General features: G+C 66.6%; 47 protein-coding genes and 1 pseudogene (2 of these 48 running past the window's edge). 18 read left to right on the forward strand and 30 right to left on the reverse strand.

Translation table 11 applies throughout. The features are described from left to right. Positions 1-169, forward strand: partial view of a DHA2 family efflux MFS transporter permease subunit gene (locus BFD71_RS29660; RefSeq protein ID WP_069267872.1) — the 3' portion only. The gene continues 1397 nt to the left of window position 1, outside the view; the window shows 169 of its 1566 coding nt (coding positions 1398-1566); its start codon lies beyond the left edge, outside the window; its stop codon occupies positions 167-169. A 105-nt stretch (positions 170-274) separates the two neighbouring features. Here BFD71_RS29660 and truB read toward each other — a convergent pair whose 3' ends face one another. From truB to BFD71_RS29705, 9 genes are all read right to left on the reverse strand, one after another. Continuing rightward, positions 275-1258, reverse strand: a complete 984-nt coding sequence (gene truB / locus BFD71_RS29665) for a tRNA pseudouridine(55) synthase TruB (RefSeq protein WP_069267873.1) — start codon at positions 1256-1258, stop codon at positions 275-277. A gap of 8 nt (positions 1259-1266) precedes the next feature. Continuing rightward, positions 1267-1632, reverse strand: coding sequence for a 30S ribosome-binding factor RbfA (rbfA, locus tag BFD71_RS29670; protein ID WP_042272510.1), 366 nt, complete (start codon positions 1630-1632; stop codon positions 1267-1269). Between the two features lie 184 nt (positions 1633-1816). Continuing rightward, positions 1817-4774 (reverse strand): translation initiation factor IF-2, encoded by a 2958-nt coding sequence (gene infB / locus BFD71_RS29675; RefSeq protein WP_069267874.1) that lies wholly within the window; start codon positions 4772-4774, stop codon positions 1817-1819. Positions 4775-4929: 155 nt separating this feature from the next. Continuing rightward, complete coding sequence (gene nusA, locus BFD71_RS29680; protein WP_069267875.1) at positions 4930-6405, reverse strand: transcription termination factor NusA; 1476 nt, start codon at positions 6403-6405, stop codon at positions 4930-4932. Beyond that, the gene (gene rimP, locus BFD71_RS29685; protein WP_028204813.1) at positions 6402-6860 is read right to left on the reverse strand and encodes a ribosome maturation factor RimP; all 459 of its coding nucleotides are present in this window, start codon (positions 6858-6860) and stop codon (positions 6402-6404) included. The genes nusA and rimP overlap by 4 nt, the downstream gene beginning before the upstream one ends. Before the next feature lie 502 nt (positions 6861-7362). Further along, the gene (rluB, locus tag BFD71_RS29690) at positions 7363-9120 is read right to left on the reverse strand and encodes a 23S rRNA pseudouridine(2605) synthase RluB (RefSeq protein WP_069267876.1); all 1758 of its coding nucleotides are present in this window, start codon (positions 9118-9120) and stop codon (positions 7363-7365) included. A 62-nt stretch (positions 9121-9182) separates the two neighbouring features. After that, positions 9183-10148 carry an SMC-Scp complex subunit ScpB gene (gene scpB, locus BFD71_RS29695; RefSeq protein ID WP_069267877.1) on the reverse strand — a complete coding sequence of 322 codons (966 nt, stop codon included), beginning with the start codon at positions 10146-10148 and terminating at the stop codon, positions 9183-9185. Positions 10149-10498: 350 nt separating this feature from the next. Continuing rightward, a complete protein-coding gene (locus tag BFD71_RS29700; protein ID WP_069267878.1) occupies positions 10499-11698 on the reverse strand; it encodes a pyridoxal phosphate-dependent aminotransferase in 1200 nt (399 codons plus the stop codon). 96 nt (positions 11699-11794) lie between these two features. Then, on the reverse strand, positions 11795-12697 hold the full coding sequence (locus BFD71_RS29705; RefSeq protein ID WP_069267879.1) for a LysR family transcriptional regulator: 903 nt from the start codon (positions 12695-12697) through the stop codon (positions 11795-11797). A 425-nt stretch (positions 12698-13122) separates the two neighbouring features. On the opposite strand from BFD71_RS29705, the pseudogene BFD71_RS29710 reads away from it, so the two are divergent. Next, positions 13123-13518: pseudogene (locus tag BFD71_RS29710) on the forward strand (transposase); the annotation flags it as partial. A 286-nt stretch (positions 13519-13804) separates the two neighbouring features. After that, positions 13805-14092 (forward strand): hypothetical protein, encoded by a 288-nt coding sequence (locus BFD71_RS29715; RefSeq protein WP_141710846.1) that lies wholly within the window; start codon positions 13805-13807, stop codon positions 14090-14092. 252 nt (positions 14093-14344) lie between these two features. On the opposite strand, the gene BFD71_RS29720 is transcribed toward BFD71_RS29715, so the two are convergent. After that, positions 14345-14659, reverse strand: a complete 315-nt coding sequence (locus tag BFD71_RS29720; protein WP_069267881.1) for a hypothetical protein — start codon at positions 14657-14659, stop codon at positions 14345-14347. A 286-nt stretch (positions 14660-14945) separates the two neighbouring features. Between BFD71_RS29720 and BFD71_RS29725 the strand changes: the two genes are divergently transcribed. The 3 genes from BFD71_RS29725 to BFD71_RS29735 all read left to right on the forward strand — a co-directional run bounded on the left by BFD71_RS29725 (position 14946) and on the right by BFD71_RS29735 (position 16656). Further along, the gene (locus BFD71_RS29725) at positions 14946-15668 is read left to right on the forward strand and encodes a YdcF family protein (RefSeq protein WP_256094975.1); all 723 of its coding nucleotides are present in this window, start codon (positions 14946-14948) and stop codon (positions 15666-15668) included. A gap of 159 nt (positions 15669-15827) precedes the next feature. Next, on the forward strand, positions 15828-16055 hold the full coding sequence (locus tag BFD71_RS29730) for a hypothetical protein (RefSeq protein ID WP_028204804.1): 228 nt from the start codon (positions 15828-15830) through the stop codon (positions 16053-16055). A 340-nt stretch (positions 16056-16395) separates the two neighbouring features. After that, positions 16396-16656 (forward strand): hypothetical protein, encoded by a 261-nt coding sequence (locus BFD71_RS29735; protein WP_028212153.1) that lies wholly within the window; start codon positions 16396-16398, stop codon positions 16654-16656. A gap of 278 nt (positions 16657-16934) precedes the next feature. On the opposite strand, the gene arfB is transcribed toward BFD71_RS29735, so the two are convergent. Beyond that, a complete protein-coding gene (gene arfB, locus BFD71_RS29740; protein ID WP_069267882.1) occupies positions 16935-17339 on the reverse strand; it encodes an alternative ribosome rescue aminoacyl-tRNA hydrolase ArfB in 405 nt (134 codons plus the stop codon). Between the two features lie 217 nt (positions 17340-17556). Between arfB and BFD71_RS29745 the strand changes: the two genes are divergently transcribed. Both BFD71_RS29745 and BFD71_RS29750 read left to right on the forward strand, forming a co-directional pair. Next, positions 17557-18228, forward strand: coding sequence for a VC0807 family protein (locus BFD71_RS29745; protein WP_069267883.1), 672 nt, complete (start codon positions 17557-17559; stop codon positions 18226-18228). Positions 18229-18351: 123 nt separating this feature from the next. Next, positions 18352-20880: an FUSC family protein gene (locus tag BFD71_RS29750; protein WP_069267884.1), complete on the forward strand. Its 2529-nt coding sequence runs from the start codon at positions 18352-18354 to the stop codon at positions 20878-20880. 20 nt (positions 20881-20900) lie between these two features. On the opposite strand, the gene BFD71_RS29755 is transcribed toward BFD71_RS29750, so the two are convergent. Then, on the reverse strand, positions 20901-21095 hold the full coding sequence (locus BFD71_RS29755) for a hypothetical protein (RefSeq protein ID WP_069267885.1): 195 nt from the start codon (positions 21093-21095) through the stop codon (positions 20901-20903). 103 nt (positions 21096-21198) lie between these two features. Further along, positions 21199-21660, reverse strand: coding sequence for an Lrp/AsnC family transcriptional regulator (locus BFD71_RS29760; RefSeq protein WP_028204798.1), 462 nt, complete (start codon positions 21658-21660; stop codon positions 21199-21201). Between the two features lie 125 nt (positions 21661-21785). On the opposite strand from BFD71_RS29760, the gene BFD71_RS29765 reads away from it, so the two are divergent. Further along, a complete protein-coding gene (locus BFD71_RS29765) occupies positions 21786-22394 on the forward strand; it encodes a cysteine dioxygenase family protein (RefSeq protein ID WP_069267886.1) in 609 nt (202 codons plus the stop codon). A 67-nt stretch (positions 22395-22461) separates the two neighbouring features. On the opposite strand, the gene BFD71_RS29770 is transcribed toward BFD71_RS29765, so the two are convergent. From BFD71_RS29770 to BFD71_RS29790, 5 genes are all read right to left on the reverse strand, one after another. Beyond that, the gene (locus BFD71_RS29770; RefSeq protein WP_441830629.1) at positions 22462-24927 is read right to left on the reverse strand and encodes a mechanosensitive ion channel family protein; all 2466 of its coding nucleotides are present in this window, start codon (positions 24925-24927) and stop codon (positions 22462-22464) included. A 154-nt stretch (positions 24928-25081) separates the two neighbouring features. Then, positions 25082-25726, reverse strand: coding sequence for an NAD(P)-dependent oxidoreductase (locus BFD71_RS29775; protein ID WP_069267888.1), 645 nt, complete (start codon positions 25724-25726; stop codon positions 25082-25084). Between the two features lie 105 nt (positions 25727-25831). Next, on the reverse strand, positions 25832-26287 hold the full coding sequence (locus BFD71_RS29780; RefSeq protein ID WP_069267928.1) for an Rrf2 family transcriptional regulator: 456 nt from the start codon (positions 26285-26287) through the stop codon (positions 25832-25834). A gap of 125 nt (positions 26288-26412) precedes the next feature. After that, positions 26413-26868: a hypothetical protein gene (locus BFD71_RS29785; protein WP_069267889.1), complete on the reverse strand. Its 456-nt coding sequence runs from the start codon at positions 26866-26868 to the stop codon at positions 26413-26415. Positions 26869-26870: 2 nt separating this feature from the next. Continuing rightward, the gene (locus BFD71_RS29790) at positions 26871-27407 is read right to left on the reverse strand and encodes a GNAT family N-acetyltransferase (RefSeq protein ID WP_083245542.1); all 537 of its coding nucleotides are present in this window, start codon (positions 27405-27407) and stop codon (positions 26871-26873) included. Between the two features lie 59 nt (positions 27408-27466). Between BFD71_RS29790 and BFD71_RS29795 the strand changes: the two genes are divergently transcribed. After that, positions 27467-28048 carry a DJ-1/PfpI family protein gene (locus tag BFD71_RS29795; protein WP_069267890.1) on the forward strand — a complete coding sequence of 194 codons (582 nt, stop codon included), beginning with the start codon at positions 27467-27469 and terminating at the stop codon, positions 28046-28048. A 205-nt stretch (positions 28049-28253) separates the two neighbouring features. On the opposite strand, the gene BFD71_RS29800 is transcribed toward BFD71_RS29795, so the two are convergent. Then, a complete protein-coding gene (locus BFD71_RS29800; RefSeq protein WP_069267891.1) occupies positions 28254-29933 on the reverse strand; it encodes a sensor histidine kinase in 1680 nt (559 codons plus the stop codon). A 405-nt stretch (positions 29934-30338) separates the two neighbouring features. Here BFD71_RS29800 and BFD71_RS29805 point away from each other — a divergent pair, with 405 nt between their 5' ends. Then, complete coding sequence (locus BFD71_RS29805; protein ID WP_069267892.1) at positions 30339-31541, forward strand: ammonium transporter; 1203 nt, start codon at positions 30339-30341, stop codon at positions 31539-31541. Positions 31542-31610: 69 nt separating this feature from the next. On the opposite strand, the gene BFD71_RS29810 is transcribed toward BFD71_RS29805, so the two are convergent. Both BFD71_RS29810 and BFD71_RS29815 read right to left on the reverse strand, forming a co-directional pair. After that, on the reverse strand, positions 31611-32360 hold the full coding sequence (locus BFD71_RS29810; RefSeq protein WP_069267893.1) for an SDR family oxidoreductase: 750 nt from the start codon (positions 32358-32360) through the stop codon (positions 31611-31613). Between the two features lie 133 nt (positions 32361-32493). Further along, positions 32494-33411, reverse strand: coding sequence for a LysR family transcriptional regulator (locus BFD71_RS29815; protein WP_069267894.1), 918 nt, complete (start codon positions 33409-33411; stop codon positions 32494-32496). Between the two features lie 276 nt (positions 33412-33687). Between BFD71_RS29815 and BFD71_RS29820 the strand changes: the two genes are divergently transcribed. The 5 genes from BFD71_RS29820 (at position 33688) to BFD71_RS29840 (ending at position 44714) form a co-directional block, all read left to right on the forward strand. Beyond that, positions 33688-35229: a class I adenylate-forming enzyme family protein gene (locus BFD71_RS29820; RefSeq protein WP_069267895.1), complete on the forward strand. Its 1542-nt coding sequence runs from the start codon at positions 33688-33690 to the stop codon at positions 35227-35229. A gap of 465 nt (positions 35230-35694) precedes the next feature. Then, positions 35695-36531 carry an IclR family transcriptional regulator gene (locus BFD71_RS29825; protein WP_069267896.1) on the forward strand — a complete coding sequence of 279 codons (837 nt, stop codon included), beginning with the start codon at positions 35695-35697 and terminating at the stop codon, positions 36529-36531. Between the two features lie 379 nt (positions 36532-36910). Beyond that, entirely contained in the window at positions 36911-38281 is a 1371-nt protein-coding gene (locus tag BFD71_RS29830; protein WP_069267897.1) for an MdtA/MuxA family multidrug efflux RND transporter periplasmic adaptor subunit, read from the forward strand. A gap of 6 nt (positions 38282-38287) precedes the next feature. Beyond that, complete coding sequence (locus tag BFD71_RS29835; protein WP_069267898.1) at positions 38288-41410, forward strand: MdtB/MuxB family multidrug efflux RND transporter permease subunit; 3123 nt, start codon at positions 38288-38290, stop codon at positions 41408-41410. 4 nt (positions 41411-41414) lie between these two features. Beyond that, positions 41415-44714 carry an efflux RND transporter permease subunit gene (locus tag BFD71_RS29840; protein WP_069267899.1) on the forward strand — a complete coding sequence of 1100 codons (3300 nt, stop codon included), beginning with the start codon at positions 41415-41417 and terminating at the stop codon, positions 44712-44714. A gap of 51 nt (positions 44715-44765) precedes the next feature. Here BFD71_RS29840 and BFD71_RS29845 read toward each other — a convergent pair whose 3' ends face one another. From BFD71_RS29845 to BFD71_RS29865, 5 genes are all read right to left on the reverse strand, one after another. Further along, positions 44766-45029 (reverse strand): hypothetical protein, encoded by a 264-nt coding sequence (locus tag BFD71_RS29845; protein WP_069267900.1) that lies wholly within the window; start codon positions 45027-45029, stop codon positions 44766-44768. Positions 45030-45081: 52 nt separating this feature from the next. Beyond that, positions 45082-45624 (reverse strand): outer membrane protein assembly factor BamE domain-containing protein, encoded by a 543-nt coding sequence (gene bamE / locus BFD71_RS29850; protein ID WP_069267901.1) that lies wholly within the window; start codon positions 45622-45624, stop codon positions 45082-45084. A gap of 70 nt (positions 45625-45694) precedes the next feature. Next, complete coding sequence (locus BFD71_RS29855) at positions 45695-46162, reverse strand: hypothetical protein (protein ID WP_069267902.1); 468 nt, start codon at positions 46160-46162, stop codon at positions 45695-45697. 130 nt (positions 46163-46292) lie between these two features. Beyond that, the gene (locus BFD71_RS29860) at positions 46293-46856 is read right to left on the reverse strand and encodes a peroxiredoxin (RefSeq protein WP_069267903.1); all 564 of its coding nucleotides are present in this window, start codon (positions 46854-46856) and stop codon (positions 46293-46295) included. A gap of 163 nt (positions 46857-47019) precedes the next feature. Next, a complete protein-coding gene (locus tag BFD71_RS29865; protein ID WP_069267904.1) occupies positions 47020-48312 on the reverse strand; it encodes an EAL and HDOD domain-containing protein in 1293 nt (430 codons plus the stop codon). Between the two features lie 408 nt (positions 48313-48720). Between BFD71_RS29865 and BFD71_RS29870 the strand changes: the two genes are divergently transcribed. Together BFD71_RS29870 and BFD71_RS29875 are read left to right on the forward strand one after the other, a co-directional pair. Beyond that, the gene (locus BFD71_RS29870) at positions 48721-50700 is read left to right on the forward strand and encodes a putative bifunctional diguanylate cyclase/phosphodiesterase (RefSeq protein WP_069267905.1); all 1980 of its coding nucleotides are present in this window, start codon (positions 48721-48723) and stop codon (positions 50698-50700) included. A gap of 48 nt (positions 50701-50748) precedes the next feature. Further along, positions 50749-52191, forward strand: coding sequence for an HDOD domain-containing protein (locus BFD71_RS29875; RefSeq protein WP_069267930.1), 1443 nt, complete (start codon positions 50749-50751; stop codon positions 52189-52191). A gap of 61 nt (positions 52192-52252) precedes the next feature. On the opposite strand, the gene BFD71_RS29880 is transcribed toward BFD71_RS29875, so the two are convergent. From BFD71_RS29880 to astB, 4 genes are all read right to left on the reverse strand, one after another. Further along, a complete protein-coding gene (locus BFD71_RS29880) occupies positions 52253-53638 on the reverse strand; it encodes an EAL and HDOD domain-containing protein (RefSeq protein ID WP_083245543.1) in 1386 nt (461 codons plus the stop codon). Positions 53639-53962: 324 nt separating this feature from the next. Further along, the gene (locus BFD71_RS29885; RefSeq protein WP_069267907.1) at positions 53963-54763 is read right to left on the reverse strand and encodes an ABC transporter substrate-binding protein; all 801 of its coding nucleotides are present in this window, start codon (positions 54761-54763) and stop codon (positions 53963-53965) included. Positions 54764-55093: 330 nt separating this feature from the next. Beyond that, a complete protein-coding gene (astE, locus tag BFD71_RS29890; RefSeq protein WP_069267908.1) occupies positions 55094-56146 on the reverse strand; it encodes a succinylglutamate desuccinylase in 1053 nt (350 codons plus the stop codon). Further along, on the reverse strand, positions 56130-57450 hold the 3' portion of the coding sequence (gene astB / locus BFD71_RS29895; RefSeq protein WP_069267909.1) for an N-succinylarginine dihydrolase. The gene runs 20 nt beyond the window's last position; only the last 1321 of its 1341 coding nucleotides appear in the window; its start codon lies off the right edge, out of view — the gene reads right to left on this strand; its stop codon occupies positions 56130-56132. The genes astE and astB overlap by 17 nt, the downstream gene beginning before the upstream one ends.

Raw genomic sequence — 57450 nt, forward strand, 5'->3', positions numbered from 1 at the left:
CGGGCTCTTCGACCGGATGCTCTCGCAGCAGGCCGCGCAACTCGGCGTGAACGACCTGTTCTGGATTTCCTCGATGATCTTCATCGTGCTGATCGCACTCATCTGGATCACGCGGCCCGAGCGCGCCGGCGGTGCGGACGCGGGTGCAGCGGCTTCGGCAGCGCATTGAGGTCGATGCGCTAGCGCTTGCGGGTATCCATAGCAAAACGGCACGTCCGGTTCCTCACCGACGTGCCGTTTTTTTTCGTGCGCACCAGGCGCGACGCAAGCGTACTCAGGCTGCGCCGCTGACCACCAGCCGCTCCGGCGCAAGCACGCCGTTCGCGGCCTTCGCGACGCCAAGCAGGCGCCCATCCTCTGCATAGACGCGCACGCGTTCAGCCGCTTCGCAAACCGCGCGATCGAGCACCAGCTCGTTGAGCGGCAAGCGCTGGCCATGCGTGAAGCGGCGCGCCGCCTCTACATTGAGCGTCACGGCGGGGAACGTGGAGAGTAGCGCATCGACGGGACGCAGCCAGGTGTCGCGCTCGGGCTCGTCGGCGGCGGTGAGTGCGTCGAGCGTCACTGCATGCTCGAGCGTGAGCGCGCCCACACCCGTACGCCGCAGCATCACGAGATGCGCGCCGCAGCCAAGCGCCTCGCCGATATCTTCGGCAAGCGTGCGGACGTACGTGCCCTTGCTGCAGGTCACGCGAAACGTCACCTCGGGAACCTCGGGAAGCGCGCTGGCGATCATCTCCAACGCAAGGATCTTCACCTCGCGCCCTTCGCGCTCGACCGTCTGGCCCGCACGCGCATATTCATAGAGCGGCTTGCCGTCGCGCTTGAGCGCCGAATACATCGGGGGCACCTGCACGATGTCGCCGAGGAAGCGTGTCATCGTCTCACGCACGGCAGCTTCGTCGCAGGTGACCTCGCGCGTTTCGATCGCCTCGCCTTCGGCGTCGCCGGTGGCCGTGCGAATGCCGAGGCGCATGGTCGCCTCATAGGTCTTGTCGGCTTCGAGCAGATCCTGCGAAAACTTGGTCGCCTCGCCGAAGCACAGCGGCAGCAGACCCGACGCGAGCGGGTCGAGCGTGCCGGTGTGGCCGGCCTTCTTCACGCGGTACAGGCGCTTCGCACGAATCAACGCGTCGTTGCTCGAAAGGCCAACGGGCTTGTCGAGCAGCAGCACGCCGTCGAGCAGGCGGCGCGGGACTCTCGGTCGCGCCGCATCAGATCGCTGCCCGCCATGATTCTGTTTCGATGATGCAGTCATTGCCCGCGTCAGTCGTCCTTCGCGCGCGTCGCGTTCGCCTCGTCGATCAGGCGCGACATCTCGACACCCTTCTCGACCGACTGGTCATAGTGGAAATGCAGCGTCGGCACCGTGTGAATATGCAGGCGCTTGAAGAGCTGGTTGTGCAGATGACCTGCGGCGTGATTGAGCGCTTCCTGCGTGGTCTTCGGGTCGCCCGTGAGGGTCGTGAAGTAGACCTTGGCGTGCGCATAGTCGGGCGTGAGTTCCACGCTCTGGATCGTCACGAGCCCGATTCGCGGGTCCTTGACTTCGCGCATCAGCTCAGACAGATCGCGCTGGATCTGATCCGCGATCTGCACGTTGCGATTCGGGGAAGTACGTTTTTTCGGCATGATGGTTCCACCTCTTGATCTGCGAGGCATTCGGGCGGCGTTGCGTCCATGAAGGCGCACACGGCCGCGCAAAAAACAAAACGGGCGGGGCTGGCCAGCGCCTGCCCCGCCCGTTATCGGCAAAACCGCGGCAAACCCGCGGTCAGGCGGGCGACCCGAAGGTCTGCCCGCAGGCGCCGCTGTATTACAGCGTACGCGCGACTTCGGTGATCTCGAACACTTCGAACTGGTCGCCTTCGACGATGTCGTTGAAGTTCTTGATCGACATACCGCACTCGAAGCCTTGCTTGACTTCCTTGACGTCGTCCTTGAAGCGCTTGAGCGAGTCGAGTTCGCCGGTATGGATGACGACGTTGTTGCGGATCACGCGCACCGACGACGAACGCTTGACGAAACCGTCCGTGACCATACAACCTGCGATCAGGCCGACCTTCGGCACGCGAATCACCTGACGCACCTCGGCCATGCCCGTGACCGTCTCGCGCTTCTCCGGCGCCAGCATGCCCGACATCGCCGCCTTCACCTCATCCACTGCGTCATAGATGATGTTGTAGTAACGGATGTCGATGCCATTCGCCTCGGCAACCTTACGCGCCTGCGCATCTGCACGCGTATTGAAGCCGATGATGACCGCCTTCGAAGCCGTTGCCAGGTTGACGTCCGACTCGCTGATCGCACCGACCGCGCTGTGCACGATCTGCACGCGCACTTCGCTGGTCGACAGTTTGAGCAGCGATTGCACCAGCGCTTCCTGCGAACCCTGCACGTCCGCCTTGACGATGAGCGGCAGGTTCTGCACTTCGCCTTCGCCCATCTGCTCGAGCATGTTTTCGAGCTTCGCGGCCTGCTGCTTCGCGAGCTTGACGTCGCGGAACTTGCCTTGACGGAACATGGCGATTTCACGCGCCTTGCGATCGTCCGGCAGCACGATGACTTCTTCGCCCGCGCCCGGCACTTCCGACAGACCCTGGATCTCGACCGGAATCGACGGGCCCGCTTCCTTCGTGGGCTTGCCGGTTTCGTCGAGCATGGCGCGCACGCGGCCGTAGGCGCTGCCAGCGAGCACGACGTCGCCACGGTTCAGCGTGCCGGACTGGACGAGGATCGTTGCAACCGGCCCCTTGCCCTTGTCGAGCTTCGCTTCGATCACGAGACCCTTGGCCGGCGCTGCGACCGGTGCCGTGAGTTCCAGCACTTCGGCTTGCAGCAGCACGTTTTCGAGCAGGTCGTCGATGCCTGCGCCGGTCTTCGCCGACACCGGCACGAACGGCGAGTCTCCGCCGTACTCTTCCGGCACGACGCCTTCTGCGACGAGCTCCTGCTTCACGCGCTCGAGATTCGCGTCCGGCTTGTCGATCTTGTTGATCGCCACGACGAGCGGCACACCCGCAGCCTTGGCGTGCGCGATCGCTTCCTTGGTTTGCGGCATCACGCCGTCGTCGGCTGCGACCACCAGAATGACGATGTCGGTTGCCTTTGCACCGCGAGCACGCATGGCCGTGAAGGCCTCGTGACCCGGCGTGTCGAGGAACGTGATGACGCCACGCGGCGTTTCGACGTGGTAAGCGCCGATGTGCTGCGTAATGCCGCCCGCTTCGCCCGCGGCAACCTTGGCGCGGCGGATGTAGTCGAGCAGCGAGGTCTTGCCGTGGTCGACGTGACCCATGACCGTGACGACCGGCGGACGCGGCAGTTGCTCGGCGTCCGTAGCCGTGCCCTGGCCTTCGACCAGCAGCGCTTCCGGATCGTCGAGCTTCGCGGCAACCGCACGGTGGCCGAGTTCCTCGACGATGATCATCGCCGTTTCCTGGTCGAGCATCTGGTTGATGGTGACCATCTGGCCCATCTTCATCATCGCCTTGATGACTTCCGATGCCTTCACGGACATCTTGTGCGCGAGGTCGGCCACGGTGATGGTTTCCGGCACGTGCACTTCACGCACGATCGGCTCGGTCGGCGCCTGGAACGTCGACGCGTCCTGGTGACGGCCACGGCCCTTCGGGCCGCCGCGCCAGCCGCGGTCCACGCCGCCCGACGAGTCGCCGCGCGTCTTGATGCCACGGCGCTTGGCCGCGTCGTCCTGCCAGCCGCCCTTGCCTGCGCCCGGCTTCTTGTTGCGGTCGCCCGCACCGGCACCCGGCGCGCTCGTCGAAGGCGCGGCCGTCGTGGCCGGCTTCTTCGCCGCGGCGCCTGCTCCGGCGGCCGGACGTGCCGGCGCACCTTCCGGACGGGCCGGCTTGTGCAGCGTGCCCTTGGCTTCGGCGGGCTTGGCCGGCTCGACGGGCTTGGGCGGCTCGGGTGCCTTCACCTGCGCCTTGCGCGGCGTGTTCATCATCTCGCGGATCGCGCGCGCTTCGGCTTCTGCAGCCGCGCGGCGGCGGGCGATCTCGTCCTGTTCCTTCTGCGCCTTATCGGCGGCTTCGCGTGCGGCGGCTTCGGCCTTCTGGGCCGCCTCGCGCTGCGCGGCGCGCTCGGCTGCGGCGCGCTGTTCTTCCTGCTGATCCTGCGCTTGCTTCACTTCTTTCGCTTCCGCTTCGGCATTGCGCTGCGCAGCCACGGCCTGAGCGGCCAACTCGCGAGCGGCGGTATCGGCCGCCGCCCTCTTCTTTGCAGCTTCTTCTTCGGCGCGGCGGCGTTCGGCCTCGGCGGCCTCTTCGCGCGCACGGCGCTCCGACTCTTCACGGGCGAGCAGTTCCTGGCGCTCCTTGAGCTCCTGGGCCTGACGCTCGAGCAGTTCTGCCTCGCGGCGCGCTTCTTCCTCGCGGCGCTGCAGCTCCGCCTCTTCGGCGGCAGCAGCTGCGTCGGCTGCATGATTCGATGCCTCCGCCTCTCCGGCGGACTCGTCGCGGCGGACGAACGTGCGCTTCTTGCGCACCTCGACCTGAATGGTGCGTGCCTTACCCGTCGAATCGGACTGCTTGATCTCCGACGTATGCCGTTTCGTCAGCGTGATCTTGCGTTTGTCTGCATCAGTCGAGCCGTGAGACTTGCGCAAGTGATCGAGCAGACGCGCCTTGTCGGTCTCCGACAAGGCATCGCTCTCGCTCGCTTTCGTGACGCCCGCCGCCTGCAGCTGCTCGAGCAGCACGCCGGCAGGCATTTTCAGTTCCGCGGCAAATTGGGCTACGTTGTTACTCGCCATTCATTCCTCTTAATGCAAGGACCGATTCCTTGCGGTTGACATCGGGTCATGCGGCCTTCGGTGCCTCGCGTTCTGCAAGGCTCCGCCGCGTTCAGTTCAGTGGGTCATGGTCGCTTCCTGCTCGTCGCGCCCTGATGCAGTTTCCCGTTGGCGGGTTACTGGAACCAGTGCTCACGTGCCTTCATGATCAACGCCTTGGCGGCGTCCTCTTCCATTCCCGTCATTTCGACCAGTTCATCCACGGCCAGCTCGGCGAGCTCGTCGCGGGTGTGAACTTCATGCTGCGCCAGTTTCGCGAGCAGGTCCGGGTCGATACCGTCCAGACTCTTCAGGTCCAGCGCGGCGCTTTCCACCTTCTCCTCGTTCGCGATCGCCTGCGTGAGCAGTGCGTCGCGAGCGCGGTTGCGCAGTTCGTGCACGGTGTCCTCGTCGAACGCCTCGATTTCCAGCATTTCGTTGAGCGGCACGTAGGCGATCTCTTCGAGGCTCGTGAAGCCTTCGTCGATCAGGATGTCGGCGACTTCCTCATCCACGTCGAGACGCGCCATGAACAGGTCGCGCAGCACCGTGCGCTCCTGATTCTGCTTTTGCGCGGATTCGTCCGGCGTCATGATATTGATTTGCCAGCCGGTCAGTTCGCTGGCGAGACGCACGTTCTGGCCGCTACGGCCGATCGCGACCGCGAGTTCGCTCTCGTCGACCACGACGTCCATCGAGTGCTTTTCCTCGTCGACGACGATCGACTGCACGGCAGCCGGCGCGAGCGCGCCGATCACGAACTGGGCGGGATCCTCCGACCATAGCACGATGTCGACGTTTTCGCCACCGAGCTCGTTGCGAACGGCCTGCACGCGCGAACCGCGGATGCCGACGCAGGTGCCGATCGGGTCGATGCGCTTGTCGTAAGCCACCACGCCGATCTTGGCGCGCACGCCCGGATCGCGCGCCGCCGCCTTGATCTCGAGGAGGCCCTGTTCGATTTCGGGCACTTCCATTTCGAACAGCTTCATCAGGAACTCGGGCGCCGTGCGCGAGAGTTCGATCTGCGGGCCGCGAGCGGTGCGATCGACCTTGCCGATCCACGCGCGCACGCGGTCGCCCACGCGCAGGTTTTCCTTCGGAATCAACTGGTCGCGGCGCAGCAGCGCTTCCACACGGCCGGATTCGACAATGAAGTTGCCCTTGTCCATGCGCTTGACCGTACCGGTCATGATGCTTTCGCCGCGCTCGAGGAAGTCGTTCAGGATCTGCTCGCGCTCGGCGTCGCGCACCTTCTGCAGGATGACCTGCTTGGCGGCCTGCGCGCCGATACGGCCGAACTCGACCGAAGGTACCGGCTGCTCGACGAAACCGTCGATCTGCGCTTCCGGGTCTTGCTCGCGCGCTTCGAACAGCAGGATCTCCTGGTCCGGCTCCTGCAGGCCCGCCTCGTCCGGCACGACGCGCCAGCGGCGGAACGTTTCGTGTTCGCCGCTTTCGCGATCGATATGCACGCGGATATCCGCATCCTCGTCGAAGAGTTTCTTGGAGGCCGACGCAAGCGCCGCTTCAAGGGCGGCGAACACCACGTCCTTGTCGACATTCTTCTCGCGTGCCAGCGCATCCACCAGCATCAACACTTCGCGACTCATTGTTTGCGGCTCCTAAAGTCAACTTTGGGGACAAGGCGTGCTTTGTCGATGTCCGCGAGCGTGAAATCGAGCATCGCGGGACCCGCCTTCCCTTCGAATTCCAGACCGATGGATTCGCCTTCGGGAGCATGCACGATGCCCCGGTACGATTTCCGTCCGTCCAATGGCTTTTTCAACGTGATTACCGCTTCGCAGCCTGCGAAGCGTTCGAAGTCCGCCAGTTTCTTCAGCGGACGGTCGAGACCGGGCGACGAAACCTCGAGTCGCTCGTAGTCGATGTTCTCGACCGTCAGAACGTGCTGCAGCTGACGCGTGACCTTCTCGCAGTCCTCGATCGCGATCCCCGCGGGCTGATCGATGAAGATGGTCAGCATGCCGCGCCCGGTGCGCTCGAGGTCGACCAGCTCGTAACCGAGCCCGGTGACCGTGGTTTCAATCAGTTCCGTCAGTTGCACAATGCCCACTCCAGATGTTCTGCGCAGCGGGCCAGCAACTTCCTTCGCTCTAATTCTTGCTTCGCTAGGGATTCGCGGGCCGCGCGCCAGGTGAGCGCGCGCGCTTCTCACCTACCTGCCCCACGATGACGAACGACCCGGATGATTGGAGGCCCCCAAATTGACAATGCCGAACGTGAAACGTCGGCATCTGTTGGTATCCAATTTGGGGCGAACCAAAAAAAAATGGGCGAAACGCCCATCTTCTCACTTAGCCAGGTGGTCGCACCTGGGGCGCGTATTACAGCGCAGAAAAACAGCCGCACGCCCAGCGACTTTGTGATTCTAGCCTTTTTTGCACATTAACGCAAATCACCGGTCAAGCCCAAGCCGCCTTTTGCCGTTATTTATGGGCTAGCAAGGGGATTTTCCGGTGTTTTATGCGCGAACCGCGCGCATTGCCGCCGTTGCATCGCCGCGACGCCCGCCGCATGTCGCAGCCGGGCGTCGCGCGCTTCACGCGTCAGTGCCCGCGCGTTCGGTTGCGCGGCGTGCCACGCGGGCCGCCACGGCTGTTGCCGCCCGCGCGGTTGCCGTTGGGGTTGGCATTGCCGCCGTTGCCGCCGTTGCCGGGACCGCTGCGGCGGTTGCCGCCGGCATTGCCGCCCGCACGCTTGCCCTGCGCGCCCGGTGCACGGTTGCCGTCGACCTCGCGGCCGCCCGCACGGTTGCCGCCACGGCCGCCGAAACCGGAGCCCGCGCCGAAATTGCCATGACCGGCACCCGCGCCGCCGCCGAAGCCGCCCGCTGCGCCGCGCCGTCCCTGGCCCTGACGCGGCTGCCCCATCGCACCGTGCGAACTCAGCACCGGCTCGCGGTTGATGAAGCCCATCGACGTCTGCATCGGATCGGGCTGGCGACGCTCCTGCTCCTTGCCGCCGCGACCGCCCTTCTCTTCGCTCGGCGCCTTCAGGCCGACCGCTGCCATCAGCGCGCGCACCTGGTTGTCTTCGAGCTCTTCCCAGCGGCCGCGCTTGAGACCCTTGGGCAGCGCGATCGGGCCGTGGCGCGTGCGGATCAGGCGGCTCACCATCAGTCCCGCCGCCTCGAACATCCGGCGCACTTCGCGGTTACGGCCTTCGGCCAGCGCGACGTGATACCAGTGGTTCGTACCTTCGCCGCCGCCGTCGCGGATGCGCAGGAAGCTCGCGGGGCCGTCTTCGAGCTCGACGCCCTTGAGCAGCTTCTGGCGATTCCCCTCGGTCAGCTCGCCCACCACGCGCACGGCGTATTCGCGCTCCACGCTGTAGCGCGGGTGCATGAAACGGTTGGCCAGATCGCCCGAGGTGGTCAGCATCAGCAGACCTTCGGTGTTGAAGTCCAGACGGCCGACGGCCAGCCACTTCGCCGTTTTCATCGGCGGCAGGCGATCGAATACCGACGGACGGCCTTCCGGATCGGCGTGGCTCACGATTTCGCCGGTCGGCTTGTGATAGATCAGCACGCGCGGCGGCTTGTTCTGCAGCTTGCGCTTGATGGGCTTGCCATTGATGCGGACCTGGTCGGTCGGCAGAATGCGCTGGCCGATGTGCGCGGGCTCGCCGTTCACCGAGACGCGCCCGGCGATGATCAGCTCTTCCATGTCGCGGCGCGAGCCCATGCCCGCATCCGCCAGCACTTTGTGCAGCTTCGGTGCGTCGTCGTCCGGGCTCAGCACGCGCTTGGGCTGCTGGGCACGGCCGCGGCGCAGCATCGGCGCCCGCACGCCCGAACCGGCGCCGTTGTCGGCGTCGAACGCCGGCGACGTCACGTACAGGAACAGGTCGTCCTGCGTGGACTCGCCCGCGGCGGCGGCCGGCTGGCCTTCGCCTCGCACCTGGCCCTTCTGTCGCTTGCCCGCGCCTTGCTGGCGCTCGCCCTGCTGGCGTTCGCCCTGACGCTCACCTTGAGCGGCAGCGCCCGCATTCTGGCGGCGGCCCGGCTTCTTCGCGCCTGCGTCCTTGTTGCGCGGTGCGCGCCCGGCAGGAGCACGCTCAGGCGCCGCTTGCGGCGCGTCAGCGGGCGCTGCGGGCGCGTCGGCGCCCTCCGCGCCTTCTGTGGCCTTGGCCTTCGCACCCGCGCGGCGGCGCGCGATCAGGCTGCGCGGCCCGCGGCGCAGGCCGCGGCGCGGACGCTCTTCGCCCTCGCCGCCCTGTGCTTCGCCTTCGACCTGCGAAGCCCGCGTGTCGTCGTCGCGCGCGGAGGACGCGTCGGTCGAATCGGTGTCGTGGATATCAGTCAAAACAACCTCAAAATGTCAGGTTGCGCGCCCGCTTGCGGGGCGCGTCAAAAATACTTGTTGCTTCAGATGCCGCGTCGTGCGGCTTCGTCGTCCGTCGTCGAGACGGGGTCGTCCTGCGCCGCGTCGCGGCGGTCTTCGTGTTCTTCTTCGCCCGCCGCATCTGCTGCGTGCGCGGCATCCCGCGCGTGAGCGTCCGGGGCTGACCCGTGCTGCGCGAGGCTTGCTTCGTCATGTACCGCTTCGCCCGGGGCATCGGCTGCGTATGCAACGTTTGCGCCTGCCGCCTCGTGCGTTGGTTCCGCTTCTTCCGTTGCGTGCGTCTCGCGCGCTTCGCTTTCGGGCTGTGCGGGCGTTTCATCGCCCGGCGTTTCGCCTTCCGCTACCGGCGTCAGCGCATCTTCCGCGCCCGCGACACTGGAGGCAGCCTCGGGCTGGCCTTGCGCAACGAACTGTGCCGCGACGCTATCGGGAAACTCGATCGCATGCTGGGCAAGCAGTTGCTCGCCGAACTGGCTCGACGGATCGTCGAGCGGCGGCAATTCGTCGAGCGACTTCAGGCCGAGATCGTCGAGAAACTCCCGTGTCGTTGCATAGAGTGCCGGGCGGCCCGGCACGTCACGATGACCGATGACTTCGATCCAGTTACGGTCCTCGAGCTGTTTGACGACCTGCGTGTTGACCGTGACGCCGCGAATTTCCTCGATATCGCCGCGCGTGACCGGCTGCCGGTACGCGATGATCGCGAGCGTTTCGAGGACCGCGCGCGAATAGCGCGGCGGCTTTTCGGGGTGCAACCGGTCAAGGTACGTCCGCATGGCCGGCTTGCTCTGAAAGCGCCAGCCCGACGCGAGCCCCACCAGCTCGACGCCGCGCCCGGACCATTCATGCCGCAGGTCTTCGAGCAGGTTGCGGACCGTGTCGGCCGAAATGTCGTCGGCAAACAGTTTGCGCAGTTCGCCGATCTTCAACGGCTCCTGCGTGCAGATCAATGCAGTCTCGAGGACGATTTTCGCCTCTTGGGTATTCATGCAGCCAGGTCAGACCCTAAGTAAGGTAAATCAGGTTCAAGGAACCGGATCAGACAGACGAAAGACGATATGGAACTTGGAGACGCGCTCGCCCGATTCTGATCGGTCATATTGATGGGAGCACGCACCGGGGGGCCGAAATTCAGGCAAAGAGCCAGACCCAGCCGGAGGGAGCCGCGAAGTTCCCGCAGGGAATCGCTTGACTGAGCGCCATATTACGCAAAAACGCCGGGTGCGTAAAGACGCCATTCCGCATGAGGGGCCTCATTTTAATCCGGGCCCCGTCACCGCTTTATGCCCGCTCGCGCCACGCCGGTGCATGGCGCGGTGCAAGCCGCGCCGACGCACGCTCAATGCGCTCGCACCGTCTCGAGGTAGCGCGCGAGTCGCTCGACGCCGGCGTCGAGCCGCGCGGGGTCGCACGCATAGCACCAGCGCACGAAGCCTTCCCCTTGCGGTCCGAACGCGCTTCCCGGCGCGAGGCCGAGGCCCACGTCGCGCACCAGCGCCTTGCACAACTCGAGGCTGTTCTGCGCGCCCGCCAGCCGGAAAAAAAGGTACATCGCCCCGTGCGGCACTTTCACATCGACGCCGGGCAGCTTCGCCAGCGCCGCGGCGAGGTGGTCGCGCGAGGCGCGCAGATCGGCCACCAGCGCACGCGTGAACGGCTCGCCGTGCTCGACGGCCGCAATGCCGGCCTGCTGCACGAACGAGGGCGCACACGAGGTGTTGTACTCGACCAGCTTGCCCAGATCGTCGGTCAAGGTGCGCGGCACGACCATCCAGCCGAGCCGCCAGCCGGTCATGAGCCAGGCCTTCGAGAACGAATTGACGCAGATCAGGCGCTCTTCGCGCGACGCAAGATCGAGGAACGAGGGCGCGGTGCGCTCGCTCGTGGCGCCGTAGTAAAGGCGCTCGTAGACCTCGTCGGCGACGATCCAGATGCCGAGGCGCCGGCAATGCTCGAGCACCACGCGCTGCTGGTCGCGCGTCATCGCCCAACCGGTCGGATTGTTCGGCGAGTTGATCATGAGAAGACGCGTCTCGGGCGTGAGCGCCGCCAGCAGCCGGTCGAGATCGAGCGTCCAGCCGCGCTCGCCGTAGTCGAGCGAGACCGTCTCGACCGTGGCGCCGAGAATCTTCGGGATTTCGACGAGGTTCGGCCACAGCGGGGTCACTGCCACCACCCGGTCGCCCGCGCCGACGACGAGCTGCGCCGCCAGCATCAACGCGTTGACGCCCGCGCTCGTGACCGCCACGTTATCCACCGACGTTGCGCCGTGCAGTTCGCTCACGTAGCGCGCGAGCGATTCGCGCAGCGGCGCGATGCCGAGGTTGTGCGTATAGAACGTGTCGCCGCGCCCCAGCGCGTCGGCCGCCGCCTCTCGGATGAACGGTGGCGTCACACGGTCGGACTCGCCGAACCAGAACGGCAGCACGTCGGGAACGCCGAACCCGGCGTTCGCCACTTCGCGGATCTGCGACGAGCGCAACGCACGCACCGCTTCACGGGGCAGGGAGACGGAGGACGACGGTTCGAAATCGCTCATCGGGGTTCCGGGTGGCACAGAATGTGGGAAAGCATGCAGTGTATCGCGCGGCCCCGCGCGACGAGCTCCGCGCCTCCAGGCATACGCGCAGCGGTTTCAGTGCCGCGCTTCGGGCTGGCCGGCAAGTTGACGGATCAGCGACCAGACCGCCTCGGCGGCCGGCGAAAGCGAGCGGTCGCGCCGCCGCACGAGTTCGACGGTGCGCTGCGCGCGCGGCACGAGCGGCCGCGCAAGCAAGGGAGCACCCGCCGGCACGGGCAGCGCGAGCCAGGGCAACACGCTGATGCCCACCCCCGCTTCGACGAGACCGAAGACCGTGGCCGGATGGCCCAGCTCCTGCACCACGCGTGCACGCACGCCCTGCTCGCTCATCACGGCGTCGATGAGCGGGCGGCTGCCCGAAGCGTAATCCAGCATCACCAGACGCTCGCCGTCCAGCTCCTTCCACGAGACTTCCTGGCTCAGCGCGAGCGCGTGATCGCCGCGCACGACCACGCAGAACGAGTCCGTGGTCAGGCATTCGGTTTCGAGATCCTCAGCGGCAAAGGGCCCGATGATGACGCCGAAGTCCACCTCGCCCGAGCGGATCTTGCGCACGACGTCGCTCTGCACGTCGTCGCGCAAGCCAAGCGTGATGTAGGGAAACTGCCGCCCGCACGCGGCGACGACCTGGGGCATCAAGCGGCACGCGACCGTCGGACTGGCCGCCACGACGACGCGGCCGCGCCGCTGCTCGCCGATCTCGCGAATTTCACGCAGGGCGTCATCGAGATCGCCCAGCAGGCGCGGAATGCTCGCGATCAGGTTCGCGCCGACATCGGTGAGCTGCACCTCGCGCGTGGTCCGGTCGACGAGCTTCACGCCAATCTCGGCTTCGAGCTCGCGTACACATCGGCTCACCGCCGACTGCGTGAGCCCGATTTCGTCCCCGGCCCGGCTAAAGCTCTGCAGCCGGGCAACCTCGATGAAAACCCGCAACTGCCGCAGCGTCACATTCATCCGCTTGCCTCATGAATTGTCCGTTTTCATGCAATTTTATGCCGGACACCCCTCGTTACGTGTAGAGGAACCTCGCCACCCATTATTCGCCGCAATGCAGCAATACGGCGCAAACGCACGGCGGACGGGCTTGTCTGCACAAGATTGGTGATTCTCCCGATTTTCTCGATAAGTGTTTTCGAGTCTTATACGCCCCTGGCAATCTCCCGCGCGGGCTTGGCGCCACGCGGCTTCAAGACGAGAACGTACGTGCTGGCACGGTTTTCGCATTAAGGCACGCACAGGTTCGATGGACGTACCGGAAGCATGCAGTCCGGGACGATCCAGCCGGGCCCGCCTGGTACTCCGGCATCCGGCCGGGAGTCCATGAAGAGTGCGCAGCGCGGGGCAGCGCACCGGAGATAGCTTCGCTGAGGTGAAACATGATGCTGTTCGACGATTTGAGAGACAACGAATGGGCGCTGGTCGAGGCGTTGTTCTGTGCTGAACCGGCACGGAGCGAACGGCGCGGACGGCCTCGCGTCGAAGCGCGTGCTGTGGTCAACGCGGTGCTCTGGGTGCTTTCGACGGGTGAAGGCTGGTCCAAGCTGCCGGGCCGCTACCCCTCGCCGCCGACTTGCCGCCGTCGTTTCGACGAGTGGCAGGCAGACGGCACGCTTGCGGAGATCGTCAAGCGACTGAGCACGAACGGGCGCGAAATTTCGCTGCGCGGCCGTATCGGCGCCACGGCGACCAAGCCGCCCGCACCGCCCAGCCGTGATCGCCTGCGCGGCGCGTTCTGGACCAATCCGGAATCGTGGCGCGCGCCGGTCAAGATGGCCTGAGCCACGCTTAAACTGCTTTTCCGCCGGGCGCATCGTGCGCCCGGCGTGTTTTTCTCCCCATCCTTGCGTATTTCATGGCCGCTGCAGACCGCTTTCCGGTCGTGCCAGTAGCGCCACCCCTCCCCACTGATGCGGGCCGCATCGACGTCGCTGCGTCCGCAACCAGGCGATCGGCATCGCGCGATACATCTCTTTACTAATATTTACAGCGCGCTTTCGTGCCCGACGTTAGCTTAGGAGCATGTCCACTAACGTCAAGAAACTGGATTGACGGGGAACCACCATGAAATCCATGAACCTGCACATCCGGGGCATCATGGTTTCGCTGTTCGCCCTCGCCCTTTTCGCGCCGACCGCTTCGTTCGTGTCGTTCAGCGCCGCGGCCCACCCGCCGCATGCCTCCGTACCGACATGGTCGATCGCGCGCACCGGCGCGCACGCCATGCCGCCCGTAGCGCCTGGCCCGAACGCGAGCAAACCGCCAGTGCCGCGCGGCGACTTGCGGGGCGATATTGCGGACAATGCCCGCCGCAGCGCGCCGCAGAGGCAGGAACCAGCGCAGCGCCGGTAAGCCGGCCAGCGAAACACCATCGAGAGGACGGCCGGAACCGACGAACGAGCAGCGATGACGCAGGACGGTAAGAGCGTCCGGCACGTCGCGGGCTCAGCAAATACCCTGCCCCGGGGAACCACCGCGCTTCATGTGCGGTCTATCCTTACGCCATCAAGCACAGCGTGGCAGCAGTAATTCCGGTAAGCCCGTATCTTTCGATGCGGGCTTTTTTTTGGCGGGACGAAGAGGACGGGGGTACAAACGGGGGTACTACTGGCTGGCTTCGAGGCCGGATTGGGGTACGCGCTCCGCGACATAGTCGGCCACGCGATGCGCGCTCCACTGCACCGTGCGCTCGTCGCGAGCGAGCCGGGCGAATTCGGCGCGGCCGCGATCGGTCAGCACCGCGATATCGACCGGCGCATGGAAACCCGGCGCCGGCGCAACCGTGCGCTGCCGGACGATGTCCATCATGCCGAGATCGCGCAAATACTGGAACACTTCAGGACGACGCGCCCACGGGACCTGCCGATACTGCACCCGCCTCAGCGCTTCGAGTACTGCTTCGTTGGAATACGTGGTCATCTCACTTCTTTCTTAAAATGCAGTCCTGCGATCATTGAGTCTCACGCGAGCCGGCTGCGGCGCAACGCGGACCTGAGAATGGCGCAGTCTGTGCCCTGGCGGGCCCACGCGCCCTATCCGTGCGATGAGCAGCGGCAGGGACTGCAGGTTATCCGGGCCCCCGTGAAAGCGGCTTCACCGCTTCCCGCACGGCCAACGCCGCGCCACGCTCGCGGCGCAAAGGTCGGTTGGACGCGCATTTTCCCGAAAACAATACGTTACCTCATCCAAATTGATTCTATTCGTTTTGTTTGTGCTATTTGTTGCGCTCGGCCTGCTGTGGCGCAGCGCGCGCTGGCGTGTCGCGGTCTGCGCGGCCGCGGTCTTCTGGCTGCTCGCGACCGGCTGGCTCACCGCGGTGCTGCTCGATATCGCCCAGCCGGAGTTGTATCGCACTCCCTACGATCAGGCGAAAATCGGCCCGGCGCACTTCGGTGCGCGCACCGCCATCATCATGCTGGGCGGCGGCACCGAATCGCACGGCGGCCGGCTGTTCCCCGCGCGCGACGTCTACGCACGCATCGCGCTTGCCGCCGAGTTGTACGCACAGTGCGCGCGCGCGGGCGGCACATGCCGCGTGATCGTGAGTGGCGGCAACCCGGAGCACCATGCGAGCGCCGAGGCCGACAACTACGCGCCCTACCTGCTGCGCGCCGGTGTGCCGAGCGCCGATCTCGTGCTCGAAAACCAGAGCCTCACGACGTATCAGAACGCGCGCAACGTCGCGCCCATCGTCCGCGCCGGGAATGACGAAACGCTCCTGCTCGTCACGTCCTCGTACCAGATGCGCCGTGCGATGCTCGATTTCCGGCGTTTCGACATGGACCCGCTGCCTGCGGTTTCCAGCGTGCGGCATGTCGAGCGCGGCCTGCTTCCGCGCCTCGCAAATCTCAAGTCCGCTGAAACGGCGCTCCACGAATCGATTGGGGTTGGCCAGTTCTATGTGTATCGGATGATCGGCTGGTTCTAATATGACCGTTAGGCGACGTTAGATGTAACGAGATGTAACTCCCGCACGAACGGCTTACGTGATGTCATCTGGAGCGAGTATTTGATCGTTAGAATGGGGTGTCCATCCTGCTTGGACAGGCACCGGCTGGGTCCATAAACCGCTCCTTCGGAGGTAGAGATGAAAAAAGTGTCCCTCGCAGTCCTGATTTCACTTTCCGCACTGGCGGGCGCTGCGCATGCGCAGTCGGATAACGGCATCACGATGAGCACCGACCCGGCCAAGGCCGACGACGTCCTGCAACGCGCGCAGGCGCTGCAGCAGCAACAGGAAGCCGCGCCTGCGCCGGCGCCCATGATGCATCACAAGTCGGGGCATCCGCATCACAAGAAGGCCCCTGCCCAGTAAGAACGGACGAGGCTGGCCGCGCGCAGCCCAGCGCACGCGGGCGACGCCTTCCCGGGAATGAAGCCGATGCCGGTTTAGCCGCCATCGGCTTTTTTCTTCGCCGCGGCACTTCGCTGCGTTTGTGGCCTCGCGCGCAGCGGCCCGCGCCGACGCGCCGGCGCGGTATGCTAAAGTCGCGCACCTCGAAAACGCCGCGGTTGGCCAGATGCGGTCGGCCAGACGCGGTCGGCTAGACGCAGTCGGCTAGACGCAGTCGGCTAGACGCGGTCGGCTAGACGCAGTCGGCTAGACGCAGTCGGCAGACCCAACCTTTTGTGCGCGCCACGCGCGGAGAAACGCAATGAGCAACATCCAGCTCGACATCGAATGGACCGAAGCGGCCTCACGCAAGATCGAAAAACTGATGCCGCGCGGCGGCAACCAGGATGCGTATCTCGCGCTGCCCCCCATCGAATGCCTGCCGATGGAAGGCGACGTGCTGTTTCTCGGCCCGGCCGGCAAGCAGCAGCCGTTCATCGTGGCGGAGCGCCAATACCACCACGAAGGCGACGCGGACTGGACCATCATCCTGATTCTCGACGTGCCCAACACGGCGCACTGAGCGGCAAACCAAGGCCGCCGGCGGTCGGCATGCGAGGCGCTCGCACCGAAGGCGAGCGCCCGCTTTGGAAGGCAGTTGCGCGGCCCTGGCGGTAGAGGCGCCCGCGAACCGCCCGCGCCGCCGTCCGTCCCAAGCCATGCCGAACCCGACTTCGGTGCGGGCTTCTCCAATTTCGACCGCGTCTGGCGCACATGTTGTGCGCGGACTTTCCGCCCGAGCACGGGCCGCGCGAGCGCCCGTGGCGCGAGCCGGGTCAAGCCGCCGCGTGATCCGGGTCGCTAGTCGGTGACGCGCCGACGCCCCGCCTTCAGCTCACCGGTGCGCGCCTTGCTGTCGAGCCGGCGCAGCTTCGAGGCGCGCGTGGGACGCGTCGCCACGCGCGCCTTGCGCGTCACGCTCACGCTGTCGACCAGTTCCTCCAGGCGCGCAAGCGCGGCCACGCGGTTCTGTTCCTGGGTGCGGTATTCCTGCGACTTGATCACGACGACGCCCTCGCTCGTAATCCGGCGGTCGGCGAGCGCGAGCAGGCGCATCTTGAGCACCTCGGGCAACGACGAGGCGCGGATGTCGAAGCGCAGATGAATCGCGCTCGACACCTTGTTCACGTTCTGGCCGCCCGCGCCCTGCGCGCGAACGGCGACGAGTTCGATTTCCTGCAACGGGATGGGCGCGCGTGCGGTCATGGGCAACGAGAAAGAAAGCAGGCCGCATCGGGCCGGACACGCGGCAGTGTCGCACAGCGCGGCTGAATCGGCACAGGCATGACACAGGCGTGACACCTCCTCGCGCAAGGGGCAAGCCGATCCGCCGTCGGCCGCTGTGCAGCCAGTTTGCCGCCGCGCGGCGCATGAACCATACTTGCGACATTCCCTTGGGCGAACCCACAGGAGCACGCACCCCATGAAGCTGCGTCCCGCATTCGTTGCCGAACTGGCGGTCAATCTCCTGCTTCCCTGGGTCGCCTACCGTCTCGCCGAGCCGCACTGGGGCGAAGTCGGCGGCCTCATTGCCTCGGCCGCGCCGCCGCTTGCCTGGAGCATCGTCGAACTGGTGCGCTTTCGGCGGGTGGATGCGCTCTCCGCCGTCATTCTGCTCGGCATCGTGCTCTCTGTGCTCGCCGTGGCATTCGGCGGCAGCCCGCGCGTGCTGTTGATGCGCGAAAGCCTCGCCTCGGGCGCGATCGGCGCCGCGTTTCTGATCTCGCTTCTCGCCAGGCGCCCGCTCGTGTTCTATCTCACGCGAGCGACGGTCGCGCGTGAGACGCGCGAGGGCGTCGCGCGGCTCGAACAGCTCTGGAAGGAAAACACGAGCTTCGCGGCGGCCATGCGGCTGCTCACGTTCATCTGGGGCTTCGGGCTTTGTCTCGATTCCGCGCTGCGCACGTACCTGGCTGCCACCTGGCCGATCGAGCGCTTTCTCGTCGTCTCGCCGATCATCGGCTATGGCGTGTTCGGCGGCCTGATGGCCTGGACCTTCTGGTATCGCACGCGCATGCGGCGCATCAACGGCACGCACGGCCTGCTCGGCGACGCGGCCGCCGCAACGAACGCGAGCACGCTCAGCGTGGACTGAGACGCCGGCGCCAGCTTCGGCCCGGTCCGGCATGCATCGACGGTCAGATCGCGCCCGAAATACGTTAGACTCAGCGCCACAGTCCGCGGCGCACCGTCCGCTCTCGAACTCCCCCGGCAGTCGATGCGCTACTCCGTAGAAATCAGGAAGTTCCTCTATAGCCAGTACTTTTACGGCGGCCTGCGCATCGCGATCGGCATCTCGCTTCCGGCCATCCTGTGCCTGTTCGTCCTTCACAAGAGCGAGCTGGGTTTCACCATCTCGACCGGCGCGCTCGGCGCCTGCGTGGTCGACATGCCGGGGCCGCTCAAGTACAAGCGCAACGAAATGCTCGCGTGCAGCGTAATCGGGTTTCTCTCCGCTTACGCCACCGGCCTCGCCACCTTCAGCCCCATCGCGCTCTGGGCCACCGTGGTGCCGCTCACCTTCGTGCTCTCGCTGATCGTGGTCTACGGCAACCGGTGGCCGCAGATCAGCTTCGCCACCCTCTTCATGATGGTGATGACGCTCGAGGAGCATTTCACGCCGCACCTCGCGCTCGTCAATGCGCTGTGGATCCTGCTGGGCGGCCTCTGGTACACGGCGTGGTCGACCATGATCAGCCAGCTCATGCTCGATCGCATCGAGCAGCAGGCGCTCGCCGAAAGCGTGTTCGCCTGCGCCGACTATCTGCTCGCGCGCGCCCAGTTCTTCGACCTCGACAACGATCTCGACGAGTGCTATCGCAACCTCGTCGCGAAGCAGATCGCCGCCGTCGAGCGCCAGGACGCGGCGCGCGACATCGTGCTGCGCAACCTGCCCAAGCTCAGGGCCGGCAAGGTCGATGCGCGGCGCGCGATGCACTTCAACCTGTTCATCAACACGGTCGATCTGCACGAGCTGTTCGTGGGCGCACACACCGACTACCCGCTCGTGCGCAACACCTTCGGCGGCTCAGACCTGCTCGTGTTCTACCGCGACCTGATCCGCAAGGCCGCCGCCGATCTCGAAGACATCGGCCTTGCAGTGCTGCAAAACGAGGCGCCGCGCGCGAGCGTGAATGTCAAAGCCGAGTTGCGCGCCATCGAATACGAACTCGAGCTGCTGAAAAAGCGCGACCTGGCCGCGACCGACCCGGAGGCCTATGCGGCGATCTCGGCGTCGTTCCGGCGCATCTGGAGCGCGACACGCCTGATCGACCGCATGCGCCGCAGCCTCGCGAGCGAAGTGCCGACGACCGAAACCGAACTGCGCATCGACGAGGCGCTCACACGTTTCGTGACGAACCGCCGCGTGTCCTGGCTGCAGATCTTCTCGAATCTCACGATGGCCTCGCCTAGCTTTCGCCACGCGCTGCGCGTGACGATCGCCGTGGCGGTCGGCTTCTGGCTCGGGCGGCTTCTGCCACTCACCAACGCCTACTGGATCGTGATGACGAGCATCATCATCCTGAAGCCCGGCTATTCGCTCACGCGCCAGCGCAACGCGCAGCGTATCGTCGGCACGCTGATCGGCTGTATCGCGAGCATTGCGCTGATCCTGCTCGTGAAGCAGCCGCTCGTGCTGCTCGTCTCGATGTTCGCGGCGATGGTGATGAGCTACAGCCTCCTGCTCTTCAACTACACGGCGAGCGTGGTGTTCACGTCGGCCTATGTGCTCCTGATGTTCCATCTGCTCGCGCCGGGCAGCATGCGCATCATCGGCGAGCGCGCGATCGATACGGTGGTGGGCTGCATGATCGCCATCGCCGCGAGCCATCTGTTTCCGTACTGGGAATACCGCCTGATGGGCAAGCTCGTGCACGACATGATCGCCGCGACGCGCAGCTATCTCGAAGCGAGCTGGTGGTGGAGCGGGCGCACGAGCGCGCCGCAGCCGGCGTTCGCGGGGGCCGGGGTGAGCGAGGCAGGCGCGCGCGTGGCCGCCCATGCAGCGCCGGCGGCGACGCGCGCAGGCGATGCGGGCGGCGTGGCGAATCCGGTGACGAGCAGCGTGAGCGCCATGGCGAGCGCTTCGGCGAACGCGGCGAGCGTCATCGACGAACCCGCAGCCGCCGCCGCGACCCTCGACGACTCGCCCACCGCCGGCGCTCCCGGCTCGCCCGTGTCGGCCGTGGGCGCGAAAACCGCTGCACAGACCGCGCAAGCCACGGCGAGCGTAGCCGCAGCGGCACCGTCGCTCGCGCGCGACTTCCGCTACCGGCTCGCGCGCAAGAACGTGCACGTGGCATTCGCGAATCTCGGCCAGGCGTTCCAGCGCATGATGCTCGAACCGAAGGCCGCGCAGAAGTTCGTGCCCGAGCTCAACGACCTGCTCGTGCGCAGCCACGTGCTCGCCTCGCAGATCACCGCCACCGCCCCGCTGCTGCGCAGCACGGCGCGGCCCGACCAGCAGGAGGTCAAGCTCGACGCACTCGAGCGCGCGCTGTCGTGCGTGCGCGAGAACCTCGTCGCCGCCGAAGCGGGCACGCCTGCGCCCGCCGATCAGGCCGACATCACGAAGCAGCTCACGCGCGAACTCGATGCGATGGTGGTGGAAGCCGAGCGCGCGCTCGGCGCCTCGGCGGAACTGCCGCAGGAACTCAAGCTGCTCGCCCACCAGTGCAAGCAGATGATCACGGCGTCCTGGTTGATTCGCCGGGACGCGAGCATCATCCGGCTACCGGAGGAATAAGAAGAAAACGGCCCGGCGCGTCACTGCGTCGAGCCACCGGCTTGCGACGCGGCCGTGCTCGCGGATGCGTGCGCCGCGCCGGCGCCCACGGTCTCGTCGTACTCGCGCTTGCTTTTCAGTGCGTTGAACAGCACGGTGCCGATCACGAACAGCACCACTACGACGATGAGCACGGCAACGCCGACAGTGGGGTTCTTCCTGCGCGGTTCGTTCATCGGTCGTGCCCAGCCTCGAGTTGGATGACAGGAACGGGCATTCTACGCCGCCATGCCTTGCAGACGGCTTGCGGCGCGAGCCGCGGGGTCCCGCCAGATGCCGCTAGGTGCCGCTGCGCACCGGCAGCGCCGTCGAATATTTGAGCTGCTCCATCGCGAAGCTCGAACTGACATCGAACAGCGGCACGGCGCGGATGAGCTGCTTGTAGACGCGGTCGAAGTCGTCGATATCGGAGACCACGATACGCAGCAGATAGTCAGTCTCGCCGCTCATGCGATACGCCTCGACGATTTCGGGAATCTCCTGCACGGCGCGCGTGAAGGTCTGCGCCCACGCCTCGGTGTGCTGGTTCGTGCGCACGGCGACGAACACCGTCGTCCCCACGCCGAGCTTGCGCGGGTCGCACAGCGCGACCTGCGCGCGGATCACGCCCGTTTCCTTCAGGCGCTGCACGCGCTTCCAGCACGGCGTTTGCGAAAGATTGACGCGCTGCGCCAACTCCGCGACCGGCATGGTCGCGTCCTGCTGCAGCAACTCAACCAGCTTTCTGTCGATGAGATCCATTTCCGCACTCCCCGAAGCGTAGAAATTTATTCTACACGATGGGCAAACGGGAAAAGAATAGGAAAACGCTTTCCAGGCGCGAACGGCTATAAATCTTCTTGTAGAAACCGGAAGAAGAACACGCCATGAACGCCCCTGCCGAACTCGCCCTGCTGAGCGCCTTCCACACCGCGGAGCAGCACGTTGCCGCCTTCGCCCGCTTCACCGCCGCGCTCGACGCCGCTTTCGATGCCTGCGCGACGCCCGGCGACCCGTCGCGCTGCGCCCGCTTCGCGCGCGGCCTGCGCGCGGCGCTCACGCGTGCGCTCGCCGATCCGGCGCTCGTCACTCCCGCGCAGCGCGAAGGCAGCGCGCAGACGTATCGGCGTCAAGTCATCGCGGCCGACAGCCGCGGCCGCTACACGGTCGCGGCGCTCGTCTGGCAGCCGGGCCACGCGAGCCCGATCCATGCGCATCACACCTGGTGCGGTTACGCCGTGCTCGACGGCACGCTGACCGAAACGCTCTACGCGTGGGACGACGCACGCCAGGGCGCCGACGTGATGCGCTCGCATCGGCGCGCGAGCGGCGCGGTGTCGTTCGGCGGACGCGGGCGCACCAGCATTCACCGGCTGTCGAACGGCAGCGACGCGCAGGCCGTCTCGCTGCATGTCTACGGCGTCGCCGCCGAGCACATCTCAACGCAGGTCAACGACGTGCTGCCGCTCGTGCGCAAGACGGCGCTCGTGTCTTAACGCGACTGGCCCCTATCCATCGAAGGCGTCACAGGTGATTTGAGTTTGAACTGAGCGGCGCAGACCTTCAGCCGCGGCTGCCCGCCGTGGGAATCTGGGGCGGTGCGCCCTCGGGGCCCGCCGTCGGCGGCGGCGCGGGCCGCGGCTCGTGCGAGGCATCGCGTGCCACGCCGCCGCCCACGTGCACGCCATGCGGATGCGGATGAGCATGCGGCTCCTCGACATCGCCGCCGCGCGAGGACATGTGCACCTGCATCTGCGGCACCGGCATCTCGATGCCGGCTTCGTCCATGTGGCGCTTCAGGCGCGCATTGAACGCGCGCGCCACACTCCACTGCTGCAGCGGCCGCGTCTTGATCTGCCCTTTCACGACCATCCAGTTCGGGTCGAACCGGTCGAGCCCCCACACTTCCACGGGCCCGAGTATCTCGCGGCGATAGCGGAAGTCGGCCACGAGTTCCGCGCCGGTCTCGCGAATCATGCGCGTGACCGTATCGAGATCGACCGAGAACGGCACGCGCACTTCGAACACGGCGAACGCGAAATCGCGCGAAAGGTTCTTCACGATCTTGATCTGCGAGAACGGAATCGCGTGGATCGCGCCCTGCCCGTCGCGCAGCCGCACGGTGCGGATCGATAGATGCTCGACCGTGCCCGCATGCCCGTTGTCGATGTCGATCCAGTCGCCCACCGAAATCGTCTCTTCGATGATGATGAACAGACCGGTGATGAGATCGGCCACGAGCGACTGCGCGCCAAAGCCGATGGCAAGACCGATCACGCCCGCGCCGGCGAGCAGCGGCGTGACGTTGATGCCGAGATTCGCCGCGGTGGCGATGCCGGTGATGGTGAGGATCGTCACGAGCACCGCGTTGCGCACGAGCGGCAGCATGGTGCGTGCGCGCGTGCTGGGCGTGCGGCCCTTGGTGCGCGGACCGCTCGGATTGAGCGCTTCGAGGATCGCAGTATCGACCGTGATCCACACGAGCCACGCGAGGAACACCGTCGACACGATCGCGAAAATGGCGTGCGCGATGCCGCGCGCGGCCACGCTCGCCTCGATGATCGCGGCGAGCGAAATGTCCCACAGGCGTGCGCACGATTCGAAGTACGCGAACCAGATGAACACCACGAGCAGCGTGCCGGCAAAGCGCAGCAGGCGCCGCAGATACGGCGAGCGCCGCCGCACGCGCGCGGGGTTCGGGCGCGTGATGCGCAGCACGACCGCCGAGAGGAAGAACGCGAGCACGAGCAGGAGCGCGGAGACCACGGAAATCTGCAGCACGTCGTCGCGGCTGCCGATCCCGCCGAACGTGGCGACGATCGAAGCGCCGGCGAGCAGCAGCATCGGCAGTTGCCAGAGCGAGGCGAGCACGTCGAGGACTTCGGTGAGCGCCTTGTGGCCGTGGCGCAGCGAATAGCTGCGGTTGCGGATGAGATGCGCGACCGGGCGCCGGAAACCAAAGGCGAACACCACCGTCAGCACTGCGGCCGCCATGTTCGCGGCGGTGCTCACCAGTGCCGCCGTGTTCGCGCCCAGCTGGCGCGCGACTTCGAAATTAGTCGCGGCGTCGCCGAGCGCGGCCAGCACGCCGATCGCAAAGAGCAGCCGGCGCGAGCGCGCGATCAGCAGGCGCACGGCCGCGCGCCGGTGCCCCGAACCGAACAGCGAAAACATGATCAGGCAGATGGACGAGAACACCGCGCCCGCGACGATCGCGTAGGCGATCACGAGAGCGAGCGTGCGCCCGAGCGCGTCGGGCAGCGAACGCTCGACCACGAGCGCGCCGAGGAACGCCACGATCCACGGCGCCGCGCGATGCACGACGAAAATCAGCAGATCGATGGTGCGGGGATCGGGCCGCAGGCCGGTCTCGACATCGAAACGCCTGAGCAGCCGCCGCTCGATCCAGCGCAGCACCGCGGCGCATGCGCCCCAGCCGGCCAGCATGGCGAACAGATCGAACACGATGCGGCCGAGGCTTTCGCCTTCTCCGCCCGAGGCGATGTCGTAAAGCTCGACGCCGGCTGCCCTGAAGCGCCCCGCCCAGTAGTGAAACGGACTGCGGCCGCGGCGGGCGTCCGCCTCGACCGAGGCGAGCCCGGATGCGATTGCGCCCAGCAGCCCCGCCGAGTTCGCCGCCGCGCCCGAAGCGGGCGCGGGCGCCACGTTTTGCGACGCGCTGCGCAGCTTCTTGAGCTGATTCAGGAGCGCGGTGCGCTGGCGCTCGTTGTCGAGCGTATTGATGACGCTGTCGAGCGAGCGCGTGAACTCGGCCTGGCTCGCCGGTGACGGCGCAGAGGCCGCCTCGGCCGCCGAAGCCCCCGAGGCAGCCGCCGGCGCCCCGGTGATGATGCTCTTGAGCACCGGCAGCACGGGCGCCGGCGCGGCTTGGGCGGCGGCCCGCAGCGGCGCGGCGAGGCACGCCGCGAGGCATGCGAGGAGCATGAGTGCGCGCAGGAACGCGCGTAGACCCGGGCGCGCCGGCGCGGCGCGTGAAAGAAGTGCACGATCCGCCGGGTCGATGCGCATGCGCGACGGCCCGGCGCCCGCGCCATCGCGTCCGATGCTGGTATTCATGGCGGAGGGGCAAAAACAGGACGTTCCAGTTTAGCCGCACTCCACCTCGCCGCGCCGCGCGCGTGCGTAACAGTTTGTCAGCGCGCAGGACGCGCCGCGTCGCGCCTCAGTAGGCCACCGTTGTGATCTGACGAATGAAGCGGCCCTGCTCGAGTTCGTCGACGAAGGCGATTGCGTAGTCCTCGGCAGAAATGCGGCTCTCGCCCTTCGCATCGGCGATCAGCGTATTGGCGCCCGTGCGGAATGTGCCCGTGCGCTCGCCGGGCGCGATGATCGCGGCCGGCGCGAAGAAGGTCCAGTCGATGTCGGTGACGGTACGGTAGTAGTCGAACGCCTCGCGATGGGCGAGCGCGATCGCCCTGTAGGCGTCGGGGAAGCCTTCGGTATCGACGAGCTGCTTGCCGGGCGCCACTTCCAGCGAGCCGGCGCCGCCCACCACCACGAGACGCTCGAGCCCCGCGGCGCGCACGCCTTCCACGAGCGCGCGGCTCGCGACCAGCAGGTCGCCAAGCTGATCCTTGGGCGGCGCATAGGCGCTCGCCACCACATCGTGACCGCGCACCGCGGCTGCGACGCTCGCCGCGTCGAGCAGATCGGCCTTCGCCGCGTGGACGTTCGGTGCGGTCGCCACGCGCTCGGGCTGGCGCACCAGCGCGCTCACCTGGTGGCCGCGGCGCGCCGCTTCGGCGGCGATGCGAGAACCGACCATGCCGGTTGCGCCAAAGAGGGCGATTTTCAGCGTCTTGCTCATGAACTGACTCCTGTTTTCCGTAATTATGTAACTAACGAAGTTACATTTCGGGGGTGAAAAAACGGGGCAATGCCCCGCTGATGATTCTGCTTGCGCGCAGCCCGCTCAGGCCCGCCGCGCCCGCGCGCGTTCGAGCTTGCGCTCGCTGCGCGTCATGTCGTCGACGACGTCCGCGAGCGTGCGCGTGGCGAGCGACGCCTCCATGGCGCGCTGTGCGTCGTCGATCACGCCGCGCAGCGTCTGCTGGATGTGACGCCCGACGAGGCAGGCCGGATTCGGCTCCTCGCGGTGCATGGCGAACAACTGCGCGTCGTCGACTGCATGGTAGACGTCGAGCAGCGTGATTGCCTGCGGCTCGCGTGCGAGCAGCGCGCCACCGCCCGCGCCAAGTTGCGACGACGTGAGGCCCGCGCTGGCAAGCATCGACAGGAGCCGGCGGATCAGCGCGGGATTGGTGTTCACGCTGCCCGCGATGATCTCCGACGACAGCGGCACGCCCTCCTGCTGCGCCAGCAGCGCGAGCACGTGAACGGCAAAAGCGAAACGGCTACTCGTATTCACGGCAAACCTGCCACTGCTGTGCGGCGCACGAATGGTTCGAACCACGCGCGCCAAAAAGTGTAACCATCATAATTACATTAATTCGTAGCGTCAACCCGTCAGCCGCAGCCCGCACGGCTGCGGCCTTACTTCGAGGCATCCGATGCCGGCGCCGACGCGGCCGCGTTGCTCGCCCAGCGCTGCAACGAATGCCCCGCACTCGTCAAGCCGGTCCCGGTGGCCGCGGCGGCCTGCCCGAGCAAGGCCTGCGCCGTGCTTGCCGCGCCGCGCAACTGGCCCTGCGCCGCCGAAGCCAGCTCGGCCGTGGACGCGCTCGCCTGTTGACCTTGCGAGGCCGCCGAGTCGAGCTTCTGCTGCGCTGCACCGAGTTGCTGGTTCACGAAGCTCGCGGCCTTGTCGAGCGTTTGCGCAGCCTGCTGCGCGGCCTGGTTGGCGGCGTCCTGCGTGGCCTGCTTCACGGCGTCGGCGGACTGCTTGCTCAGATCGGGTGCGGAAGCATCGTGCTTGTTACAGCCGGCGAGCGCCGCACACACAAGCAGGGAGACCAGCGTCAGCCTTTGCGTCGAAACCTTCGAATACATGGTCATCCTGAAAAATTCGCCGCATGAAGCGGCTTGCATAGATGAAAACGCGGCAATGATACGCCGTCGCGCAACACCGACTCCGACGAAATGAGCGAAAAACCCGCGCGCTCGAAAATCGGCCGCGACACCGCGCTCGCGTCGGCACTCAATACCGTCGAGCGGGCCTCGCGCGCGAGCGCTTCGAGCCGCGCCAGCGACAGCGTCGCGAGGCCGCGGCGCGACCACACCGGCGCGACGTAAAGCATCTCGACGTGATCGAGCGGAAAGAGCTGCCCGAACGCCGCTGCCGCGCCGTCACAGTACGCCACGAGCGTGACCCCGCGGGAAAGACGCGCGTCGAAGTCCGCGAGATCGTCGGCGGCCGCAGCCCACGCGCTGCGCTGCGCCGCGTCGTAGAACGAGGCAGCGAGCGTGGTCACGGACGCGCGGAACAACGCGGCCAGCGCGCTCGCATCGCGGCCCGGCACGTAGCGCCGCCAGTCGATGGTGTGCAGTGCGGCGCCCGCAACGCCGTGCTTTGCGAAATCGTCAAACATGATGGAGTAGACTGCCCACGCGCACGATCTGTTCCACCGTCCACCTCCGGAGACAAACGATGGCCGTCAAGAAGATCCTGTTCCTCACCGGCGATTTTGCCGAAGACTATGAAACGATGGTGCCGTTCCAGGCGCTGCAGGCAGTCGGCCACCGCGTCGATGCGGTATGCCCCGGCAAGAAGGCTGGCGAGCGCGTGAAGACCGCCATCCACGATTTCGAGGGCGACCAGACCTACACCGAAAAGCCGGGGCACCAGTTCGCGCTCAACGCGACTTTCGACGAAATCGACGCCGCCAGCTACGACGCGCTCGCCATCGCAGGGGGACGCGCGCCCGAATATCTGCGCCTCGACCCGAAGGTCATCGAGATGGTGCGTCACTTCGCCCAGGCGAACAAGCCCATCGCGGCGATCTGCCATGCGGCCCAGCTGCTCGCCGCGGCCGAGGTGATCCGCGGCAAGCGCATTTCGGCCTATCCGGCCTGCGCGCCCGAGGTGCGGCTCGCGGGCGGCGAATATGCCGACATCGCCATCGACAGCGCCGTGACCGACGCGCCCTTCGTCACCGCGCCGGCGTGGCCCGCCCATCCCGAATGGCTGCGCCAGTTCCTCGTGCTCCTCGGCACGCGCATCGAGCCGTGAGCGAGCGCTGATCCACGCGCGCGTCGCCCCTGTTTCGCACGGGGCGACGCGCGCGCCAGCCGCCAATTCGGGCAGCTCCGATAGAGCGCGCTTGTCTGGACGTCTAAGCGCCTGCCGGTGGTCGCAACGCCGTTGCAGGCGCCGCCCGCGATTCGCTTCGCTCGCTTGCCTTCGCATTCGCGCCACCCGCGCCATCGCCCGCACCCTATTCCGCAAGGCTACTGGGCGAAGCCTCCGAGCGCTCCGCGCGTTCGAGCGCGCTGATGATCTGCTCCGCGTCGCCGGGCAACGGCGGCGCGACCGCAAGCGCATCGGGCAGCGACAGATAGAACGTCGTCCCCTCGCCTTCCGTCGACTCCACCCACACGCGCCCGCCGTGCCGCTCGACCACGCGGCGCACGAGCGCGAGCCCGATGCCCTCGCCTGGCGCCACGTTGCCGTGCATGCGCTGAAACGCCTGAAAGAGCCGCGGCAGGCCGACCTCGGGAATACCGAGCCCGTTGTCGCGCACATAGAAAATCTGCAGCGACTCCACGCCCGGCGGTGCATGAGCCGTGCCGATCTCGACGCGCCCGTCGCGCGCCGGATCGAGATAGCTGAGCGCGTTGCCGATCAGGTTTGCAAACACCTGTTCGAGCGCAGTAGGGTCGCCCCATACGTCGGGCAGCGTTTGCACGCTCACCTGCGCGCAGCGTGCGCGGATCGATGCGTGCATCGCGTCGACCACGCGCTGCACCAGTTCCTGCACACTGATACGCTGTCGCCGGTACTCCACGCGCCCCGCGCGCGCGAGCCGCAGCAGCGCGTCGATGATGTGCGATGCGCGCAGCACCGCCGTTTGCAGATAGCGCAGCGCCTCGCCGATGTCCTCGTTGATGGTGCGCTCGATGCGCGCGCGCACCTGCGGCGAGAGCGAAGAATGCGCGATACGCTCGCGCAGGTCGTTGCACGCGTGATTGAGCTCGCGCGAAAAGCCCTGCAGGTTCACGAGCGGCGCGCGCAGATCGTGCGACACGCCGTGGATGAACATCTCGTTTTCCTGAGTCTGCTGGCGAAGGTTTTCGTTGATGCGTGCGAGCTGGTCTGCGCGCCGTGCAAGGTCGGCCTGAAAACCGAGCCGCAGCCGCTCGGCTTCGATCAGCCGCTGGCTGATCTGGTGCAGCGTGAGGTCGAGTTCGGCGATTTCGTCGTTGCCCGCCGTGAGCGGCGCAAGCGGTTCGTTCGCGGCCAGCCGGTTCGCGTTGTCGGAAAGCGCATCGAGCCGCCCGCGCACCCCGCGCGTAAAGACCCAGACGGCAAGCGCAACCAGCACGATCGAACCAAGCACGGCCGTCATCACGAGCGTCTGCTGCTGGGCGCGCGCCGCTTCGGCGGCGGACACCCGTAATACGTCGAGGCGGCGCTCCTCGGTCTGGAACGAGACGATCTGCGTGCGCACGCGGTCGAGCACGTCGGCGGCCATGAGCGCGCGAAAGCGCTCGGCCAGGTCGACGCGCCGGCCAGAACGCAAGAGGTCCTGCACGCGGTCCGACCATTGGCGATAGTTCTGCACGGCGTGGCGAATCTGCACGGCGCGCTCGACCTGTGTGGGATTATCGGCCACGAGTTCGACGAGCCGGTCGATGCGGCGGTCCACGTCCATCCACATCGAGACCGGCGTGGCATAGCTCGTGTCGTTGGCCGCCACCGCACCGCGCAGCTTGACCGACTCGACCAGCACCGGTTCGAGCACGCGCGAAGCCTGCGCCAGCACCGCCTGGCTGTGCTGGCCCCAGCGCTCCGCGGCGGCGGCGTCGGTCTCGGCCTTCACGATGGCCGACAGCAAGCTCAGTTCGAACACGGCGGGAATCGCGATCAGCAGAAGCCCTTTGGTCGTGAGGCGCATTGCGTGGCGGGTACCGGGCGACCGGACGTGCGTGAAGTGGCAATCCGGCCATTATGTCGGCGTTTGCGCCCTATGTGCGCCCGAAATTTATCCTCGCGAAAACGCGAGAGGATTTCGATTCGCCGACAATCCATTGATGCGGAAAGGAAAATCGAATTAAGCGCCCTAACTTGGCGCGCGAGTTCCCCACCTTTGCGCGGAAGCCCCGGGATTGTGCCGGAACATGGTGCATACGCCCCGGAAATCAGCACCGGCACCGGCGATACGGCGCCTGCCATTTTTCCGCATCGGTGCACGGCCGCACCGGCTTGACGCCTGCTTTGGCTGCGAATTCACCAGTTTGGCGCTGAAGCTGGCCCATATCTTGCTCACTATGCGCCATTTTGGGCAAACTGGGTACGCCAGATGGACAATCTAAAAACCGGCACCGACACGCTATTCCTGCTGCTGGGCGCCGCCATGGTGCTCGCCATGCACGCGGGGTTCGCGTTTCTCGAACTCGGCACCGTGCGCAAGAAGAACCAGGTCAATGCGCTCGTGAAGATCCTCGTCGATTTTTCGATTTCGACGATCGCCTACTTCTTCATCGGCTATACGCTCGCCTACGGCGTGCAGTTCTTCTCGCACGCGGACGTGCTCGCCGAGCACAACGGCTACGCGCTCGTGCGCTTCTTCTTCCTCCTCACCTTCGCGGCGGCCATTCCGGCCATCGTGTCTGGCGGCATCGCCGAGCGCTCGAAGTTCAATCCGCAGCTGTTCGCGACCTTCGTGATCGTCGGCTTCATCTACCCGTTCTTCGAGGGGATGGTGTGGAACAACCGCCTCGGTTTCGAGGATGCGATGACGCACGTGTTCGGCGTGCCGTTCCATGACTTCGCGGGCTCGGTAGTCGTCCACGCGTTCGGCGGCTGGATCGCGCTGCCGGCCGTGTTGCTGCTCGGGCCGCGCCACGGCCGCTATACGCGCGACGGCCGCATCGCCGCGCACCCGCCTTCGAACATCCCGTTCCTCGCGCTTGGCGCATGGGTGCTCGCGGTGGGCTGGTTCGGCTTCAACGTCATGAGCGCGCAGACCATCGACAAGATCAGCGGTCTTGTTGCCGTCAACTCGCTCATGGCGATGGTGGGCGGCACGCTCGCCGCGTGGTTCGCGGGCCGCAACGATCCGGGCTTCACGTACAACGGGCCGCTCGCGGGGCTCGTGGCCGTGTGCGCGGGCTCGGACATCATGCATCCGCTCGGCGCGCTCGTGACGGGGGCGGTTGCCGGCGCGCTGTTCGTCTATATGTTCACCTGCGTGCAGAACCGCTGGCGCATCGACGACGTGCTCGGCGTGTGGCCGCTGCACGGCCTGTGCGGCGCATGGGGCGGCATCGCCGCGGGCGTTTTCGGCCAGCGCTGGCTCGGCGGCCTGGGCGGCGTCTCGCTCGCCGCGCAGATCGTCGGCACGATTGCGGGCATCGCGATCGCCTTCCTTGGCGGGCTCGTGGTGTACGGCCTGCTGCGCAAATTCGTTGGGCTGCGCATCGATCGCGAACAGGAATTCAACGGCACCGACCTGTCGATCCACAAGATCACGGCCACGCCGGAACGCGAAACGGTTTCCTGACCGACGCGCAGTACGCTCACGCGGGCGGCGCCCTGCCGCCCGCATTCCGTACGCATCACTAACGGATCATCAAAGCTGGCCCATGCCGCCGGCGACGATCACTTCGGTGCCGATCATGAAGGCCGACTCCGCCGCGCTCAGATGCAGCACGGTCGACGCGATCTCTTCCGCCGTCGCAAAGCGCTTGAGCGGCACCAGCCCACGAATCGATTCCTCGGCCGCCGCGAGCGCGGCGGCATCCATGCCGAACTTGTTGTAGAGCGGCGTCTTCACGGGCCCGGGGCTCACCACGTTCACGCGAATGCCGCGCGGCAGCAGTTCGGCCGAAAGTGTCTTCGCGAACGAGATCAGCGCGGCCTTGCTCGCCGCATACACCGACGACGTGGGCATGCCGATATGCGCGTTGATCGAGCCGTTGAGCACGATGGCCGCACCGTCGCCCAGCACCGGCAGGAGCGATTGAATCTGGAAGTACGCGCCCTTCACGTTGGTGTCGAAGGTGACGTCCCAGAGCGCTTCGTCCACTTGCTCGAACGGCGCGAGCTTCGCCACGCCTGCGTTGATGAACACCGCGTCGAGGCGCAGGCCGGCGTCGCGCACGGCGGCGGCCAGCTCGCGCGCGCCTGTGATCGAGGCCGCGTCGTTGCGCCATGCGTGCGCGTTCGGGCCAAGCGCGCGCCGCGCGGCTTCGAGGCTGGCTTCGTCGCGGCCCGTGACGATGACGTGCGCGCCTTCGGCGGCATAGGCTTGCGCGGCAGCGAGGCCGATACCGCTGGTTCCGCCGGTGACGAGGACAGTTTTGTTTGCAAAGCGGTTCATGACGTTCTCCTTGAAGGGGATAGTCTCGATCTGAGACTGTGATGCCATATTGCCGGGCGGCGCGCTTTCTGCCGTACGAAGGTTTTGGCGCAAACGTTCGAAGCTGTCGAACGTTTTGCACGGGCAGCCGGCTTCAGCCCGTGACCTCGATTCCGTCCACGAGGCGCCTGGCAAGACGCGGCTCGCGCAGCCGGTCGATCCACCATTGCAGTGCGCGTCCCACGTGTTCACCGCGCCACGCCACGTAAAGCATGTTCGGCTCGCGCGGGTTCGCCGTGACCTTCTCGACCAGTTCGCCGCGCTCGATGAGCTTCGCCGCGCGCCGCCGCGGCACCCAGCCGACACCCAGGCCCTCGCGCTGCGCGAGGATCTTCGCGCGCATCGACGGCACCGCCAGCACCTCCTGCCCCCCGAGCAGCCCGTAGCCGCGGCCCGGCGTGAGCCGCGCCGAATCGCCGACCGCCACGCCGCGCTCGGCCAGCATGCGCTCGCGCGTGAGCGGCGCCTTCTCGCGCGCGAGCCGATGGCGCGGCGCCACCGCGAACACCCACTCCATCACGCCGAGTTCGAACCAGTGCAGGCCGTCGATGGCGGGCGGTTCGTTGGTCGCACCGACGATGAGATCGGCGCGGCCGTCGCGCAGCGCCTCCCAGGTGCCGGAAAGCACCTCGTGCGTGAAACGCAGCTTGACGCCCGACTGCAGCGCGTCGAAGTCGCGGATCACCGGCATGAGCAGTTCGAATTCGAGAATCTCGTCGGTGACGATCCACAAGCGGTCTTCCCAGCCGTTCGCGACCTGGCGCACGCGCTGCGTCATGCGCGCGACGTCCTGCATCAGGCGGCTCGCCTCCTCGGCGAGCAGATGGCCGGCTGGAGTGAGCTGCAGCCGGTAGCGCCGACGGTCGAAGAGCAGCGCGTCGAAGCGCGCCTCGAGTTGGCGCGCCGCATGGGAGATCGTGGAAGGCGCCTTGTTCAGCCGTGCCGCCGCGCGCGACAGGCTGCCGGTTTCGCGGATGGCGTCGAGCAACGCCAGTTCCTCTTCGGAGAGCATGTGCGACTCCATCGAACGGGTGATGAGCGATGGTATGGCAGAAAGGGAACGTAGGTCGGTTCACATGACGCCGCGTCCTTGGGGGCGAACTGTCAAAGTCGCCTTGACGGTCTGTCCAACAAAATTGTCGTTGCCTGGCGCAATGACCAGCCCGAGAATCGAACGCACGTTCACAAACCGTGAAGCGTGCCCGCGCGCCCATCAAAAGGGAGACCATTGCGCAAGAGAACTGCATCACGCCATCGCGAAGACATCTTTCCAGTGAGGTATGAGGCCATGTCCGTGCAGTCCCCCGACTCCCCGTTCGTCGACTTGACCGCCATGATTCGCCAACGCACGGCGGAACACGGCGCGCGCGCGGCCATTGTCTGCGAAGACGAGACCGTCACGTTCGCCGCGCTCGATGCGCTGATCGACCGCTGTGCGGCCGCGCTGCAGCGTGACGGGCTGGCACCCGAAGACGTCGTGGCCATTTGTGCGTCGAGTTCCATCCCCTATGCCGCCGTTTTCTTCGGCGCGCTCCGGGCAGGACTCGCGGTCGCCCCGCTGTCGCCCTCCACGCATGCGGACAGCCTCGTCGCCATGCTGGAGAACTCGCGGGCGCAAATCCTCTTCGCCGATGCGGCGGTTTGCCAGTTGCTTGCGGGCGTCACGCTGCCGCCTGCGCTGCGCGTCGTCGACATCGGTGCAGCCGGGCAATTCGATGCGTGGCTCGCGCCCGTGGGCGCCGCGCCCTCGCACGTGGAAATTCGGCCGGAGTGGGCGTTCAACATCATTTACTCGTCCGGCACGACGGGCGCGCCCAAAGGGATCGTCCAGTCGCACGCGATGCGTTATGCCTATACGCTGCGAAGTCTCGAGCGCGGATACGGGCCGCACGCCGTCACCTTGATTGCGACGCCCCTCTATTCGAACACCACGCTGGTGAGCTTCTTCCCGACGCTCGCGCTCGGCGGAACGGTCGTCCTCATGCCGAAGTTCGATGCGAAGCAATATCTCGAGCTTGCCGAGCGCAAGCACGTCACGCACACCATGCTGGTTCCGGTGCAATACCAACGCATCCTCGGCCATCCGGACTTCGATCGCTACGACCTGTCCAGCTTCCACTCGAAGTTCTGCACGAGCGCGCCGTTCGCGGCGGCCCTCAAGGCGGACGCCCTGCGCAGGTGGCCGGGCAAACTCACCGAGTTCTATGGCATGACCGAAGGCGGCGCGTCATGCGAGCTTTGCGCGGACGAGTTTCCCGACAAGCTGCACACCGTTGGCCGCCCGCTGAACGGCCATGAAATGCGCCTGATCGATGCCGACGGACGCGAGGTCGCCGCCGGGGAAGCCGGTGAAATCGTCGGGCGCTCGCCTGCCATGATGACCGGCTACTACCGGCAACCGGACAAGACGGCGCAAGCCGAGTGGTACGACGGCGATGGGCGGCGCTTCATTCGAACCGGGGATGTCGGCCGCTTCGACGAAGACGGCTTCCTCGTGCTGATGGACCGCAAGAAGGACATGATCATCTCGGGCGGCTTCAACATCTATCCAAGTGATCTGGAACAGGTGCTCGCCCGGCACCCCGAAGTCGCCGAATCCGCGGTGGTTGGCGTTCCATCGGCGCGCTGGGGCGAAACGCCGGTGGCGTTCGTCACGCTCCAGCGCGGTTCGGCATTGACCGCCGTCACGCTCGCCGCTTGGGCCAACGGGCAATTGGGGAAGATGCAGCGGCTTGCCGACGTGGTGATCGTCGACGCGCTACCGCGAAGCCCGATCGGCAAGGTGCTCAAGCGTGAGTTGCGGGAGCGCTATAGCGGCGAGGTCGCCTGACCGGCCGCCTGGCGCACGTTCGTGGATTTGGAGCCGGCGGAAAAAAAAGCGCCACGTTTGCACGTGGCGCCTTGAAAAGTTCTAGCCATTCCGAGGGCCGTGCTAGAACCTGAGAGCCGGTATTCGGATGCGCCGTGCCGTCGGAAAAAGATGCGCAATTATGCGAATTGCATACCGCATGGCACATTAAAACCCCGCAATTTTGCGGGGTCGAGGCGGATTGCCGAAATCGCATTCCATTTTTTACCTACATGCTGACTAAGTCAAGCAAAATCTCGCCAAAATGCGCCAATCGTCGAGCTTCTGGCATCCATTACAATCGTCTGAGAATTAGCGCCCTAATTTAGGGAGCGCCGCATTGATCGAACGCAAACGGCTGTATCGCGCGGCACGCCCGCGCTGACTTTGTAACGCCTCGCGCGAAATCTCAAAACTGAAATCCTGTTTCGGAAAATTGTCCCGCCAATGACTTCCGCACCCGATTCGCGCCTTCCTGAAGACGCTCCGCGAGATAAAGACGGCGGCGCCGACGAAGTGACGGCGCTCGCGCGCGGCCTTGCCGTCCTGCGCTGCGTCGCGGCCGCCGACGCGCCGCTCAGCAACCGCGAACTGACCGAACTGACGGGCATTCCCAAGCCCACGCTTTCGCGCCTCACGGGCACGCTCGTGAGCACGGGCTTTCTCGCCCGGCTGCCCGACAGCGAACGCTTCGTGCTCACTTCGTCGGTGCTCGAGCTGTCCAACGGCTTCCTGCGCAACGCCGACATCCGCAGCCGGGCGCGGCCGTTTCTCACGCGGCTGGCCGAGCGCACCGCGCTCTCGGTGCACCTGACCGTGCGCGACCGTCTGGACATGGTCGTGATCGACGCGATCCGCCCGCGCACCGCCGTGCTCGTCACGCGCCTCGAGGTCGGCTCGCGCATCGACATGGGCCGCACCGCCGTCGGACGCGCCTACCTCGCCGCGCTCGACCCGCACGCGCGCGCGGAACTCACCGCCACGCTGCAGACTTCGACCGGCAACGACTGGGGCGTCTTCGGCAGCCGTCTCGACGCCGCGCTCGCCGAGACCGCCGCCCACGGCTACGGGCTCGCGATCGGCGAATGGTACGAAGGGCTCAACGCCATCGCCACGGCGTTCGCGGGTCCCAACGGCGAGATCTACGCCATCAACTGCGGCGGCGCCGCGCAGCAGTGCCCGCGCGAGTGGCTCGTCAGCCACGTCGTGCCGCTGATGCGCGAATGCGTTGCGCACGTCGTCGACGAAATCGGCGGCGCCCTGCGCCTGCCCCACGCGACCTGACAACACGAGCGGCTGCGCCTTACAAAAAGCACTCGAAGGGTGTAACGCTCGTAACGTCTCGAAAGAAACGGCACTGGACTGTAACGAAGGGGGCAACGTAGCATCATGCTTTTTGGCGGCAAGGGCCAGCCGCGCCGCCGCCCTTCGCCCGTTACGCCAGCCAGCCGCCAGCGACGCCGTCCATGCCCGTGAGCGCATGGCGCGGCACCCGGGCCGCAGCGCGGCGCGTCCTGACATCTTGCTAGCGCACGGCCTGGGAGGCATCGGCGCGCGCCGCTGCGGCGCGCTTGTGCGAGCGCTTCGCGGCCGGCCCCCTTTAGTGAGCTCCGCCAAGAGCCTTCGAGAACCCCGCTTCGAGAACCTGTTACCGACCTGACCGATGGATCAACAAGAAAAGCGCCCGGATTCCCCCCGTAAAGACACGACGCCGCAGTCCCCCGCTCCGGTCGCCGCGAGGCGCGGCAAGGGCAAGTTCATCGCACTGGGTGTGGTCATCGTGATCGCCGGCATCGTGCTCGCGCGCTGGCAGCCGTGGAACAAGGCGCTCTCGGGCGGCAACGCCGCACCGGCGGCCGGCGCGCACGCGCGGCGCGGCGGTCCGGGCGCCATGGCCAACATGCCGCAGCCCGTGAGCGTGGCGACGGCGAAGGCCGGCGACATGCCCATCGTCATCACCGCGCTCGGCACGGTCACGCCGCTTGCCGACATCACGGTGCGCACGCAACTATCCGGCACGCTTCAGGACGTGTACTTCCAGGAAGGCCAGATGGTGAAAAAGGGCGACGTGCTCGCCCAGATCGACCCGCGCCCCTACCAGATCTCGCTCGCCAACGCCGAAGGCCAGCTCGCGCGCGACCAGGCGCTGCTCGCCACGGCGCGCCTCGACCTCAAGCGCTACCAGACGCTGCTCTCGCAAGACTCGATCGCGAGCCAGCAGGTCGACACCCAGGCCTCGCTCGTCAAGCAATATGAGGGCACCGTCAAGTCCGATCAGGCCAGCGTCGATACCTACAAGCTCGACCTGACCTACGCGCGCATCACGGCGCCCGTCTCGGGCCGCGTGGGCCTGCGCCAGGTCGATCCGGGCAACTACGTGACGCCCAGCGACACCAACGGCATCGTCGTGCTCACGCAGCTCGAGCCGATCAGCGTGATCTTCACGACTTCGGAGGACAACCTGCCCCCCATCATGAAGCAGCTGCGCGCGGGCACGAAAATGTCGGTCACGGCCTACGACCGCAGCAACACGACGCTGCTCGAAGCCGGCTCGCTCCAGACCATCGACAACCAGATCGACACCACCACGGGCACCGTCAAGCTGCGCGCGAGCTTCACGAACCATGAGCAGGGGCTCTTTCCGAACCAGTTCGTGAACGCGCGCCTGCTCGTCGATACGATCCACGACGCCGTGATCGTGCCCACTTCGGCCGTGCTCAACGGCTCGCAGGGGCAGTACGTCTATGTCGCGAAGCCCGATAACACGGTGACGGTGCGGCTCGTGAAGGTCGGCCCCGTCGATGCCGAACGCACCAGCATCGCCTCGGGCCTCACCGTGGGCGAGCGCGTCGTGACCGACGGCTCCGACCGTCTGCGCGAAGGCGCGAAGATCACGATTCCCGCCGAGCATCCGCAACACGCTAAGGGAGCGTCGGGAGCGTCGGGAGCGTCGGGAGCCGCGGGCGCGCAAGGCGCATCAGGGGCCGGCGCGCGTCATGGCCATCGCCACGCCTCGCAGACGCAAGCCCAGTAAGCCAGCATGAATCCATCCCGCGCCTTTATCCTGCGGCCGGTCGGCACGGCGCTGCTCATGGCGGCGATCATGCTGGTCGGTCTCGTCGCGCTGCGCTTTCTGCCGCTTTCCGCGCTGCCTGAAGTCGATTACCCGACCATCCAGGTGCAGACCTTCTACCCGGGGGCGAGTCCGGACGTGATGACGTCCTCGGTCACGGCGCCGCTCGAACGTCAGTTCGGGCAGATGCCGTCGCTCAACCAGATGTCGTCGCAGAGTTCGGCGGGCTCCTCGGTCATCACGCTCCAGTTCAGCCTCGACCTGCCGCTCGACGTGGCCGAACAGGAAGTGCAGGCCGCCATCAACGCGGCCGGCAACCTGCTGCCCTCGGACCTGCCCGCGCCGCCGATCTACGCCAAGGTCAACCCCGCCGACGCGCCGATCCTCACGCTCGCGATCACCTCGAAGACGCTGCCGCTCACGCAGATCCAGGATCTCGCCGACACCCGCCTCGCGCAGAAGATTTCGCAGGTGGCGGGCGTGGGCCTCGTGAGCCTCTCGGGCGGCCAGCGCCCGGCCGTGCGCATCCAGGCGAATCCGCGCGCGCTCGCGGCCTACGGCCTGAACCTCGACGACCTGCGCACGAGCATTTCGAACCTGAACGTCAACACGCCCAAGGGCAACTTCGACGGCCCCACGCGCGCCTACACGATCAACGCGAACGACCAGCTGACCGACGCCGACGCCTACAAGGACGCGGTAATCGCCTACCGCAACGGCCGCCCCGTCATGCTCACCGACGTCGCGAACATCGTGCAGGGCGCGGAGAACACCAAGCTCGGCGCGTGGGCCGACGGCACCCCCGCCATCATCCTGAACGTGCAGCGCCAGCCGGGCGCGAACGTGATCCAGGTGGTGGACAGCATCAAGGCGCTGTTGCCGCAGTTGCAGGAGTCGCTGCCCTCTTCGCTCGACGTGCAGATCGTCACCGACCGCACCACCACGATCCGCGCCTCGGTGCGCGACGTGCAGTTCGAGCTGCTGATGTCGGTGGTGCTCGTGGTGCTCGTGATGTACCTGTTCCTCGCGAACATCTACGCCACGATCATTCCGAGCCTTTCGGTGCCGCTATCGCTGATCGGCACGCTCGCGGTCATGTACCTGTGCGGCTTCTCGCTCGACAACCTGTCGTTGATGGCGCTCACCATCGCGACCGGTTTCGTGGTGGACGACGCCATCGTCATGATCGAGAACATCGCGCGCTACGTGGAGGCGGGCGACACGCCGCTCGAAGCGGCGCTAAAGGGTTCGAAGCAGATCGGCTTCACCATCATCTCGCTGACGGTGTCGCTGATCGCCGTGCTGATTCCGCTGCTCTTCATGGGCGACGTGGTGGGCCGCCTGTTCCACGAATTCGCCATCACGCTCGCGGTGACGATCGTGATCTCGGCCGTGGTCTCGCTCACGCTCGTGCCGATGATGTGCGCGAAAATGCTGCGCCACACGCCGCCGCCCGAAAGCCACCGCTTCGAGGCGCGCGTGCATGCGTTCTTCGACTATGTGATCGGCCGCTACGGCGTGGCGCTCGAATGGGTGCTCGCACGCCAGCGCCTCACAATGATCGTGTTCCTCATCACACTCGTGCTCACCGGCATTCTCTACGTGATCGTGCCCAAGGGTTTCTTCCCCGTGCAGGACACGGGCGTGATCCAGGCCATCACACAGATGCCGCAATCGGTGTCGTATGCGTCGATGGCCGAGCGCCAGCAGGCGCTCGCCGCGGAAATTCTCAAGAACGAGAACGTCGAGAGCCTCACCTCGTTCATCGGCGTGGACGGCACCAATATCACGCTCAACAGCGGCCGCATGCTCATCAACCTGAAGCCGCGCGACGACCGCAGCGAAACGGCGAGCGAGATTATCCGCGACCTGCAAACGAGTGTGGCCCACGTGCCGGGCGCGACGCTCTATATGCAGCCGGTGCAGGACCTCACGATCGACTCGACGGTGAGCCCCACGCAGTATCAGTTCATGCTCACCACGCCGAACATCCAGGACTTCACGACCTGGGTGCCGAAGCTCGTGCAGCGCCTGAAGCAACTGCCCGAACTCGCGGACGTGGCGACCGACCTGCAGGACCAGGGCAGCTCGGTGTTCATCGAGATCGACCGCGCGAGCGCCGCGCGCTACGGCATCACGCCCGCGACGGTGGATAACGCGCTCTACGACGCCTACGGCCAGCGCATCATCTCGACGATCTTCACGCAGTCGAACCAGTACCGCGTGATTCTCGAAGCCGATCCGGTTCTGCAGCACTACACCGACGCGCTGAATTCGATCTACCTGCCCTCCTCGACCTCGAGCACGGGCCAGGTGCCGCTCTCGGCCATCGCGAAGTTCCACGAGCGGCCCGCGCCGCTGCTCGTCACGCATCTCTCGCAGTTCCCGGCCACGACGATCTCGTTCAACCTGGCTCAGGGCTCCTCGCTCGGCGCGGCGGTGAAGGCGATCCAGCAGGCGGAAAAGGACATCGGCCTGCCGGGCTCGTTCCAGACCCGCTTCCAGGGCGCCGCGCTCGCGTTCCAGGCGTCGCTGTCCAACGAGCTGTTCCTGATCCTCGCGGCCATCGTCACGATGTATATCGTGCTCGGCGTGCTGTACGAGAGCTTCGTGCACCCGATCACGATTCTCTCGACGCTGCCGTCGGCCGGGATCGGCGCTTTGCTCGCGCTGATCCTGACCGGGCACGACCTCGACATCATCGGCATCATCGGCATCGTGCTCTTGATCGGCATCGTGAAGAAGAACGCCATCATGATGATCGACTTCGCGCTCGAGGCCGAGCGCCACGAAGGCAAGCCGCCGCGCGAGGCGATCTACCAGGCGTGTCTGCTGCGCTTCCGGCCGATCATGATGACGACGATGGCGGCGCTGCTCGGCGCCGTGCCGCTGATCCTCGGCTACGGCGCGGGCAGCGAGCTGCGCCGGCCGCTCGGCATCGCGATTGCGGGCGGCCTGATCGTGAGCCAGGCGCTCACGCTCTTCACGACGCCGGTGATCTACCTCGCGTTCGACCGGATCGCGCAGCGTCTGCGCCAGCGCTTTGGCGGCGGTTCGCACGGCGCGGCGTCGTCTTCGTCGGAGAGCTGACGCGATGAATCTCTCGCGCCCGTTCATCTCGCGCCCCGTCGCGACCACGCTGCTCGCCGTCGGCATCGCGCTGGCCGGCCTCTTCGCGTTCACGAAGCTGCCGGTCGCGCCCTTGCCGCAGGTGGACTTTCCGACCATCTCCGTGCAGGCCACCTTGCCGGGCGCGAGCCCCGAGACGGTGGCAACCAGCGTGGCGAGCCCGCTGGAGCGGCATCTGGGCTCGATCGCCGACGTCTCGGAGATGACCTCGCAAAGCTCGGTGGGCAGCACGCGCATCACGCTGCAATTCGGCCTGAACCGCGACATCGACGGCGCGGCGCGCGACGTGCAGGCGGCGATCAACGCGGCGCGCGCGGACCTGCCCACGAGCCTGCGGCAGAACCCGACCTACCACAAGGTCAACCCCGCCGACGCGCCGATTCTGATTCTCGCGCTCACCTCGCCCACGTTGAGCGCGGGCCAGCTCTACGACTCGGCGGCGACGGTGCTGCAGCAGTCGCTCTCGCAGGTGGACGGCGTGGGCGAAGTCGACGTGAGCGGCTCGGCCAATCCGGCCGTGCGCGTGGAGCTGGAGCCGCATGCGCTCTTTCACTACGGCATCGGCCTCGAGGACGTGCGCGCCGCGCTCGCCTCGGCCAACGCGAACAGCCCCAAGGGCGATATCGAATTCGGTCCGCAGCGCTTTCAGCTCTACACCAATGACCAGGCGAGCAAGGCGAGCCAGTACAAGGACCTCGTGATCGCCTACCGCAACGGCGCGGGCGTGAAGCTCTCCGACGTGGGCGAAGTGGTCGATTCGGTGGAAGACCTGCGCAACATCGGACTCGCCAACGGCAAGCGTTCCGTGCTCGTGATCCTCTACCGCCAGCCGGGCGCGAACATCATCGAGACCGTGGACCGCGTGATCGCCATGCTGCCGCAGCTCAAGGCGTCGCTGCCCGCCGACGTCGAGGTGATCCCGACGTCCGACCGCTCGGTCACGATCCGCTCCTCGCTCAAGGACACCGAGCGCACGCTCATGATCGCCGTGGCGCTCGTCGTGATGGTGGTGTTCCTGTTCCTGCGCAACTGGCGCGCGACGCTCATTCCGAGCGTGGCCGTGCCCATCTCGATCATCGGCACCTTCGCGGCGATGTACCTGATGGGCTTTTCGCTCGACAACCTCTCGCTGATGGCGCTCACCATCGCGACCGGCTTCGTCGTCGACGACGCCATCGTCGTGCTCGAGAACATCTCGCGGCATATCGAAAACGGCGTGCCGCGCATGAAGGCGGCGCTGCTCGGCGCGCGCGAAGTGGGCTTCACGGTGCTCTCGATCAGCGTCTCGCTCGTCGCCGTGTTCCTGCCCATTTTGCTGATGGGCGGCATTGTCGGGCGCCTGTTCCGCGAGTTCGCGCTCACGCTCTCGCTCGCCATTGCGGTGTCGCTCGCCGTCTCTCTCACGCTCACGCCGATGATGTGCTCGCGCCTGCTCGAAGAAGCGCACGAGAAGAAGGAAGAAGGCCGCTTCGCGCAGTGGCTCGAGCGCGGCTTCCAGCGCATGCAGGGCGGCTACGAGCGCACGCTCGGCTGGGCGCTGGCGCATCCGTTCGTCATCCTGCTCACGCTCGTCGCGACCATCGCGCTGAACGTCGCGCTCTACGTGATCGTGCCCAAGGGCTTCTTCCCGCAGCAGGACACGGGGCGCCTCGTCGGCGGCATCCAGGCCGACCAGTCCACCTCGTTCCAGGCGATGAAGGTGAAGTTCGCCGAGATGATGCGCATCGTGCAGGCGAACCCCGCCGTGGAATCGGTCGCGGGATTCTCGGGCGGGCGCGCGACCAACTCGGGCTTCATGTTCGTCTCGCTCAAGCCCAAGAGCGAGCGCAAGATTTCCGCCGACGAAGTGATCGCGCAACTGCGCGGGCCGCTCTCGAACGTGGCGGGCGCGCGAACCTTCCTGCAAGCGGTGCAGGATATTCGCGTGGGCGGCCGGCAGTCGAACGCGCAGTACCAGTTCACGCTGCTCGCGGACAACACCGCCGACCTCTACAAGTGGGGGCCGAAGCTCACCGAAGCGCTGCAGGCGCGCCCCGAACTCGCCGACGTGAATTCGGACCAGCAGCAAGGCGGCCTCGAATCGATGATCAACATCGACCGGCAGAGCGCCGCGCGGCTGAACATCACGCCCTCGCAGATCGACAACACGCTTTACGACGCGTTCGGCCAGCGCCAGGTCTCGACGATCTACAACCCGCTCAACCAGTACCACGTGGTGATGGAAGTCGCGCCGAAATACTGGCAGAGCCCGACCATGCTCAACGAGATCTGGGTGAGCACCTCGGGCGGCACGGCGAGCGGCGCGCAGAGCACCAACGCGACGGCGGGCACGGTGACGGGCCCCACCACCGCCAAGACGGGCGGCACGGCCGCCACCACGGCGACGAGCGCCGCGGCCATCGCAGCCGACTCCGCGCGCAACCTCGCGACCAACTCGCTCGCCGCGAGCGGCAAGTCGAGCGCGTCGTCGGGCGCGGCTGTGTCCACGTCGAAGGAAACGATGGTGCCGCTCTCGTCGCTCGCCTCGTTCGGCCCCGGCACCACGCCGCTTTCGGTGAATCACCAGAGCCAGTTCGTGGCCTCGACGATCTCGTTCAACCTGCCGCCCGGCAAATCGCTCTCCGACGCCACCCAGGCGATTTACGACACGATGGGCGAGATCGGCATGCCCGCGACGATCCACGGCAGCTTCCAGGGCACGGCGCAGGCGTTCCAGCAGTCGCTCGATAACCAGCCGCTGCTGATTCTCGCGGCGCTCGCGGCCGTGTATATCGTGTTGGGCATTCTGTACGAGAGCTATATCCACCCGCTCACGATTCTCTCCACCCTGCCCTCGGCGGGCGTGGGCGCGCTGCTCGCGCTGCTGCTCTTCAAGACGGAGTTCAGCATCATCGCGCTGATCGGCGTGATTCTGCTGATCGGCATCGTGAAGAAGAACGCGATCATGATGGTGGACTTCGCGATCCAGGCGTCGCGTGAGGGGCTGAGCTCGCGCGACGCGATTCACCAGGCCTGCCTGCTGCGCTTCCGGCCGATCATGATGACGACCTGTGCGGCGCTGCTCGGCGCGCTGCCGCTCGCGTTCGGGCGCGGCGAAGGTGCGGAGTTGCGCGCGCCGCTCGGTATCTCGATCGTGGGCGGGCTGATCGTGAGCCAGATGCTCACGCTCTATACGACGCCGGTGGTGTACCTGTACATGGACCGGCTGCGCGTGTGGTGGGATGCGAAGCGCGGGCGCGCGGCGCCCGCGGCGCAAGTGGAGTGAGCGAGCGCTCCCGCAGTTGAAGACGGCTGAAGCGTGGCTTCAGCCGTTTTTTTATGCGCGTGCCTGGCGAGGCCGCGGCTGGCGCAAATGCGCAGGCAGGCAACGCACGATCAGGTGCAGCACGAGCGGCACGATGATGCCGTCGTCCACGACACCGGCGACCGGCATCGCGATATTGAACGGGTCGAGCGCATAGAGCGCGAGCAGCGCCGTGGCGGGCACGAGCCACACGGGACGCCCCGGCTGGCGCAGCGCGTGCCACAGCACGCGCGCATCGCCCTTCACCACATGCCATAGCAACGCGATACGTTTCATCTGCTTTCTCCTTGCGGCTGGCGCGATCGATGCGATCGGTGCGCTCGCCGACTCAATGCTGCTCGTGACCCGGTGCGTCCGAGCGCGAGGTCCTGACCACGAGCCCATCCGGCGCGAAATGGGCGTTGAACATGCCGTCCCCCGCCACACCGCCTTCGGCCCAGTGCCAGCTCCATACTTCCTCGTGGCTCAGCGCATATTTTGCTACCGTGGCCGGCTTGCCGAGCAGGCGCCGCACTTCGTCCTGCGTCATGCCAGGCACGACCTGAGCGATATTCTGCGCCGTGAGCGCCTGGGTCATCGCCACGAGCTTGCCGTTCGCGTCGAAGTCGAGCATCCACGTGGTGAGGCCGTTGGGCCCGCGCGGGTATTCGAGGCGCTGCGCGCCGTCGTCGTCCTCCCACACCATTTCGGGCTTGCCCGCCTGCCGGCGCACGTCCTCGACCGTCGACGCGCCAATGCGCAGGCCGCCGAACGCCATCGAATCGGGCTTGATCGCGTTGACGGCGTCGGCGACCTTTTGCTGGTCGCACGCCGCGAGCAGCGTGGCGCAGACGGCGATCAAGGCCGCCGCGATCCAGGGTTTTCGTGACATATCCAGTCTGCGTTGCCGGGAAGTAGTTGGGACAGCGCTGCGCCCGGATCGTTCAGCGCCGCCGCCGCGCTCAGAGTTTTTGCGCAATCGCCAGCGTGAAAATACGCGCCCAGCGCTTCGCTTCGCGCTCGCTTGGCATCGGCAATTGCCAGAGCGGGCGCTTCGGGTCGGCCACTCGCAGCGCCACGTGCCAGCCGTTGGCATCGCGCGCCGCCTGGGCGCCTTGCAGGTCGGCGAAGATATACGCGCCATGCGCGCCGCCCTGCGTCAGCTCGCAGAAGCGCTTGCCCGCCGCGAGACGGGCCTCGCCCCAGGCGCCGGCCACGCGGTGTGTCCAGTCGCCTTCGCCGCGCACATTGGGCGCCACGTCGCGCATCCGGCGCCACACCCAGGCGATGAGCGCGGCGAACAACGCTGCGGCAACCACCGCTGCGCCCACGGCAACGCCCGTGCCGAAGTGCGCCGCGATGGCGTTGAAGGACCAGTACGCGCCGTAGACGAGCGCGGCAAAGGCAAGTAGAACGACGACGATCGGCATGCGAGGAATCCGTGCGGCGGGAGAGAAAAACCAGGGCGAAACGCGGAGGGACGACTGGGACAGATCGCGACGAGGCCCGCGCGCGTGGCGGGCCTCATGGCTTACTACGGTTTGCGATAACTCGCGATCCCTACTGCTGCGGATGCTGCTCGGCCCACTCCTTCAAGGCGCGCAACGTGTTACTCACGTGCTGGTCCGGCGACAGGCTCGTGTATTCGTAGATGATCTTGCCGTCCGGCGCGATCACATACGACACGCGATTGGCCATCGACTCGTGCAGCGGCATCGACGCGTCGTACGACTTGATGATCTTCGAGTCTTCGTCGGCGGCAACCGGGAACTTGCTGCGGCACTCGCTCACCGAAAACTTCGTGAGCGTGTCGATGTTGTCGTGCGAAACGCCGATCACGGTCGCACCGTACTGCTTGTACTGATCGACCGCTTCAGCGAATTCGTGCGCCTCGATCGTGCAGCCCTTCGTGAACGCAGCCGGATAGAAGTACACCACCACTGGCCCCTTCTTGAGCTCCGAAGCGAGCGAATAGGTGTAGGTCTTGCCGCCCAGCGATGCCTGGGTCGTGAAGTCGGGGGCGGAATCGCCTGGCTTGAGCGTTGCCTGCGCAGACAGCGTAAAGAGCGCAAGCCCGGCGCAGACGAGCGCCGCGGCTCCCGCCGCAAAGAACCTCGGTTTCATGTCAAATGCCCTCGAGTTGAATCGCCACGCCGGCGCGCGTTTTGCCCGCGGGTCTTGCCCATCATGCAAATGAGACGCATGACGCCGCGACGATACCGATATTGGATCACACAATTGCGGCACTCGCAGCGCGTCCCCCGGGCGCAAACCTGACAAGCTGTATTCAACCCTCGGCATAAGCCGTGAACCACGCGCCGGCCCACAGGTTCAACTCGCCGAGCAGCGGCGGCGTGAGCGCATTGAACATGCCTCCGGCCTCGCGCGCGAGGCGCTGCGCACCGTCGTGATCGCCGCGCTCGGCCGCGGTCGCGATGCGCAGCAGCGTACCGAGCTCGCCCCGATGACCGTCGACGGCCTCGACGATCTCGCGCGAAAGGCCGAGACGATCGAGCGTGTGCTCGGGCGTCGAGCCGACCAGCACGTGCACGAGCGAGAAGATGCCGGTCATGAAGGCGGCATCGGCAAAATCGGGGTCCTGCGGGCTCAGGCTGCGCGCGGCAAGTTCCATGAAATGCGAGCGTGTGCCCGCGAGCTGCACGAGCGGGTCCGAGCCCCACGGCAGGTCGCGTCCGCTCGCGTAGAGCAGCAGTTGCGCCCAGCGCGCGATCTGGCGCGTGCCCGCCGCGAGCACCGCTTCGCGCAGCGACGAAATCGGCCGCCCCGGCGAGTACGCGCTCGAATTGACGAGACGCAACAGTTGCACCACTACGCCGGGGTGGCTGCGCAGTTCGCGCTCGAGTTCAGCCGTGCCGACGTCGTTGGCGACCAGCGCGAGCAGGCGCACGAGCGCGAGGCGCGAGGCGCGCACGCGCGGCGCGCGCAGCACCTGCGGGCGCGCGAAGAAGTAGCCCTGAAACAGCTCGAAGCCGAGCGACGAGGCCAGCTCGAAGTCCTCGCCCGTCTCGACCTTCTCGGCGATCAGCGTCTTGCCGTGCGCGGCGAGGCTCGCGACGAGCCCAGGCAATGCCGCGCGCTCGGTCTGCAGCAGGTCGACCTTGATGATGTCCGCGTAGGGCAACGCGCGCAGCAGGTTCTCCGTGATCTCGCACACGTCGTCGAAGGCAATGCGGTAGCCGGCGCGGCGCAGTTGCGCGAGACGCTCCAGCACCGCGGCGTCGAAGCGCACGTGTTCGAGCACCTCCAGCACGAAGCGACCCGGCGGCAGCAGATGCACGATGTCGTCGAACAGCAACTCGCGGCTGATATTGACATAGCCGTAGTGACGGCCAAGCACCGCGGGCACGCCGAGCTGGCCGATCGTGCGGGTCATCACCTGGGCCGTGGCGAGCGCGTCGTCGTCGACGTCCGCGCGGTTCTGCGCGCCGCCGCGGAACAGCAGCTCATAGGCGTTGAGCGCGCCATTGCGATCGAGAATAGGCTGCCGCCCGAGATAGACGAACGGCTGCGGACCCGTTGATGACCCGGTAGCAAGGTCCGGTTGTGAAGCTGACGGCATAGAAGGCGCGGAACCAGGGGTGCCCCTGCCCGCATCGTCTCGCGCAGCCTCGCTTGCCGGCGCGGCAAACGCTGACGATGAATCGGACATGGCGGATGACTCGTACGGATGGAATGGCCGGTAATGGCCGCCGACGCGCCGGGCCGCCCCTGCGGCCCGCAAGACGGGCGCTTCACGCGCGCCGACCCATCGCGCATGGCGAACGGCGTCTCGACCGGCGCCACTTTAACCGAATCTGGACGCCACCGCACCGATCTCCCGTCACGTTTATGCGTTAGGTGTTTTTTCGGTCGCCGCGGCTAAAGATTTCCCGTCCCGGGTCGATAACTTGCTCTGATGGGCGGCTTCAGCCGGACGTGGAAACCGGCCGGGATGCCACAGACAAACAAAGGGTTGCCAGCGACAGACATGGAAGCGAACAGGATCTCCGCGCCCCGCGAGGGCTGGTTGCGCACGGTCGTCGACCGGTTTTACGCGCTTGCCGGCCTCAAGGGCGTTGCCGGCGACCCGCCCATGCCTGGCGACGCGAACGCCTCACATGCCGCGCAGGCGCAGAGCGCGGCGCGCGCAGCCGAAACAGCCGACGACAAAGCCGCCGCGCCGCTCGTGCCCCCCTCGCCTCCCGCCGCCGAACCCGACTACGCCGACGCCGTTTCGCTCTCGTTCGAGAGCACGGCCGCCGCGGTGGACTTCCTCGTGCACGTGGACGCGAGGCTGCACTTTCTCTACGTCTCCGACGCGAGCCTGCGCTTCGCGGGATATCACCGCGAGTTCCTGCTCGGCGCCACGCTCGCCGACATCGTCACGCCCGAGCATCACGAGCGCCTCGAAGCGCTGATCGCGCGCGCCGCGCACAGCGGCGCCGTGGAAAAGGACACCATCGACCTCGTCAAGGCGCTCACCTACCCGCTTCCCGTGGAGCTGCGCGTGCAGCGCGCCCAGTATGGCGAGACGACCGGCTTCGCCGTGGCGGGCTTCGACGTTTCCGGCTGGCAGGGCACCGAGGCCGCGCTCACGCACGCGCTCCATCACGATCCGCTCACCGGTCTGCCCAACCAGACCGCGCTCGCGCCCGAGCTGCAGCGCGCCCAGGCCGACGCGGACCATTTCGGCGTGCCGGTGGCGCTGCTGCTGCTCGACCTCGACGACTATCAGCGTGTGAACCGCGCGCTCGGCTACGACGCCGGCGACGAGCTGCTGCGCGAGACCGCGCGGCGCCTCACCCACCTCGCGCTGCAGGGCGAGATGATCGCGCGCATCGGCAGCGACGAGTTCGCCATCCTGATCACGCCGCAACGCCACGCCGCGCCCGACGAAGTGCGCGCCGCCGCCGAAGCGCTCGGCCGCCGCCTGCTCACCTCCATCCTGCAGCCGTACTCGTTTCGCAACCAGCCCGTGCACCTTTCGGCGAGCATCGGCATTGCCTTCCATCCCGACCAGCGCCCGGACGCCTCCGGGGCGGGCGAGGGCGAGGCCGATGCCAGCGCCGACACCACGCCGCTCATCCGCCGCGCGGACCAGGCGCTCCAGCAGGCCAAGGCGATCGGCGGCAACACGCTGACGTTGCACGTGCCCGTCGACGATCCCACCGACGCCATACGCCTGAAGCTGGAGTCGGACCTCTACGACGGTGTGCGCAACGGCGAATTCTCGCTACACTTCCAGCCCATCACGAGCAGCGCTTCGCGCGGCGTGGTCGGCGTGGAGGCATTGATCCGCTGGCAACATCCATTGCACGGTCTCGTGCCGCCATCAACGTTTATTCCGCTTGCGGAATCCGTCGGCCTGATTAATTATCTCGGCAACTGGGTTTTGAAGGCTGCCTGTATGCAACTGACCCAATGGGACGAGCAAGGCATCGAGCTGCAGTACGTGGCGGTCAATGTCTCGCCCCAGCAGTTCCGCAATCCGCGGTTCAGGGAAAGTGTCGAGGAGGCGATCGAGCTCACCGGAGTCGATCCGGGCCGGCTGGTGTTCGAGATCACCGAAAGCCTGCTCATGCACGATCCGCAGCATGCGAAAACGCTGCTCGAAGAGCTCACCTCGCTTGGCATTCGCTTCGCGGTGGACGACTTCGGCACCGGGTATTCGAGTCTGGCGTATCTGCAGCGCTTCCCGCTCTCGAAGCTGAAGATCGATCGAAGCTTCGTCGAGAACCTCATCACTTCGCGCAACGATCAGGCGATCGTCAACGCGGTGGTGGGGCTCGCGCGTACGCTCGATCTCGAGCTCGTGGCAGAGGGCGTGGAGACGGAGGCGCAGCGCGAGCTGCTGACGAACATGGGTTGCGAGCATATCCAGGGATGGCTCGTCTGCAAGGCGCTGCCTTCAGAAGAATTGCAGCAGCGCTTCGTTTCGGGTGCGTTGCACGTGCACGAGGTGCAATGATGCGGGCATCGCAAACAGCAGGGCTTTCGCGAAATTGACATGGTTCAGATGGTAAAGGCCGTCCTGCTAGACCGCTTGTGGGCCCGCATGAATGAACGCGGGGACTTCCCCTTGCTGTCGCAATCGCTGCGTACCACAGTCGCGGCGATGACCAACGACGATTACGATTTCAGCGCGCTCGTGAAGGTCGTGCTCTCGGATTTCGCGCTCACGCAGAAGGTGCTGCGTCTCGCGAATTCGGCCATGTACATGGCGTTCGGCGGCAACATCACGACCGTCACGCGCGCGCTGATGGTCCTCGGCATGGACGCGGTCGGCCATCTCGTCGTCGGCCTGAAGATCGTCGATCACTTTCACCACAGCGCGCCGCGCCGCATCGACGCCAAGCTCGAACTGAACCGCACCATGCTCTCGGGCTGCGTCGCACGCAAGCTCACCGAGCACGGCGACCTGCGCGCGGGCGAAGAGGCCGTGGTCTGCACGCTCATGCGCCAGGTGGGCAAGCTGCTCGTGGTGTTCTATCTCGAGCCCGAGTGGGACCAGATCCGCCGCGAGATCGACGAAGGCGCGAGCGACGACGAGGCCTGCCTCGAAGTGCTCGGCGTGACCTTCGAAGAGCTCGGCCTCGAAGCCGCCACGCGCTGGCGCCTGCCCGACACGATCCGTGCAGGCATGCGCCAGTACGACCCGGCCGACAAGGAACCGCGCGACGTGCAGTGGCTGCGCGCCATCACCAACTATTCGACGGAAGTCGCGCGCGTGCTGACCACGCAGGGCCTCTCCGAAGAGATGCGCGAGACGCATATCGCCGAGCTGGCGCAGCACTACGGCCGCGCGCTCTCGACCGATGCCGACGTGCTCGTGCAGATGAGCCTCGCGCTTGCGCGCGAAGAAGCCGAAGACGGCGTTATGCGCGAGATCGTCGAATTGCGCGCCAATGCCGACGCCATCGCTCGCGAAGCGCTCGATCCCGAGGCGCGCATTGCGGCTGGCGTCGAGGACCTGCGCGCATTGCCGGCGGACAGCGCGCTGAGCACCGCCCTCACGCTCGCGACCGAAACCGTGCTCGCGGGCCTGGGTTTCGCCCGCAGCGTGGTATTCGTGCGACGCGGGGCGAACATGTTCGAGGCGCAGCACGGCTTCGGCCCGCACATGGGCGACGTGCTGCCCAAGCTCGCGTTTTCCGCCGCGTTCCAGCCCGACGTGTTTCACCTCGCCATCGCGAACAAGGTCGGCATTTTCATCGAGAATGCGCGCGATGCGAAGATACTCGCGCGCCTGCCCGGCTGGTATCGCTCGAGCTTCGACGACGCGCGCGCGTTCGTCCTGCTGCCCGTGGGCGCGCCTGGCGTCGAGCCCGTGGCGCTGATGTACGGCGACTGGCTCGTGACCCAGGAGCCACGCCGCATTTCACAGAAAGAGATGAGCGCGCTGAACGATCTCGCGCAGCAGCTCGCGCGCTTCTTCACGCACGTACCGCAAACCGCCTGACTCCCGACTGAGTTACGACTGAGCGCGGCGCCGCATCGCTTCGCGGCACCGCCCCGCCCGCTCAATCCTCGATCCGCTCCAGCCCCTCGTCTTCCGCGTCGCGCCCGGACGTACCCGCCCATTCCGCCGCCGTGAGCGAGATCGCCGCGACGGTTGCGGCGTCGAGCGGCGCGAGTTCCGCGCACAGCGCGTCCACACGGGCCCAGTCCGCACGCTCCAGCGCCTCGGAAAGTTCGAGCAGCCGCCCGAGCGCGCCTTCACGCTTCACGATCGCCGTGCGGATCGGCTTGGCCAGCGTGAGCACTTCGAGCGTGCTTTCGAGCGGACCGCCGAACACCGCCTCGACGAACGAGAACACCCCCACGAGGAACGCCGCGTCTTCCTCTTCGAGATGTGCCTTGGCAAGTTGCGTCACCGCGATTTCCATGAAGCGCGCACGCGTGGCCACGAGTTGCAGCAGCGGGTCGTCTTCGGCGGCGATCTTGCGGCCGTCCGCGTATAGCAGCAACTGCGTCCAGCGCGCGATCGCGTTGGTGCCGGTCGCATTGATCGCCTCGCGCAGTGTCGTCACCTTGCGGCCGATGTTCATGCTGCCCGAGTTGGCAAGCCGCATCAGATGCATCACGAGCACGGGGTTGAGCTTCAGCTCCGCTTCGAGCTGCGCGACGGTGGGCTCGGCCGCGAGCAGATGCAGCAGGTTCAGCAACGCCTGGCGCGGCGCGCTCGAGCGGCGCGCGCCGCCGTGCGGTTTCGCGAAGAAGTAGCCCTGGAAGCGGTCGAAACCGAGCTCGTGCGCGCGCTGATAGTCGGCCTGGGTCTCGACGCCCATGGCCACGAGAAGCTTGCCCGCCGCCTTCATCACGCTCGCGAACTTCGGCAGCACCGCGGGCGCGATCTCGCGGATATCGATCTTGATGGCGTCCACATACGGCAGCAGTTTCGCGAGCGACTCGTCCGCCTTCGACACGTGGTCGAGCGCGAAGCGATAACGACGGCGGTGCAGTTCGACGAGCCGCGCGATCAGATCCGCATCCGCGCCGATGTCCACGGGCAACTCGAGCATGACGCGCTCGGGGCTCACGCGCTGCAGACTGTCGTGAAAAAGCGCGTCGCGAGTCATGTCGAGCCAGGCGGGATGGCCCGCGAGCGAGGCGCGCAAGGCGGGTGCGGCGAAGCTTTTGAGGAGCGCGGTGCTAGTGGCGGAAGGCTTGGGCGGCAGGCCCGAGGCCTGGTCTTTGGCGGCCGCTTCGGCCTCTTGTGCGATTTCGGCGCTTTCGCGCCGGTCCACGAGGCGCGGCGACGTCTCGAACGCACAGAGGAGCCCCTCCCGGTCGAGCATCGGCTGGCGCGCGAAATACACGTCGATGGGCGGGCCGGCTTGTTCCGGCGACTGCGTGCTGCCCGCGACTCCCGACATCTGCGGCCGGTCTGCGGCGTTCAAGCTCATGGGGTCCCCCGCGCGGCGCCGCGCGCATGGCGGCGCCCTGGTCTTGTTTCTTGGCATGCCGCAACCGTTTGCGCTTGGCACAGATCGCGCACCCGACGCGGCACTTTCTTGGCTCGATTTTATCCTGGCAAGTAAGGCGCGGAAATGAAGTTCTGCGCAATCCGCGGGATTTTTTTGCAGTTTTTGCAGTGCCACACGCGTCGCTTGCACCGCGTTGCCGCTCGACGCACGAACGATTTGATACGCAATCCGAAGCAAAGACGCGAAAAAAACCGACCGGCTGGATTTCGTCCAGCCAGTCGGTCTATCGGCGGTACTGGTCGATTACTTGAGCACGACCTTCACGTCGAAATACTTCGCCGCGATGCGGTCGATCGTGCCGTCCGCTTTCAGGTCCTTGAGCGCACCGTTCAGCGCTGCCTTGAGCGCTGCGTCGTTCTTGCGCACACCGTAGCCCACGCCCTCGCCGAGCAGCTTCGCATCAACGACCTGCGGGCCCGCGAACGCGAAAGCCGCGCCCTGCGGCTTGTTCAGGAAGCCCTTGGAAGCGGCTTCGGCGTCCAGAAACGAGGCGTCGAGGCGGCCCGAAACGAGATCCGCGTAGATCTGGTCCTGCGTCGGGTACGGCACGACGTCGACGCCCGCGGGCGCCCACTTCGCTTTCGCGTAGGTCTCCTGGATCGTGCCCTGGAGCACGCCCACGTGCTTGCCCTTGAGCGACTCGGGCGTGGGCTGCAGCGTGCTGCCCTTCTTCGCGATCATCTGGTTCGGGATTGCGTAGATCGGGTCGGTGAAGTCGATGGCCTGGCGGCGCTGGTCCGTGATCGACATGTCGGAATTGATCGCGGCGAACTTGCGCGCCTGCAGCGCCGGAATCAGGCCGTCGAACGAGTTTTCCACCCACACGCACTTTGCCTTGAGCTTCGCGCAGACGGCATTGCCCACGTCGATATCGAAGCCCTGCAGTTCGCCCGCGGGCGACTTCGATTCGAACGGCGCGTACGACGCCTCCACGCCAAAGCGGACTTCCTTGATATCGGCGGCGTGTGCGGCCCCTGCCGCGCCTGCCGTCATGGCGCCCGCGCAGAATGCGAGCGTTGCCAGCTTGTTCCAGTTCGTCTTCATCAGTGTCTCTTTCCAGTCAGATTGGGTGCGTCGGCGAAACCCGTTCTTGCAGCTTCATGGTTGGATTCGCGGCTAAAAAACGGCTTGCCGGCGCCGGCACAGGATCGCTGCACCAAAAACACGGCTCAATCGCGCGCACCGTGTGTGGTGCGCCGCAACAACCGCGAGGGCGCGATTGTACCGCGACGGCGCCGGCGCCCCGCCGCGCGGGCGGCAAGCGGCGCAAGGCGCGCCCGCGCGCGGCTGAGCGACCACGCAGTGCGTTCGAACATGCAAGTGGGTGTCGTGGATGCGCAAGCGCGTGACAGCGCGTGCGCTCGCGGCTAGCGCTCAGGCGAGCGCGGCGAGCGTCTCGCGGGTCGTATCGACGACGAGCAGGCCCGCGCGCAAGCCCGGCTTCACGCCCGGATTCGGAAACACGATGCGCTCCTCGTCGTGCTGCACCACGTAGCGGTAGGCACCGTCTTCCGCCAGCACCTCGCCGCGCGCGAACGGCGTGAAGTTCGGCACGTCGGCGGCCACGTTGAGCTTGAGCGCCGCGCTCTGCTTCGTGATCTGGCCGATCACCGTGAAGATGCGCGGCATCTGCGCGCCCTTCGGCAACGACAATTCCCCCGCCACGAGACGGCGCACGGCGGCATCGACGCCTGCGAAGCGAGCCAGGTCGTTCTGGCCGAACGGACGCACCTTGCCCAGTTCGAGCGTGCAGGCGAGCGCGCCACACGTCTCGGCCGTAAACGACGACAAGGTCGCGCCCTTCTCGGTGTGGATCAGCACGGCTGCGATGCGCGCGTCGGCGAGCCATTCGAGCATCGCGCGCGCGGGCGGCTCGCCCGTGTGCGGCAGCAGCGCGAACTGCTCGAACGCCGAAGCGCGGATCGCCGTGTGCATGTCGAGGTGCCAGCGCGCGAAGGGCGCAGCGGCAGAACTCGCGGCCTTCGCGAAGAAACGCTGCGCCGCCGCTTCGAGCGCCGCGGCGCGCGGCGCCTCGCGGCTCGCCGGCACACGCGCATGGCGGCCGCCGAACAGGCGGTTGAGATCGTCGTCGAGATAGCGCTCGCCCACGCGCATCGCGCCGGCATTGCCGAGCACCGCGAGCACGCGGCAGGCGAGCGGCGAGCGGCCCGCCGCGATGTCGGCCACGAGCTGCGAGAGCAGTTCGATCGGCGCCGTTTCGTCGCCGTGTACGCCTGCCGAAAGCAGCACGCTGCGCGTCGTCTCGTCGACGTGTGCCGGCTCCAGCTCCACCACGCCCTCGTCGAGCCATTGCCAGCGCACGCCGCCCGCGCATTCGCCGCGCGCGGCTTGCGGCGTGGCCGGGCGCGAGCCCGCAAGCGTGTACGCGAGAAAATCCGCAAGCGGGGTATCAGCGCTGGAAGTCATAGAGCGATCCGAGGCCGAGAATCTGCGTGAGTTCGTCGAGCGCCGTGCGCGACTCGACGAGCAGCGCCGGATCGGTCAGGTCCTGCGGTGCGAGCCGGTCGCGATAATGCCGCTCGATCCAGCCGTCGAGGCGCGTGAAGAGCGCGTCGTTCATCCACACGCCGGGCGCCGTCGCCGCGCGCTCTTGCGCGCTGAGCACCACGCGCAGACGCAGGCACGCCGGGCCGCCGCCGTTCTTCATGCTCTCGCGCAGGTCGAACACGAGCACTTCATCCACCGGTCCGCTGCTCGCGACCAGTTCGTCGAGATAGATCGCCACGTGCGGATTCTCGCGGCACTCCTGCGGCACGACGAGAATCTGCGTGCCGTCCGCGCGGCTCAGCAACTGGCTGTTGAAGAGATAGGACGACACGGCGTCGCCTACACTCACGCGCGCCTCGGGCACTTCGATCACGTGGAACGGCGCGTCGTGCGCCGCGAGCTTCGTGCGCAGTTCGTCGTAGACCGCCTGCTGGTCGACGAACGCGCGCTCATGGCAAAACAGCGTGCTGCGGTTGCCCACAGCGATCACGTCGTTATGGAACACGCCTGCGTCGATCACGTCCGGATTCTGCTGCGCGAACACCGTGCCGGCATCGGTCAGGCCGTGGCGCTGCGCGATGGCGCGGCTCGCCTCGAACGTCTGCCGCGCCGGGAAGCGCTTCGGCTCCGGTCCGCGGCGGTATTCGCTGCGCCCGTACACGAAGAACTCCACGCCGCGCTCGCCGTACTGTGCGCTAAAACGCGTATGGTTGGCCGCGCCTTCGTCGCCGAGCGCGGGCGTGCCGGGCAGCGCCTCGTGCACGACGAAGTGCGACGGGTCCGCGAACACCGTGGAAAGCGTGCGGCGCGTGGACTCGTGCTCGATCGCCCGATGCAGCTTGCTGCACAGGTTCGCGGGCGTGAAGTGCACGCGCCGGTTGGGCGTATCCGCCGAAGGGCTCACCGTGGCTGCATTCGCGGTCCACATCGCCGACGCGGAGCTTGCCGCCGCGAGCAGTTCGGGCGCGTCCTTCGCGGCGCGCGCGATCGCTTCGGCATCCTTACCGCCGAAGCCCAGCTCGCGCAGCAGCCGCATGGACGGCCGCTCCTGCGGCGGCAGCACGCCTTGTGCGAAGCCGAGGTCGGCGAGCCGCTTCATCTTGCGCAAGCCCTGCTGCGCCGCGGCGCGCGGGTTCGCGACGGACTTCTCGTTGCTCTGCGAGGCGACGTTGCCGAACGACAGCCCGGCGTAGTTGTGCGTGGGGCCGACGAGTCCGTCGAAG

The organism is Paraburkholderia nodosa, from assembly GCF_001718195.1.
GTDB classification, from domain to species: Bacteria; Pseudomonadota; Gammaproteobacteria; order Burkholderiales; family Burkholderiaceae; genus Paraburkholderia; species Paraburkholderia nodosa_A.

Bases quoted from the DNA above. Each gene is read 5' to 3' on its own strand.
- truB (WP_069267873.1), bottom strand. From the start codon at position 1,258: ATGACTGCATCATCGAAACAGAATCATGGCGGGCAGCGATCTGATGCG.
- rbfA (WP_042272510.1), bottom strand. From the start codon at position 1,632: ATGCCGAAAAAACGTACTTCCCCGAATCGCAACGTGCAGATCGCGGAT.
- infB (WP_069267874.1), bottom strand. From the start codon at position 4,774: ATGGCGAGTAACAACGTAGCCCAATTTGCCGCGGAACTGAAAATGCCT.
- nusA (WP_069267875.1), bottom strand. From the start codon at position 6,405: ATGAGTCGCGAAGTGTTGATGCTGGTGGATGCGCTGGCACGCGAGAAG.
- scpB (WP_069267877.1), bottom strand. From the start codon at position 10,148: ATGAATACCCAAGAGGCGAAAATCGTCCTCGAGACTGCATTGATCTGC.
- BFD71_RS29700 (WP_069267878.1), bottom strand. From the start codon at position 11,698: ATGAGCGATTTCGAACCGTCGTCCTCCGTCTCCCTGCCCCGTGAAGCG.
- BFD71_RS29705 (WP_069267879.1), bottom strand. From the start codon at position 12,697: ATGAATGTGACGCTGCGGCAGTTGCGGGTTTTCATCGAGGTTGCCCGG.
- BFD71_RS29715 (WP_141710846.1), top strand. From the start codon at position 13,805: ATGAAATCCATGAACCTGCACATCCGGGGCATCATGGTTTCGCTGTTC.
- BFD71_RS29720 (WP_069267881.1), bottom strand. From the start codon at position 14,659: ATGACCACGTATTCCAACGAAGCAGTACTCGAAGCGCTGAGGCGGGTG.
- BFD71_RS29730 (WP_028204804.1), top strand. From the start codon at position 15,828: ATGAAAAAAGTGTCCCTCGCAGTCCTGATTTCACTTTCCGCACTGGCG.
- BFD71_RS29735 (WP_028212153.1), top strand. From the start codon at position 16,396: ATGAGCAACATCCAGCTCGACATCGAATGGACCGAAGCGGCCTCACGC.
- arfB (WP_069267882.1), bottom strand. From the start codon at position 17,339: ATGACCGCACGCGCGCCCATCCCGTTGCAGGAAATCGAACTCGTCGCC.
- BFD71_RS29745 (WP_069267883.1), top strand. From the start codon at position 17,557: ATGAAGCTGCGTCCCGCATTCGTTGCCGAACTGGCGGTCAATCTCCTG.
- BFD71_RS29750 (WP_069267884.1), top strand. From the start codon at position 18,352: ATGCGCTACTCCGTAGAAATCAGGAAGTTCCTCTATAGCCAGTACTTT.
- BFD71_RS29755 (WP_069267885.1), bottom strand. From the start codon at position 21,095: ATGAACGAACCGCGCAGGAAGAACCCCACTGTCGGCGTTGCCGTGCTC.
- BFD71_RS29760 (WP_028204798.1), bottom strand. From the start codon at position 21,660: ATGGATCTCATCGACAGAAAGCTGGTTGAGTTGCTGCAGCAGGACGCG.
- BFD71_RS29765 (WP_069267886.1), top strand. From the start codon at position 21,786: ATGAACGCCCCTGCCGAACTCGCCCTGCTGAGCGCCTTCCACACCGCG.
- BFD71_RS29770 (WP_441830629.1), bottom strand. From the start codon at position 24,927: ATGCGCATCGACCCGGCGGATCGTGCACTTCTTTCACGCGCCGCGCCG.
- BFD71_RS29775 (WP_069267888.1), bottom strand. From the start codon at position 25,726: ATGAGCAAGACGCTGAAAATCGCCCTCTTTGGCGCAACCGGCATGGTC.
- BFD71_RS29785 (WP_069267889.1), bottom strand. From the start codon at position 26,868: ATGTATTCGAAGGTTTCGACGCAAAGGCTGACGCTGGTCTCCCTGCTT.
- BFD71_RS29790 (WP_083245542.1), bottom strand. From the start codon at position 27,407: ATGTTTGACGATTTCGCAAAGCACGGCGTTGCGGGCGCCGCACTGCAC.
- BFD71_RS29795 (WP_069267890.1), top strand. From the start codon at position 27,467: ATGGCCGTCAAGAAGATCCTGTTCCTCACCGGCGATTTTGCCGAAGAC.
- BFD71_RS29800 (WP_069267891.1), bottom strand. From the start codon at position 29,933: ATGCGCCTCACGACCAAAGGGCTTCTGCTGATCGCGATTCCCGCCGTG.
- BFD71_RS29805 (WP_069267892.1), top strand. From the start codon at position 30,339: ATGGACAATCTAAAAACCGGCACCGACACGCTATTCCTGCTGCTGGGC.
- BFD71_RS29810 (WP_069267893.1), bottom strand. From the start codon at position 32,360: ATGAACCGCTTTGCAAACAAAACTGTCCTCGTCACCGGCGGAACCAGC.
- BFD71_RS29815 (WP_069267894.1), bottom strand. From the start codon at position 33,411: ATGCTCTCCGAAGAGGAACTGGCGTTGCTCGACGCCATCCGCGAAACC.
- BFD71_RS29820 (WP_069267895.1), top strand. From the start codon at position 33,688: ATGTCCGTGCAGTCCCCCGACTCCCCGTTCGTCGACTTGACCGCCATG.
- BFD71_RS29825 (WP_069267896.1), top strand. From the start codon at position 35,695: ATGACTTCCGCACCCGATTCGCGCCTTCCTGAAGACGCTCCGCGAGAT.
- BFD71_RS29830 (WP_069267897.1), top strand. From the start codon at position 36,911: ATGGATCAACAAGAAAAGCGCCCGGATTCCCCCCGTAAAGACACGACG.
- BFD71_RS29835 (WP_069267898.1), top strand. From the start codon at position 38,288: ATGAATCCATCCCGCGCCTTTATCCTGCGGCCGGTCGGCACGGCGCTG.
- BFD71_RS29840 (WP_069267899.1), top strand. From the start codon at position 41,415: ATGAATCTCTCGCGCCCGTTCATCTCGCGCCCCGTCGCGACCACGCTG.
- BFD71_RS29845 (WP_069267900.1), bottom strand. From the start codon at position 45,029: ATGAAACGTATCGCGTTGCTATGGCATGTGGTGAAGGGCGATGCGCGC.
- bamE (WP_069267901.1), bottom strand. From the start codon at position 45,624: ATGTCACGAAAACCCTGGATCGCGGCGGCCTTGATCGCCGTCTGCGCC.
- BFD71_RS29855 (WP_069267902.1), bottom strand. From the start codon at position 46,162: ATGCCGATCGTCGTCGTTCTACTTGCCTTTGCCGCGCTCGTCTACGGC.
- BFD71_RS29860 (WP_069267903.1), bottom strand. From the start codon at position 46,856: ATGAAACCGAGGTTCTTTGCGGCGGGAGCCGCGGCGCTCGTCTGCGCC.
- BFD71_RS29865 (WP_069267904.1), bottom strand. From the start codon at position 48,312: ATGCCGTCAGCTTCACAACCGGACCTTGCTACCGGGTCATCAACGGGT.
- BFD71_RS29870 (WP_069267905.1), top strand. From the start codon at position 48,721: ATGGAAGCGAACAGGATCTCCGCGCCCCGCGAGGGCTGGTTGCGCACG.
- BFD71_RS29875 (WP_069267930.1), top strand. From the start codon at position 50,749: ATGGTAAAGGCCGTCCTGCTAGACCGCTTGTGGGCCCGCATGAATGAA.
- BFD71_RS29880 (WP_083245543.1), bottom strand. From the start codon at position 53,638: ATGAGCTTGAACGCCGCAGACCGGCCGCAGATGTCGGGAGTCGCGGGC.
- BFD71_RS29885 (WP_069267907.1), bottom strand. From the start codon at position 54,763: ATGAAGACGAACTGGAACAAGCTGGCAACGCTCGCATTCTGCGCGGGC.
- astE (WP_069267908.1), bottom strand. From the start codon at position 56,146: ATGACTTCCAGCGCTGATACCCCGCTTGCGGATTTTCTCGCGTACACG.